Origin of the sequence: Flavobacterium sp. CG_23.5 (assembly GCF_017875765.1) — a bacterium.
In the GTDB taxonomy this organism is placed as follows: Bacteria; Bacteroidota; Bacteroidia; order Flavobacteriales; family Flavobacteriaceae; genus Flavobacterium.
The window spans coordinates 1,087,056-1,144,726 of record NZ_JAGGNA010000001.1 but is presented as its reverse complement, the minus strand read 5'-3'; the positions used below and the strand labels follow the sequence as shown (position 1 = coordinate 1,144,726).

Genomic DNA, 57,671 nt, shown 5'->3' with positions numbered 1-57,671 from the left:
AAATCGTCCTGACGCGATTTCGATTTGGTCGTTCTCGCTTTCGGCTGGCGACGCATCCATTCCAATTCTTTTACGAAAAGATTCTGCGCTTTATCCACACTAGAGTTTTCGGAAGCGATGCGTTCCTCTTTTTTCTCTAAATAATACGAATAGTTTCCTTTATAGGAATATAGTTTTCCGTTGTCCAGTTCAATGATTTCATTGCAAACACGCTCCAAGAAGAAACGGTCATGCGTCACCATAAACAGCGTAATATTTTCTTTGGCAAAATAAGTTTCCAGCCATTCGATCATCTCCAAATCCAAGTGATTCGTAGGTTCGTCCAAGATTAATAAATCAGGGCGATTGATTAAAATGATAGCCAGCGACAAACGTTTTTTCTGTCCACCCGAAAGATTCTTCACTTTCAGTTTGAAGTCTTCCAACTTCAATTTGAACAAAATTTGCTTGTATTGCGTCTCAAAATCCCATGCATTATGTTGGTCCATTCCATCAAAAGCTTTTTGGTAGGCTTCTTCATCTTCGGGATTTTCCAATGCTTTTTCGTAGGCTTCAATGACTTTCAATATCTCATTATCTGATGCGAAAATGCTCTCTTCAATAGTCAGTTCTTCCTGCAAATTATTGTTTTGCGACAAAAAAGCCATTTTAATTCCTTTTCTCAAAACGACTTGTCCGGTATCAGATTCATCTAAACCGTTGATGATACTCATAATAGTGGTTTTTCCCGAGCCATTCTTGGCTATAAAGGCGATTTTTTGGTCTTTGTTAATCCCAAAAGAAATATTTTCAAAAAGCGTTCTTTCCCCAAAAGATTTCGAGATATTTTCAACAGATAAGTAATTCACAAGTGTAATTTTTTGCAAAAGTAAGCTATTTAAATGAAGTTGTTGCAATCCTGTGACCGTGAGTGTAAAAAGTATTGATGGAAATGGTTCATTTATAAATATTTGTAGTCATTTATTTATTCATTTTGTTTCAGATTTTTAGTTTCGCAATAAAAAAGCTTTTAAAAGGAACCGAATTAATTTGAGTTGCAAATTAATTTTTTATTATTTTTTTATGAAAATATTTGGTTCTCTTTTTTTAAATAATTTGTAAATTCGAGAATAAAATTAAACAGTCATGATTCCAGAAAAATTAAAAATGAATCTTATCGAACGAATTATAAGCATTGACGATATTAAAATTTTAAAAAGCATTAAAACCTTTTTAGACGATAATAATGTCGTGGGATATGATTTGGTGGGGAATCCTATTTTTGAAAATGAAAACAGTATTGAAAATCAAGAACCATTGCGCTTATTTAGAGAAGGGAATATAGGAACGTACTCAACATTTGAAGTGAACAGTAAAAAACTGGAATGAGATAAATGTTGGAATGGGAATTAATCTTCATAAACACATCCCATTTTGTAAATTGGTTTGATTTAAAATTAAAATTTTGAATCAAACGAATTATTAAAAATCATAATGTTAGATTTGGAGTTTAAAATATTTATCGAAAAATAGTTGATTGTTATTTAAGCTTTTTCGATATAAAGTATAACTCAAAAAATAGAATTTGCAATTATCCGTCATTATTCTCAACTACAACGTTCGCTATTTTTTGGAACTCTGTCTTGTAAGTGTGCAAAGTGCGCTTTCAGACATTGACAGTGAAATTATTGTCGTCGATAATAATTCTCAGGACGGCAGTTGCGAAATGATGAAAATGCGTTTTCCCAATATAAAACTTATTGAAAACGAGTCCAATTTAGGGTTCCCAAAAGGCAATAATATTGGCGTTGCTGTTGCCAAAGGAGAATATATTTGCATTCTAAATCCGGATACTGTTGTTGCTGAAGATACATTTACTAAAGTTTTGGCTTTCGCCCAACGGCAAAAAGATTTAGGAATTGTAGGTGTGAAACTCATCGACGGAACCGGGAATTTTCTGCCCGAAAGCAAAAGAGGTGTCCCAACGCCATTTGTAGCATTTACCAAAGTTCTGGGTTTGTATAAAATAAGTCCCAAATTTGAATGGTTTGGTAAGTACTATGCACAGCATTTATCGGAAAATGAAACTGGAAAAGTCGATATTTTGGTGGGAGCTTTTATGTTTATGAAGCGGAATCTTTATCAAGAAATAGGTGGATTTGATGAGGATTGTTTCATGTATTCAGACGATATTGATTTGTCGTATCGAGTTTTGAAAGAAGGAAAATCGAATTATTATTTCCATGAAACTTCAGTAATACATTATAAAGGGGAAAGCACAATTAAGGACGGGATTTATATAAAACGGTTTCAGGAAGCCATGCAGTTTTTTTATAAAAAGCATTTTAGTACTCGATCCCGAAGTCTCGGGACGGGATCCTTTGTCTTTTCTTTATTTATGAAAACAGGAATTGTATTTTTTTCTTTTGTTAAAATGTTTCAAGGTCGAACCAAAATAAAAACCAAGCCAAAATCTTTTGTTATTTATTCTTCTAATACCGATTTAGCAACTAAACTGGCTTTAATTTTTCAAAAAAAAGTTTCTTTTCATGATTTGAAAACAGAAAAAATGGTAATTTCGTCATGGAATTTAGGTAACACAGGAACTGAAATTCTATTGGACAACGATTTTGTTTCCTTCAAAGAGAGTATCCATTTTATGGAATCATTAAAAAACAAAGGATTAACCTTTAAGATTCTTCCTAAAGGTGCTAATTTTTTAATAGGAAGTGATAATTCCAGAGAAAGAGGAACGGTTGTAAAAATAGAGTGAAAAATTACATTAAATGTAATTTATATTTAAAATATTTAGTAATTTCGCAAACTGAAAACAAAAATCACCTTTTAGGTTAACAATATGGCAAGATTTGAATTAAAACTTCCTAAAATGGGAGAAAGCGTCGCAGAAGCAACCATTACAAACTGGTTAAAAGAAGTTGGAGACAAAATTGAAGCTGATGAAGCGGTACTTGAAATAGCAACTGATAAAGTTGACAGTGAAGTGCCAAGTGAAGTTTCCGGTATTTTGGTTGAGCAATTATTTGGAAAAGATGATTTAGTTCAGGTTGGTCAAACTATTGCAATCATTGAAACCGAAGGTGGTGAGTTGGTCCCAGTTTTAAAACAAGCTGTTGCTCAAGAGGCTGTTGCCGAAGTTGAAAAGACGGTGGAAGCTGCGAAAGAAAGCGTTGCTACTCCAACAAATTTTTCAGATTCTGAAAAATTCTTATCTCCATTAGTGAAAAATATAGCTAAAGAAGAAGGCGTTTCTGTTGCAGAATTAGAAGCGATTTCTGGAACTGGAAAAGAAGGAAGAGTTACTAAAAATGATATATTAGAACACGTAAAAAATAGAAGTAATCAACCTGTTGTTGTTCCTGCAAAAACAGTTGAAACTCCAAAACCTGTTCAAGCTCCAGTTGCTCAAAAAGCAGCTCCGGTTTCCGTAAGCGGTGGCGATGAAGTAATTGAAATGGACAGAATGCGCAAGCTAATTGCGGGTTATATGGTCGCTTCCGTACAAACTTCGGCGCATGTACAATCGTTTATTGAAGTTGATGTAACGAATATTGTAAAATGGAGAGAAAAAAATAAAGTCGCTTTCGAAAAAAGAGAGGGCGAGAAATTAACTTACACTCCTATTTTCATGGAAGCAGTTGCGAAAGCAATTAAAGATTATCCGGGAATGAATATTTCTGTTGATGGCAATTTTATCATCAAAAAGAAAAATATTAATTTAGGTATGGCAGCTTCATTGCCAAACGGTAATCTAATTGTTCCAGTAATAAAAAATGCAGATCAATTAAACTTAGTTGGTATGGCAAAAGCGGTAAACGATTTAGGTGGTCGTGCAAAAGCAGGAAAGTTAAAACCGGACGATACGCAAGGTGGAACTTATACCGTTACTAATGTGGGGACTTTTGGAAGTGTATTTGGTACTCCAATTTTGAATCAGCCGCAAGTTGGGATTTTAGCTCTTGGAGCGATTCGTAAAATGCCAGCGGTTATTGAAACTCCGGAAGGTGATTTCATAGGAATTCGTCAAAAAATGTTCCTATCGCACAGTTATGACCATAGAGTTGTAGATGGTGCGCTGGGAGGAAGTTTTGTCAAACGAGTAGCGGAATACCTAGAAGCATTTGATGTAAACAGAGATTTATAAAAATAAATAATCACGTACAAACCCGACAAATTTTGAAAAAAAATCTGTCGGGTTTTGTTTTTTAAAACTTTTTTATCACTCAAAAAACCTTATTTTTTTGAGTGAAATTAATTTGTCATAATTCGTGAATTTCGTGTTTAAAATTTACATTTGTACTATTATAAAAATATAAAATGGAACTCAAACTTAGTAAACCAATTTGTTTTTTCGACCTGGAAACTACAGGAATTGATATCGGAAAAGATAGAATTGTGGAAATTTCAATATTCAAAGTTTTCCCTAACGGAAACAAAGAAAGCAAAACATGGTTAGTGAATCCAACCATTCCTATTCCTGCACAAACAACCGCGGTTCATGGAATTACAGATGAAAAAGTAGCCAATGAGCCAACATTTATTGAATTAGCTTCGCAGGTTCATGCCATGATTAAAGACAGTGATTTGGCTGGATTTAACTCGGATCGTTTTGATATTCCGTTGTTGGCGGAGGAATTATTGCGTGCTGGAGTAGATTTTGACATGAAAGGAAAAGTTTCGGTAGATGTTCAAACTATCTTTCATAAAATGGAAGAACGCACCTTGTCAGCAGCTTTAAAATTCTATTGTGATAAAGGATTGGAAAATGCACATTCGGCAGAAGCGGATACTATGGCAACTTATGAAATCCTAAAAGCACAATTAGATCGTTATCCGGAATTGGAAAATGACATGAAATTGCTTTCGGAATTTTCAACCAGAAAAAAGATTGCTGATTTTGCAGGGATGATCGCTTTTGATAAAGATAACGAAGAGATTTTCGCATTTGGAAAACACAAAGGAGTGAAAGTTGATAAGGTCTTAGAAACAGAGCCAGGTTATTTTAGTTGGATTCAAAATGCCGATTTTCCTTTGTATACCAAGAAAGTTTTAACGGCAATTAAGCTTAGAAAATTGAATACGAAATAAGGTTCTAAGTATATAATTTTCTGAGGCTCTAAGTTTTTTTCGCTACTTATTTTCTTAGCAACCTTATAGCTTAGTAACTTAGCAACTCAAAACAAATGAAAATAATCTGCATCGGTAGAAATTATACCAACCATATAGAAGAATTACAGAACGAAAGACCAACGGAACCTGTGGTTTTTATGAAACCGGATTCGGCCGTTTTATTGAAGCAGCATCCGTTCGTAATTCCGGAATTTTCGGAAGATGTTCATCACGAAATCGAAATTATTGTAAAAATCAGTAAAGTTGGAAAATATATAGAACCTAAGTTTGCTCATAAATATTATGACGAGATTAGTGTAGGAATCGATTTTACCGCTCGCGATTTGCAAGATAAATTAAAAGCAAAAGGGTTGCCATGGGAAAAATCTAAGGCATTTGACGGTTCGGCAGTTATAGGAGAATTTTTACCGAAAAATAAATTTAATTCGTTAGAAAATCTTACATTTGAATTAACGAACAATAATGAAACGGTACAAAAAAGTAATTCCAGCTTTATGTTATGGAAAATTGACGAACTGATTTCTTATGTTTCTCAGTTTTTTACATTGAAAATTGGCGATATTATTTTCACAGGAACTCCAGAAGGAGTTGCTGCGGTAAAACCGGACGATGTTTTAGAAGGATTTTTAGAAGGACAACAACTCTTTAGAATACAAGTAAAATAATGGCTTTAAAATATAACCTTTCCAAAGTGTACGCACTTTCAGATAACGATCCAGAATTTGTAAATGAAATTCTGACTTTGTTTGTAACCGAAGTTCCAGAAGATTTAATGCAAATCAAAGAAGGAATAAAAAAGAAAGATCATAAACATGCTTATGCTTATGCTCACAAAATCAAACCTACGCTCGATTTGCTAGGTTTGAATGTCGCTTTTGAAGAAATTCTGCAAATTGAAGCTTGGACAAAAGCGGAAGGCAAAAAGAAAGAAATAAAAGAGACTTTTAAAAGCGTCAAGACTCAGATTAACGATGCTATCAAAGAAATCAAGAAAGACTTCGATTTGTAAAATTTGGGCGTGACCCTCCCAAAAGGTCGGGTCGGGCTATCCGTTACAATCTCTCTCGTCTCGTTCTTAAAACGAGACGAGAGAGGATTTTCACTTTTATCCCTCACGCAAAAGCGGAATGTGCTAATTTAGATGTTCCTTTTTAAAATTAAACTCTCAAAAAAAAACTCCTTCAACTTCAAAAAATGAAAGCAACCATAATTACTATAGGTGACGAAATTTTAATAGGACAAATTGTCGATACTAATTCGGGTTTTATTGCAAAATCATTAGATCGAATAGGAGTGGAGATTCACGAAATGATTTCGATAAGTGATAATAAACAAGACATTCTTGATACTTTTGCGAAGCTTCAAAATACGGTAGATTTGGTGATTATTACTGGCGGTCTTGGGCCAACAAAAGATGATATTACCAAAAAAACATTCTGCGACTATTTCGAAGATGAATTAATAGTTAATAAAGAAGTCGAAAGCCACGTGATTGAGTTAATTGAGCGCGTGATGAATAGAAAAGCTTCGCAAGTTAATAAAGACCAAGCTCTTGTGCCATCTAAATGCACGGTGCTTCATAATCAAGTGGGCACAGCGCCCGGTATGTGGATGAAAAAAGAAAACACCGTTTTCATTTCACTTCCAGGAGTACCTTATGAAATGAAGTATTTAGTAGAAAATGAAATCATCCCGAAAGTAGTTCGAGAGTACAAGCGTCCTTATATTATCCATAAAACAATTCTTACCTACGGCCAAGGTGAAAGCCTTGTTGCAGAGCGAATTGAAGATTGGGAAAATAACCTTCCTGAATTTATAAAATTGGCTTATTTGCCTGCTCCGGGAAGGGTTCGTTTGAGACTTTCTGCCCGTGGTACTGACAAAGAAAAGTTAGAAGCGGCTATTGATGAAAATGTAAAAACTTTGGATGCCATCATTCACGATATTATCGTGGGTTTTGATGAAGACGAAACGATTGAAGTTGTTGTAGGTAGAATTCTGGCAAAACAAAATAAAACCATTTCAACGGCCGAAAGTTGTACCGGAGGAAAGATTGCTCAAGTATTAACTTCTGTTGCTGGGTCCTCTCAGTATTTTAAAGGGAGCGTCGTTTCCTATGCGACAGAAACTAAAATCAATGTACTAGGTATACCGGAAAGTCTCATAAAAGAACATTCTGTGGTGAGCCGAGAGGTGGTTTCGGCGATGGCATTGAGCATAAAAAAAATGATGAAAACAGATTACGCAATTGCGACAACTGGAAACGCTGGTCCGTCAAAAGGAGACTCAAATAGGGAACTTGGGACCGTTTTTATTGCATTGGCTACGCCAAATGATATAATTGTTGAAGAATTTAATTTTGGGCAACCACGTGAAAAAGTGATAGATAGAACTGTAATCAAGAGTTTAGAAATATTACAGAAAGAAATTTTGAAAAATGTGCATTAAATATTTTGCATTATAGGTTTATTTTTCTTTTCTTTGCACCCTCGATTTGAATAACGATAAAAGATAGTATAATGTCAAGAGTTTGTGACCTTACAGGTAAAAGAGCGATGGTAGGAAATAACGTTTCTCACGCTATGAACAAAACTAAGAGAAAATTTTCTGTAAACTTAGTTAAAAAGCGTTTTTATCTTCCAGAAGAAGATAGATGGATTACTCTAAGAGTAGCTGCATCTACGATAAAAACAATTAATAAAAATGGAATTGCTGCGGTTTTGAAAAAAGCTCAGTCAGAAGGATTTATCAAATAATCCCTTCCAAAATAAAAAAATAGCAAGATGGCAAAGAAAGGTAATAGAATCCAGGTAATTTTAGAATGTACTGAACACAAGACATCAGGTGTTGCAGGGACTTCAAGATACATCACAACAAAGAACAAAAAAAATACTCCAGACAGATTAGAGATTAAGAAATTTAATCCAATCTTGAAACGTGTAACTGTTCACAAAGAAATTAAATAATTAGAGGTTTTTACTTTTAAAAATTTGAAATAATACATTAATTAGAGATTTTTACTTTTAGAAATTTCAAATAAAAAAATAATTAGTCATGGCAAAGAAAACAGTAGCAACGTTACAGACATCTTCTAAGAGATTATCAAAAGCCATCAAAATGGTGAAATCTCCAGTAACAGGAGCATATACATTCGTAGAATCTATTATGACTCCGGAAGCAGTAGATGAGTTCTTGAAAAAGAAGTAATTTACAATAGCAGTATATAGAAAAGCTACTTTCATTCGGAAGTAGCTTTTTTATTTTCTATATTTACCGTTAGAAAATCGTATTGGCTATTTAAGTCTAAATACTTCATTTTTAATACTATTTATACAATGAGTTTTTTTAAAAGAATATTTTCCCCAGAGAAAAAAGAATCATTAGACAAAGGTCTGGAAAAATCAAAAACTACGTTCTTTTCAAAATTGACTAAAGCGGTTGCTGGAAAGACTAAAGTTGATGATGACGTTTTAGATAATCTGGAAGAAATTCTTGTGGCTTCGGATGTTGGAGTAAACACCACATTAAAAATAATTACTCGAATAGAAAGTCGTGTAGCTGCAGACAAATATCTAGGGATAGATGAACTTAATCAAATCCTTAGAGAAGAAATTGCGAGTTTATTATCTGAAACCAACTCGGGTGAAGCAACTGAATTTGTAATTCCAATTCAAACGAAACCTTATGTTTTAATGGTAGTCGGTGTAAACGGAGTTGGTAAAACAACGACTATCGGAAAGTTGGCATTTCAATTTAAAAAAGCGGGTTACAAAGTAGTTTTGGGTGCTGCAGATACTTTTCGTGCCGCAGCGATTGATCAATTACAAATTTGGGCCGATAGAGTAGGTGTTCCTATTGTAAGACAAAATATGGGAAGTGATCCTGCATCAGTCGCTTTTGATACTTTGCAATCAGCGGTTGCTCAAGATGCCGATATCGTAATTATAGATACTGCCGGTCGTCTGCATAATAAAGTCAATTTGATGAACGAATTAACCAAAGTTAAACGAGTAATGCAAAAAGTGGTAGGTGATGCACCACACGATGTTTTATTAGTTTTGGATGGTTCTACAGGTCAAAACGCTTTCGAGCAAGCCAAGCAATTTACTGCCGCTACCGAAGTGACTTCTCTTGCGGTTACTAAACTAGATGGAACTGCCAAAGGTGGAGTAGTAATTGGTATTTCGGATCAATTTCAGATTCCTGTGAAATACATTGGCGTAGGAGAAGGAATTGAAGATTTGCAGGTTTTTAATAAATACGAATTTGTAGATAGTTTTTTTAAATAATATAATACAATGAATTTTTCTTCTTTTAAAAATATACCAACGATGTATCTTTATTTAGTCAGCATCATTTCTTTTGTTTTGGCTAATCTTGTTAGAGATAAAAACCGCGAACTCTATTACTTTTTGTTAGTATTTGGTTTAATATTCTTTGTTGTTGGAATGATAAAAAGAATAAAAAATAGGTAGTTTATTATTGATACAAAGCATTTATTTTTTGCCATAAAACAGAATCAAAATCTGATAAAGCAAGATTTACATTATCGGCCGCATCGCCCATTCTAATCACTACCATATTTTTGCTGGGAACGACATATATTTTTTGGTCATTTTTACCCAAAGCCATAAACATATCGCTTGGAGCAGTTGGAATGATACTTCCGGGAAACGTTGCTTGTGATTGCGGTAAATGATAAGTGCTTTTTCCGTTTAGCCACCATAAATAGCCGTACCCAAGGTTTATGTTTTGAGAAGTGGTTGTTGCTTCGTTAAAATAGGTTTCGTTTAAAATAACATCATTTTTCCATTTTCCCTTATTGCACATTAACAATCCAAAACGAGCCATACTGCGTGTTGTACTTCCATAAACAGAATTATTTCCTGATTGAAACCAAGCGCCATCCATTCCTATTTTGTCTCTTAATTTGGCATTGAAATAATTTGTCCAGGTTTGTCCCGAAGCTTGTGCAATCACGTCTTGCAATTTTACATATACGTTATGATACGCCCAACGCGTTCCTGCATCGGCTTTGTATTGAAGACTTGCAGGAGAAATAGCATCGCCATTGGCAATATCTTCGATACCGGAAGTCATGGTGAGTAAGTTTTTGCATGTAATTAAGTTTTCTTGTGCTAAAGTCTCACTTGTCCAACCCGTTCCAATATATTGAGAAACTTTATTGTTGATATTTATAAGATTTTCTTGTTGCGCAATTCCTGTAACTGTTGAAGTCAATGTTTTTCCGGCACTTGCCCAATACCAATTAGTCGATGCTGAATGGCCATTGAAATAATTTTCCAATACAATTCTTCCGTTGACAAGAATAATGAAACCCTTTGAATGTTTTAGTTCTAAATAGTCTAAAAGCGGTTGAACGGCAGCTTGTTTCCATCCCAAACTAGCTATGGATTTTGTTTCCCAACTAGTACCTGTTACTGGTGGAAAATAAATTGTTTCTGTTAGTACAGGAGTTGGCTTGGAGTCCGATGTTTCAGAATTGCAGCTGATACATAGGAATAGGATTAGAAAACTATAGATTATTTTTGGCATCTTACGACTGATTTATTTCTAATTAGTTTAAGACCAAAAATATATAAAATAGTTTAATTCGTTTTTACTTTTTTTGTTTTCTTTGAGTTTAATAAGTTTAACTTTGTCTTCGAAACGAAAACTTTATTTTGTTTCGAATTTCCTAGCCCTGATGATCCCGAAGTGTCGGGAGGCATCCTTTTTCTTGAGATTCTGACGAAGGAAGAATGACAAGAAAAAGATATAGTGGACAGCAGGAAATTGCTCCTAAAAATAATAATTATATGAAAAATACCTTTAGAATTTTATTTATTTCACTGTTATTTGTTGCTTGTCAGCAAAAGATAAAACCCGCTGATGTTTCTAAAATTAATGGGTATTGGGAAATCGAAAAAGTAGTTTTTGACCAAGGGAAAGATAAGGATTATGGGATGAATGAAAGTTATGATTTTTTCCAAATAGGCAAGAACAACAGCGGAATGCGGAAGAAAGTTATGCCGCAATTAGATGGTACTTTCTTGGTAAATAACACCTATGAAAATGTAACGGTACGTTTTGCAGCGGATCAAGTTTTTCTGGATTATTCGACTCCGTTTACAAAGTGGAGCGAGGAATTAGTCTCACTTTCGGATGAAGAAATGGTGCTGAAAAACGCGGAGAAAAAGGAATATCATTATAAGAAAACTGGACCAATAAATCTTCTGGGCGATGGCAAAAAGACTAAATAATCAAAGTACGATAGGGGATGTTTTGAAACAAATCATCCAAGTAAACAAACTGCAGCCAGGAATGGACCAGATTGACGTAAAGGATGCTTGGAAAAACCTGATGGGGAACGGTGTTAATAGTTATACCAGAAATGTAGTTTTGAAAGGTTCGACTTTATATGTAGAGTTGACTTCTTCGGTTTTGAGAGAAGAATTAAGTCATGGAAGATCCAAAATTGTCGCGATGATCAACGAAGAATTGCGTCGTGACGTGGTTAAGGACGTAGTTTTGAGATAAAGATTTTTGATTTAAGAATGCAGATTTTTCATTTCAGATTTTAGTAGATATAAAAAATTCCCGTTTCTTTTGGAAACGGGAATTTTTTATGTGATGATTTTTAAATCTGCAATCAAAAATCGTTAATCAACATTCTAAAATCTAGAACTGCTCTCTTCCAGCAAAATGGAAAGCACCTTCGATAGCTGCATTTTCATCGCTATCAGAACCGTGAACTGCATTTTCTCCAATAGAAGTTGCGTATGCTTTACGGATAGTTCCTTCAGCAGCTTCAGCTGGGTTTGTAGCACCAATTAATGTTCTGAAATCTTCAACAGCGTTGTCTTTTTCTAAAATAGCAGCAACAATAGGACCACGAGTCATGAATTCAACTAATTCACCGTAGAATGGTCTTGCAGCGTGAACAGCATAAAATGCTTGTGCATCAGCAACAGTTAATTGAGTTAATTTCAAAGAAACGATTTTGAAACCAGCAGTTGTGATCATTGCTAATATATTTCCGATGTGTCCGTTTTCAACGCCATCAGGCTTAATCATTGTAAAAGTTCTATTAGTAGCCATTTTATTTTCTTTTTTTAAATTTTGTGCAAAAATAGACTTTTTTTTGAATTGAAATTATTAAATCAGCAGTTATGAGGCTTTTATTTGTTATAAGTGCTATTTTTGTTATTTATACTTTAAAAATCAGCTTGTTTTTATAAAATAACCACAAAATGAAAGACCAAATTCCAACATAAATTAAAGCTCCGACCAAGGATGCCAATAAAGGATTATCGAAAAATGGTGCAATCCAAAAAGTATACAGATATTTTTGAAGATTAATTTGTTCTGTTGGTATTTGAGGGTTTTGAAATTGAATCATTCTCAATCCTTGCGGAATAATACCAGAGAAAAAGAATACAACCATTGGATTTACTCCCCAAATTAAAAATAGCTTTGTCCAATTTTTATAATTTGCAACTTCAATTAAATAAAATGAAACGGTTAAACACAGTATTGCCAATCCAGAAGTATATAAAACATAGGAGCTGGTCCAAAGTGATTTGTTGATAGGAAACACGATGTTCCAAAGTAGCCCCAATAATGTAACTGTTAAACCTACTATAGCCATCTTTTTGACAATTTCCAACTTTGGTAAAGAACTGTTGATCAATTGTCCAATAAGTAGCCCGATTATTCCTGAAGCAATTGCGGGAATTGTACTTAATATGCCTTCGGGATCCCAAGTTTTTGAAAAAATCCACATGTGTCCTTCTAATAGTACACTATCTAACCAAGCACCTAAGTTGGTCCCTTTTTCAAAGTTTGCTGCTCCAATTCCCGGAACGGGTACAAAAGCCATTAATCCCCAATACAGCAGCAATAGTGATACTGCGGTTAGAAGTTGTGTTCTTTGATTCGTTTTTAAGTACAAAAGAGAAACAAAAAAATACACAATCCCGATTCGTTGTAATACTCCGGGAATTCTAACTTCTTGATACGCTTCGATACCGCTGTAAGCTAGAAACAATAAGACAACAAAAACAAAAAGTGTCAAATAGGTCTTGATTTTCAGACTGAAATTGCCCAAAAGCGCATAACTTACTCCAATAGTTATTACTAATCGACTCAACAATAATGGAATTCCTTGCAGACCCAAAATTTCTATTTTACCAAAAAAATTAAGAAATAATCCCAAACAAAAAATCCGTAATCCACGTATTGTTATTTTATTAAAAGTAGCGCTGTCAAACTGTTTAGTTGGCATTGCAAAAGATATGGCTACCGCCATTATAAAAATAAAGAAAGGAAAGACCAAATCGGTGGGGGTGCAACCATTCCATTCCGCGTGTTCCAAAGGGGGATAAATCGAAGTCCAACTTCCAGGATTATTTACAATTGTCATAAATAAAATTGTAAATCCTCTAAATGTATCCAGTGAAATTAAACGTTCTTTGGTCATCTTTTTTGGTTGGTTATGGTTAATAGTACTTCGTGTCTTGATGAAAATTTAAGTTTATGGCAATAAAATTATATCGAAATTTTGTTCCAAAGGTTTCAATTGATTAATAATCATTGGAATCAGATTGTCTCCATTTTCTAAATAAAATTCGGAAAAATTTGCTTGACGTTCCTGCAAACTTTGATTTGGAAACAAATCATTTTGTAAATCGGTGATGCGTTGCAAAACATCGCTTAATTTTCTTTTTTGTGCTTTAAGCAAACGTTTTTCCAGATTTTCTAATCCTTTGGTTTGTTTTACTTCTTGTGCTTTTACTGCTCCCATGAATGATTCATCGGTATGATTTGCCATTTCAAAAAGCGCTTCAAATTGTTTTCGTAACTGCTCTTTAATAGGTGTTAAGTCTATTGGAAACTCCGATAATTCTTTGGTTTTACTGTTGATTAAATTGGATTGTTTAGAAAATAGATTAGTCCAATTTAAGTGTAACTTCTCCGCTTTTTTAGCTTGTTTTTCGGTGGCCAGCAGTACTGAGTTTCTTAATAAAAGTATTGGAAAAGTTACTTTTGCAGCATCAAAGAAAGATTTTAGTTCCAGCCAATATGCAATTTCTCCGCCTCCGCCAATGTAACATAAATTGGGTAAAATTACTTCTTGATACAACGGACGCATAATCACATTTGGACTGAATTTCTCCGGATGATTTTCCAGTAATTCTAAAATTTCAGTTTCCGAAAATTCAATCTTGGTGTGGTTTACTTTGTATTTTCCATTTTCAAGAACAATTCGTTCTCGTATATTATCTTCAATATAAAATAAATTTATCTCGCGGGGATTAACTTGAACGGTATACTCTTTTAATTTTTCAGCTGTTTCTAGGACTAATTGATGTGAAGTTTGATGCAATAATTCTTCTTTTGCAAAAGGCATAAAAGCTCGTTTTAAGTCGGAATTATCTGCATCCAGAATTACCAAACCGTATAATCCAAAAAGTGCGTTGGCCAAATATCTTGTAGCATCCGCTAAATTATCGTGATTTAGGTAAGATTCTTTAAATAATTTTTTTATCGCTTCTGCGTTTGTACTGGAACCCAATTCAAGTGCGTATACGTCAAAGAAATCCTCTAAGCCTTTAGTCGATAATCTGCCAACAGGACCGGTGCTTTCGGTGTTCCATCTGAATTTTTTTCCTTTGAAATTGAAATAATTAATCTCTTCAAAATCGTGATCTTCGGTTGCCATCCAATAAATGGGAACAAAATTATAAGAAGGATATTTTGCTTTTAATTCATTCGTTAAATTTATGGTCGAAATAATTTTGTACAAAAAATACAAAGGTCCGCTGAATAAATTTAGCTGGTGGCCCGTTGTTACGGTGAATGTGTTGGGAAGCGCTAAAACTTCGATATTTTGTTTCGTTAAAACAGAAGATGAAATAGAAGCATATTGTTGTTGCAAAGCGGAAACTAAAACGGATCTGTTATGATTGTTGTAGTTTTTTTGTTTTTCGAGGATTTGATTTTCAAAATTTTCTAGTTTGGGAAATCTGTTGTATAAAGAGTGTAAATTACTTTTTTGATCTAAATAATCATTCATCAAAGAAGAAAAATATCCTGAATTTTGATAGCTGATACAGTCGGTTGGCATATTGAAATTTATTTGATGCTAAATTATGAAAAGTAAAGCTATAATTTTTAGTTTAAGAAAGCTTTGTGAAATGCTGAATTTTTATTTTTTATTTTTAATCAATTTCCACTGTTTTTTCAAAGCAGTTTACGTTGCATACTTTTATTATTTTACTTCCATTTAAATAACAATTACTAAAGTGCTTTTGCATTTAGTGAAATATAATTATCATAATTAATTTATGTTCTCGAAGTTTGTTATTTCACAAAAGGAAAGTTCTCATCATTTGCTTCCATAATGTGACTTCTCTCAAATATGGATGAAAAAGAATGTTATATCATTTGATTTTTTAAAAATTAATCTATTAGTTTTAAAAGAAAAATAATGTAGATAGCTTATCCAGAAATTGCCTAAAAAAAAAGTTGCCTTTTAAAGAGCAACCTTTTTTGTATTTTTTTAAAATTTATTTAGAGAAGTATTTCTAAAATTACCTGACTCACTGGTAAAAGTTTATATTGAGTTAGAATAAGTAATCTTAAACGTTTCTTTTCTTACTTTACTTTTACACTTTTTGTATCGATTAAATATTTATCTAGTGCCAGAACAAATTTAAGTTGGTTTATTTACTTAATTCGTTTTTTTTCGTAAAAAGCGAGAAAAAATAATTTTTGAAAGAACAAGCGTATGATAAATGCAAAAGATTTCCTCAAAGGATAAGATTGCTATTGAATTTTAATTAGTATATTGGTTCCGACTCTCTAAGTAGATTTTTTAGATATTGTCCCCAAATTTTAGGATTTGAATGCGTTCCATGGCCTGACGTTTTATCTGTTATTGGTAATAATATGTATTTGCCATTTTTAACATTTTTGATTTCTTTCTCCATTATACCTAATTCAGGAGGATTTACTTGATCATCAGCTGAATTTATAGCAATTAAAGGTGCTTTAATATGGGATAAATGAGGTTGCGGATTGTAATCTCTAGATGAATCAAAGGCATAAATTAGATCATTAGCATCTAATAGTGACAAGTATCTATTTAAGGTTTTATCCATCATGATTTCTGCTTTTTCTCTAGTAGGAGCATTTAATTGCCATTGCAAAGGGCTACTAACCATAAACATAAGTGACAGTATTGCGCCAGTCATTCCTTCCTTTGGTTGTTTAACATAATCACCATTCTTCCACTTCGAATCCATCTCTATTAATTTAATAGCCATTTTTCTTTGAATACGATTCCTGCCAGCTATTTCCACGGGTAAACTAGCTAACGGCATCAAAGCATCCATAAAATCTGGATAAGTGTAGCCCCAAACCCAAGTGTGCATTCCCCCCATTGATGTACCCATCACTAGACGGAGATGATCTACTTTTAAATGTTCTGTTAGTAATTTATAGTTCACTAATACCATATCATCGTAATTGTATTTAGGAAATTTCATCCTCATGCCATCACTTGGCTTAGATGACTTACCATGACCAATGTCATCAGGTAGAATGATAAAATATTTTGTAGCATCCAGTAATTGTCCTTTTTCAAACAAATTTCCTCCAAACTGTTCGCTTAAAAAGTTAGTTCCGCTTCCAGTAGTGCCATGCATTATCAAAACCGCATTGTTGATTTTTCCATTTATATCTTTGGTTGGTTTTCCAATTGTTGTATAATGAAGTTTGAGTTTATCAATATGTTCACCACTTTTAAAGACAAAATCTTTAATTAAATAATCTCCCTCAATTGGTGATGGGAATTTCATTTGAGCATTGCTATTGTGACTAGCAACAAAAAATAATATGAATAATGTAAATAAGTTTTTAACTTTCATTGTATTAAAATTTATATAATGCTAATTCCTGTTGTTCAATACTATACTCTTTTTAAAAAAAGTCAGTTAATACCCAGTAGCCTGACCATCTTTTCTACTTTCCGAAGCCCCAAAATATACTTTTCTTTCCGAGTCAAACATGATTGCTTGGTAGCCGCCATAATAGCCACCAAATCCAACTTTGTGTCCTTTTTGAATTAATTTTTTTATTTCTTCGAAGTCAAATCCATTTTCAATCAGAATTTCTCCTTTACCTTCCGCTAATTCGCCTGTAAAATTGGTAGAACCAATATGTTCGAATCTAGGTGCATCGCCTGCCTCTTGTAGGTTCATTCCAAAATCAATCATATTCATTAATATCTGTACATGTCCTTGAGGTTGAAAATCGCCACCCATCACGCCAAAACTCATAAATGGAATTCCTTTTTTTGTTACAAAACCAGGGATTATAGTATGAAAAGGTCTTTTTTGGGGCGCATATGAATTTGGTGTTCCTTCGGCAATATTGAAACATTCCCCTCGATCTTGAAGCATAAAACCTAATTTAGGTGGTACCATTCCAGAACCCATTCCTCTGTAGTTACTTTGTATTAGTGAAACCATGTTACCGTCTTTATCAGCTACAGTTAAATAAACAGTACCACCATTACTTTCTTTTCCAGCTTTAAATGTACCGGCATTGTCAGGATTGATTAATGATCTACGTTGTGATGCATACTCTTTTGATAACAAATCAGTTACTGAAATTTTCATAAAATCTAGATCCGCATAGTATTTTGCTCGGTCTTCAAAAACAAGTTTTTTAGCTTCGTTTACAATATGCAAATGTTCAGCACTACCAAAAGGTATTTTAGTAAAATCATACCCTTCAATAATATTTAACATTTGTAAGGTAGATATACCTTGGCCATTAGGGGGTAATTCCCAAACATCATAACCTCTGTAATTTGTTGAAACCGGCTCAATCCAATCAGATTTATGAGTAGTGAAATCTTCGTAAGCTAAGAAGCCTCCTTGATCTTGAATAAATTTAGCAGTTTCTCTCGCAATATCTCCTTTATAAAAAGCGTCCCTTCCACCTTTAGCAATTTTTTTATAAGTATTTGCTAAGAAAATGTTTTTAGTAATATCTCCTTTTTGAGGCAACTTACCATCAACCGTATATGTTTCTTTTACATTTGGATACATTTTCATATATTTTTTCAATGTAATTTGTAAATAATAAGCTATTAAATCGGTAGTTGGAAAGCCTTCCTCGGCGTATTTTATACTGGGATTTAAGATGTCCTTCATTGGTATTTTTCCGAATTTATTATGTAATTCGAACCAACCATCAACGCAGCCCGGAACAGTTACTGGTAAAGGACCACTAGGGGGAATATGCTTTATGTTATTTTTATTAAAATAATCTAAAGTCAGTGCTTTTGGCGATCGTCCACTTGCGTTTAAGCCATATAGTTTTTTGGTTTTGGCCTCCCATACAATTGCAAACAGGTCACCACCAATACCACTACCTGTTGGTTCCATAAGACCTAATGCAGCATTAACGGCTATTGCTGCATCGACAGCAGACCCTCCTTTTTTTAAAATATCTATTCCAATTTGGGTGGCTAATGGTTGGCTTGACGCCACCATTCCGTGTTGCCCAATTACTTCAGATCTAGTGGCAAAGTTTTTTCCTGTTAAACGATCTTGGGCAAACAGGAGTTTTGTTGATAATAGGAATAGGATTAGAATTGACTTTTTCATATGTCTTTTGTCTATTTATTAATTAGAAGATGTCCCAAAATAATTTTGTTTCACTTTTATCACCACCAATTTTTGCCGCCGCTTTACTATAATTTGCTCCATTTAGCTGTTGTTCACTTGAAGGATATTTTAGTCGGTTTGGAAATCCAGATATAGCATTTACTGGAACTGTTAACTTAGGGAAATCTAATCGACGAACTTCTAGCCATCCTTCAAATGGACGATTGTATAATGCAATCCATTTTTGGAAACCAATTTTTTGTTTCCATCCGCCAGTCGCAGTTGAATAAGCTACGTTTGGTCTTAATAAATAAGTATCTGCCTGCAAGCTTGTTCCTCCCCAATAGATTATTGAAGCTTTTATGGCGTTATTATAATGCGATTCAGCTGTTCCCGATACAGTATATCCGCGTTCTTTAGCTTCAGCTCTATAAAACTCCATTTCCACATAATCTATTAATGTATTAGGTGCGCTTGGTGCAGCAACACGAGCACTTGGTTTAGACATTTTTGGATAATCACTTGGTGCTCCCATTATTCCGCCAACATATTCTCCCACATTATTTACACCAAAAAATCCAGGTTTGCGAGGATCTAAAAAATTATTTAATATATCCATTAAATCTTTTGCAGCTATATAATCCGTGCGGTTTGCTAATACTAATTGATCATATAATGGATTGTTATTTGGTGTAGCACTAAAATATTTAATAAAGGTATCATTAGCTATAGAATTAATAGCCATTGGTTCTGCTTTTTCAAAAGCTGCTTTTGCTTTTGCATTATCTACATCCGCTAAAGTCATTGCCATTCTTACTTGCAGTGAATTAGCAAAAGAAATCCATTTAGATACAGATCCTTGGAAGAGGATATCTTCTGTAGTAGTAAATCCTGGGGCACTTGTACTTAATTTATTGATGTCGTTATCTAATCTTTGCATTAAATCTGCATTGATAGTTTTTGCATCATCATAGATAGGAAATAACTTTTGGTCATCTAGAGATTGAGTATAAGGGATATCACCAAAAGTAGTCAATAAAATATTAAAAGTGTATACCTGCATAATATCAATCATAGCTAATTGATTTGTTTTCTGCATCGGATTTAAAGTCGCATCTTTATTTATAATTCGTGCACTTTCTTTTAAATCGTTTAATACATCACGATACATACGAGTCCACCAAGCATCATTAATTGCTCGTGTAATGTAATCAAAATTTGCTTCTTCCTGAATGACGGCTTGAGCCCAATGATTTACAAAATGGCGAAATATATTTACATTGACACTCGCTGAAGCCAATCCGTCGGAGAGTGTTTTTACTGAATTTGAAAACAAACTTCCGGCGGGAACGCTACTAGCAAGTTTTGTCTCTTCATTAAAACGAGTAATATTTTCTGTACAGGCACTAATTGTTAAAATACCAAGTAGTACTGTAGTTATATATCTTTTTTTCATGATTCTTAGTTTATAATTTTATTTTAACATTAAAGCCAATAGCACGTACAGTAGGGTAGGAGCCACTTTGATAGCCTGAAATATTTCCTGATGATAAGTTTTCTTCCGGATCAGCATAAGGTACATTTTTATGGATTAGCCATAAATTTCTACCAGTCAATGAAAATTCGATGTCATTTATTGCTTTCATTTTCGAAATAATTGTTTTAGGAAGTGAATATGAAATAGCTAATTCTCTCAGTTTTACAAAACCAGCATCATAAACAAAATCTGACTGTGCTTGATACGAACTTGTTCCTGAAACAATTGTTACTCTATTTGTATTGGGTTGACCGTTTGCTGTTACGCCTGGTAAAATTACACCACCGCCATTTGCAACTGGATCACGTTTTGGATTTCCAAGATCATTTAATCCAACCGTTTCGGGTAAAATACCAGAGATAGTTCCATAATACATATCTAGAGAAAATAATTGTCCTCCTTTTTTAACATCAATTAAGAAACTTAAAGTTAAGTTTTTATATCTGAAGCTATTGCTTAAACCACCTATCCAATCAGGATTTACATTTCCAATAACATTAGAAGTTGTAGAAGTGAATTGATATAATCCGTTTGGTTTGATTAATCTTTCTCCATTTAACATTTCATAAGTTACGGATTGTAATTCTCCATAAGGTTTACCAATTGATGCATTTAAACTTACCCCACCTTGAAAAGTACCTAATTGCAGGTTTTTACTATCGTTATAAAGCGATAATACTTTATTTCTATTTCTGGTGAAGTTTACATTTACATTCCAAGAAAAATCGTTGCTTTTAACAGGCGTCGCATATAATGAAACTTCAATACCCTTATTTTCAATATCACCTGCGTTTAAGAATTTACTTGAATAACCGATTGCTGTCGATGTAGCAACAGGAATTATTTGGTCTACGGTGTTAGTATGGTAATAGGACGCATCAAAACCTAATCTATTATTAAAGAAAGACATTTCTAAACCAATTTCTTTACTAATAGTATTCTCAGGTCTTAATTCACTGTTGTTTTTAGTATTAGGTAAAGAGAAGAGCAGGGTGCTGTCAAATGGATTTGGTTTAACGTAAACATCTTTAAGACTTCCAAATGCTGCATCATTTCCTACAGTTGCATAGTTTACTCTGACTTTTCCAGATGATAACCAATTTAATTTTTGTAAATGATGGTAAAATACATAACTGCCTGAAATAGCATAATAATTATAAGCATTTGCATTTTCAGGTAACGTAGATGATTTGTCTCGACGCAGGGTTCCATCGAGTAAAAGAAAATCTTTATAGCTAAAAGTAACTCCTCCAAATACTCCATCAACGGCTTTTGATTGATAAGATTCTACCGGGGCAGGAATGATTCCTTTAGAATTAGAAATAGCATAAAGATTCGGTATAACTAATCCACCAGTTGTTTGTAAAAAAACAGAAGATACCGTATTTCTTCTGATGTTTACTCCGGCCAATCCATTAAATCCAAAATCCTCATTTATTTTTTTATTAACTGTGGCCAGTAAATCATAGTTTGTTTCATTATAATCTCTGTCAAAACGGGAATAAGATGAAACACCTGCACTTCCAACTGCTCTTCGTTCTTGTTGAGCTTCATGGTATGTGTCTACTGAAACTCTACCTAAAAGATCAAGCCAGTCAGTAATTTTGTAATTAAGGGATACGTTTCCAATTACCCTATTTCTGTTGTCATTTTGATAATTTTCGTAAACTACCCAATAAGGATTATCTGAAAAAGCCGGAACTAAATTGGTTAGCTTAGTTGGGTCTGCCCAGTTCCAAGTTACGTTTTTTCTATTTCTAAAATAAGCATCCCTTAGTTCGGAAACATCTACGTTAGTTTGGTTAAAATGGCGGAAATTACTATTGACATTCCGTCCGCTATCGTATCCTGTTCCATACCTCCCTTTTCCATTAACTTGAGAATAATTCACTAATCCACTCGCCACTAATTTACTTGTTATATTGAAGCTAGCACCAAGATTCACAATATCTTTCAGCACGCTACTATTTGGTAGCGCTCCTCTTTCGTCATTTCTCGTATATCCGATTTTAAAAGAGCCTTTATCTGCTACCATTCCATCAATCATGATGTTATGATTGCTAGAAATAGCTGTTTCGTAAAAATTTTCTGGTCCGTTTTTCGGAGCAATCCAAGGTTTTGGTTTTTGATAATTTGGAGATGCAGGATCGAATGATTCCCAGTCATACACCATTAAATTAGGGTCATAACGTGGTCCCCAAGAACGTGGAGCAAAAGTAGGAACAACTAGATCTTTAATACCATCGCCATTGGCATCAAAATACAGAAATCCATCTTTATCTTGAGCAATAGAACGACCGGCACCATACTCTTGTTGGTATTTTACGAAAGTAGATTTATCAATTGATCCAACAGTTATCCCAGTATTCATAGTAATTCCTAATCCAGTTTTTGGCTTTTTAGTCGTTATCATTATGACTCCATTAGCAGCGCGTGAACCATACAAGGCCGAAGCAGCTGCTCCTTTTAAAACATTTATAGAGAGAATGTCGTCCGGATTAATATCTGCCGCAGCGTTACCATAATCATATCCACCTGCTCCGGATTTTTGAGAATCTGAATTAGTATTTGAATTATCTACAGGGACTCCATCTACAACAAATAGGGCCTGATTATTTCCTGATAAGGATTTATTCCCTCTCACTACTACATTTACGGATCCTCCAACAGAATTTCCTTGTGTAATTTGTAAACCAGATATTTTTCCTGAAAGACCTGATGCTATATTGTTTAGTCGAGTTTTATTCACATCATCACCACTAATTTGCTGGGCGGCATAAGGCAATAAGTTTTTTTTACGTTTAATACCAAAAGCAGTTACAACTACTTCTTCTAATTTTTGACCTGTTTCTTTTAAAATAATAGTGAGCGGATAATTTCCAATGGCAACTTCTTGGGATTCCATTCCAATAAAAGTAATAATTAATTTCGTGCTGTTTTTTGGCATATCTATTCTGAAGTTACCATTTGCATCTGTTATTACAGCAATATTAGTACCTTTAGCCAGTATAGTTGCTCCTGGTAAAGGAATCCCCTTTTCATCCATTACTTTACCCGTAATGATGGGTGTCAATAAGTTTTGAATCACCGATTCTTTATTATCGCTATCAGAAAATCCATCTCCAGGCAAGATTTCCTTTTGCAACACAATTTGATTGCTTATTTCAGCATAGATAATATTCAGTGGCTTCAAAATTCGGTTAAGTATACTTGATAATAGTTCATCATTAGCTTCTATGGTTACTTTTTGATCTAGATGAGCCATTCTTGAATTGTAAGAAAATTTAACATGTGCAGATTTTTCAAGTTTTGATAGGGCGTTATCTAAACTCAAATTGTTAAAGGCAATGGTAATCTTCGTGTCCAATTTTCTTTGTCCTTTCACACTGTTTGCCATGGTAACACTTGAAAAGACAAGTGCCAAGACAAACTGAATTAATGTTATTTTCATGATTCGAAGAAGTAATCGTTGTTTAACAACAGGTTTTTTCATAATTTTGGTTTGTTTTGATTAATACTGTTTAAAGGTGTAAGAAAAACATTTCAATAAATCCTTTACAGAGGGTTTGTTGAATTTTTATTGCGTCGAAAGTGTTATAGCATTTTCGACGCTTTTTTATGCACAATTTTACATAGGCAATTTAGAATTAATTACATCCGTCTGATGTAATGATTATTTGATTTCCGTTCATTTCGTAATTCGAATTGTTTCCAAGACTTTTACAAATAATTTTTAATTTTTCTGGCAATGGTTGATCATTTAGTGAAGTTGTAAGATGACAGTTTTTTAACTTCTCTTTTGGAAAATCAATATTTACCAAATAAGCTTGTTCGATAGTACTGAAAATTTGCGAAACAGGAATATCAGTAAATTCAAAACTCAAATGTTCAATATTTCCGACCGAATGAGCCAAAGTTTCATCTTTGGTTATATCAGTAATTTTATGAAAAGTAAGGCCCTTACGAACAAACCTTAATGCCTGGTTAGGAAGCAAAACAACTTCTTCTTCCTCTGAATTTGCAATTATTTGATTCGACTTGATTTTTACTTTGCCTGTGCGAACTAATACCTCTACATTTGGTTGATTGGTGTATGCTTTTATCCTAAAACTGGTCCCAACCACTTTGGTAACGATCTCATTAGCAAAGACGAAAAATGGTTTCTCTGGATTTTTACTGATTTCAAAAAAACCCTCTCCAGAGAGATATACTTTGCGTTCGTTTCCAACAAATATTTTGGGATAACTCAACTTGCTGTTTGGTTGTAATAAGACCGAACTTCCATCAGATAAAGTTATTATCTGTGGATTGTTTGAATTGTTTGTTTGTTCTACTAAACCTTCTCTATTTTTATTAATAAGTTCGTAGTAAATATTAGAATTATTGTTTGAAAAATAATAATCATTGTATATCCAAGTAGATATATAACCAAACAGCAGAAGTGCTGCCGCTCCTCTAATCCAATTGCTGTTCCAAAGCTTTATTGTAGATTTTTGAATTTGGTTGTTATTTTTTTCCTTGTTTTTAATTTTTGCCCAAGTGCTTTCTAAAGCATCGTTAACAGTTATTTTGGACATCGTCGATTCAGGAACATTCATTGCTAATAACCACAATCGCGCTTCCTCTACTAATTTCGCGCGTTTGGGATCTTCTAAAGTCCATTCTTCCCATTTTTTTTGGTCATCAGCGAATCTGATCCACAGGTGGAATGACTCATCTGCTAAAAATTCTTCTATTTCGGTATAATTGTTACGTTCTTGCATCAAGATATTATGGATTACAAAAACAAAGAGGACAGGTCTTTTATTATATACTCAGTAAATTATAACTTATTTTTATTTTTAATTAAATAATCTGCTAAATAACATTCGTCGAGAGTATTAAAAGTAGTGAGATATTCCCTTTCCATTCTTTACGAAGGTTCAACAAGGCACGGTGCAATAAATTGTTTGCAGATTGGTAATTAACCTCTAGCATGTCAGCAATTTGCTCGACACTTAGACCTTGATGATAGCGAAGATACAAGGCTTCTTTTTGTCTTGGGGGTAAGCCATTTATAAGTTTGTTGAGATGTAATACTTTCTCGGCAGTTGATTCATCAACGATGAGTTGATGTTCAACAGAAAAGTCAAGGAGGAATTGAATGGAGTCAACTGATGTAGTCTTACGAAAAATACGTTCGCGATCTTGAAGCCTTGCAATTCTTTTGCGCACACTTGACAGCAAATAAGCTTTAACTACAACGGAGTCATTTAAAGTCTGCCTGTATACCCAAACATCCGTAAACACGTCTTGAACGCAATCTTGTACTTTATCTGAAAAGCGAGACAAAGAGTTTCCATAACGCACCAAATGATCATAATATTTTTCAAAAAGTAACGAAAAAGCCTTCTCGTCACCCAATTTAAGATTCCTCCAAATAACGGAGTCGTCAGGTACAATTTTGAGTTCAAACTGGGTTTTCAAATTGAATGGGTTAGTTTTTATATTAACTTAAGGTTAAGTTTTTCAAATTTATACTTTTTAGCGGTGATTAAAAAATACATTAATGAGTTTTAATGTTAGATTTTTAGTTATTTTCTTTATTGTATAAAAATAAAAAAAAATAATATTATGAATTTTGTTTTTGAAAAACATAAATCATATGTTATTTGGTCAAAACAGAAGCTTCAATATTCAAATATTGTTTTTGCAAAGCGGAAACTAAAACGGATCTGTTATGATTATCGTAGTTTTTTTGCTTTTCAATTATTTGATCTTCAAAATTTTCTAGTTTGGGAAATCTGTGGTACAAAGAATGTAAATTACTTTTTTGATCTAAATAATCATTCATCAAAGAAGAGAAATATCCTGAATTTTGATAGCTGATGCAGTCGGTTGGCATATTTTAATTTATTTGATGCTAAATTACCAAAAAATATTGGAACAAATATTTGCTAAATTGAAAAAGTATTTAGACATTTGTCTAAATATATAATTAACTAACGAAAATGAATGCCATTTTTAAAGCTTTAAACGATGCTACGAGGAGGGAAATATTAGAGTTGTTGAAAATTAAAGATTTGACTGCCGGTGAAATCGCGGCTCATTTTAATATTTCAAAACCCAGTATTTCGCATCATCTGGATATTTTAAAACAAGCGGATTTAATTACTTCAGAGAAAAAAGGGCAATTCGTAATTTATTCTATTAACACTACTATAATGGAAGATGTTTTGCAATGGATATCAACTTTTAAAAAATAAAAACATGAACTTAACTTTAAGAAGAGAATTACCTATTATCGGAATTGTTTTAATCCCTTTCATTTATTTGACATTTTTGTGGAATAAACTTCCGGAAAAAATTCCAACGCATTGGAATTCCAAAGGAGAAATTGATCATTGGGGAGATAAATATACTTTGATAGGAATGGTATTTCTTTTACCGGTTCTGACCTACCTTTTGATGCTTATAATTCCTAAAATCGATCCTAAAAAACGAATGGATATAATGGGAGGGAAGTATTATCAACTCAAATTTGCTCTAGTTTTGTTTATGTCTTTTCTGGCTATGTTTATTGTGTATTCATCACAAAGTCAAACTATTGCTAAACCCAATTTTATTTTTGCCCTTATTGGAATTTTAATTGTAGTCATGGGGAATTATTTTAAAGTGATTCAACCGAATTATTTTTTAGGCATTCGAACACCATGGACTATAGAAAATAAAGAAGTTTGGAAATCTACGCATACTTTTGCAAGCAAACTATGGTTTATTGGCGGCTTACTGATTATGGTTGCAGCTTTTATTCTTCCAAATGAAATTAATCTAGTTGTTTTCTTATTTATAATTGGGCTAATTGTGATCGTTCCGATGGTTTATTCTTATGTGAAATTTAAAGAAATTAAAACACAGGTATAATTTTACGAAGTTTGAAACGATGAATCTTTATCGTTTCAAACTAAAATGTCCTCTGTATTCTTTTCCATTGGCTCTGGTAACCACAAACCAATAGTCAGTTGCAGGAAGTTCTTGTCCATTAAAAGTTCCATTCCAAGTGGCATTTTGTATCAATTCTTTGATGAATTTACCATAGCGGTCAAATATTTTAACGGTTAAACCTATTTCCAAATTAGAAAATTTGATTTTCCAAATATCGTTGAAACTGTCTCCGTTTGGGGTGAAAAATTTAGGATATGACAATGATGAATTATCAATTGTTAAATCACAATCTGCATCTGTTGAAATTCGGGCGTTTATCAAAATTGGATTGCTTTCACAATTGTCTATAGTTTGCGATGCATAATTTGTGTTAACGTTTTGAAGAGGAATTGTGTTTGACAAAAGGGTTACGGATATGTGTATTCTATGATTTTTACTGCTTTTTAGGAAGCATCATTATCATCTTTCATAAACTCAATAATTCTTATAATTAATTACAGAATTGTTGATTATCCTGTTATTTTTATAAATTGGACTCTAAATTGTTTAATTTTTTCTTATATTACAAGATGCAAGCAATTGAAAACAAGACGAGAAAATTACGAATTGCATTAATCAATATTCATGGACTTATTAAAGGTACAGGTCTTGAGATTGGGAGAGATGCTGATAATGGCGGACAAACAAAGTATGTTTATGAACTTGCCGAGTTTTTATCACAACATAAGGATGTAGAGTATGTTCATTTATTTACAAGGTTAATTGATGATCAAAATCTTTCTTCAGAATATGCAGTGCCTATTGAAATCGTTAATGAAAAATTTGACATCAGACGAATTCCTTTTTTGGGAAAAAAATACAGGCCAAAAGAACAATTATGGGCAGGTTTGGATACATATGTCAATGGTGTCGTTCAACATATTAAACTTCATGATATATTTCCAAATTGGATTCATTCCCATTATGGAGATGCAGGATATGTTGCAAGTGAATTGTCAATAATTTTAAATATTCCATTTGCACATACGGGACATTCTTTGGGTTTTTATAAACAGAAAAAACTACAAGAAAGCGGTATGCTTGAAGAAGAACGTGAAAGAAAATTTAAGTTTAAAGAGCGAATTGCCGCAGAGGAAAAGACACTAGAATTATCAGAATTTATTATTACATCTACCGAGCAAGAAATCGAAACATATAAACCTTATGAAAATTTTAATTTAGGAAAGTACCATGCAATTCCTCCCGGGATTGACACCACGAAATTTGTTCCATATTACCATCTTGAAGAAGATTTTGATAAGCAAATGGAGGAAAAACAAAGAAAATATTGGGTGTCAGAAAAAATTTCTAAATTTTTAACAAATCCGCACAAACCTATTATTCTAGCTCTTTCGAGACCCGATCGTCATAAAAACCTTCATACATTAATTGATGTTTATGGCAAAGACAAAGAACTGCAAAGTATTGCTAATTTGGTAATTTTTGCAGGGATACGTAAAGATATTACGCAAATGCCAGATTCTGAAAAAGACGTTTTAACGGATTTATTATTATTGATGGACAAGTATGATTTGTATGGAAAAATGGCAATTCCTAAAAAGCATGATGTGGAAAATGAGGTTTCAATTATTTATCGTTTTGCTGCTGAAAAAAGAGGAGTCTTTGTAAATTTGGCCTTGCATGAAAATTTTGGTCTAACAATAATTGAATCCGCAAGTTCTGGTTTACCTGTGGTTGTTACTAAAAATGGAGGTCCATCCGAGATTATTCCTACTTGTCAAAATGGAGAATTAGTAAATCCTTTGGATGAAGATGAAATTAAAAAATCATTAAGGAATATTTTAACCAACGAAAATCTATGGAAATATTATTCAAATAATGGAGCAATTAATATTCAAAAACATTATAGTTGGTTAAGTCACGTCAATCAATATGTTGCATTAGTTAATGAAAATTTATTGCTTTCATCTGGTTCAGGAATCAAAAAGCAGCATTACCCCAATATTAATATTGAACGATTAAAAAGAAAAGTCGAAAATTTATTAGTTTCGGATATTGACGGAACATTGATTCATCCAAAATTGAATAATCCGGGGTTAAAGGAATTGAAAACGTATTTAACTAATAATACTGAAAAAATGGCATTTGCTCTTGCATCAGGGCGAAATGTAGATTTGGTTAAAAAAGTTATTGAAGAGGAACAATTACCCTTGCCCGATTTTATTATCTGTTCAGTTGGTACTGAAATTTATTATACAAACGGGAAAGATTATATTTTAGACAAAGGTTGGTCGACATTTTTGGCGGGTCGTTGGAAAAGAGAAGATATTGTAAATCGTTTAAAAGGTATTCCTTGGTTAAAAATGCAAGAAGAAGTAGCTCAAAATCCTTTTAAAATTTCGTATTATTATGATAAGGAAAAATACAATCACGACCAATTAATTAAAGTTTTAGGGACAGGATGGTATAAGGTAAATATTATTCCAAGTCATGGCGAGTTTATTGATTTTTTACCTAAAAGAGCATCAAAAGGAAATGCCATCAAGTTTTTATGCCATAAATGGGCAATCCCTTTATCAAGTGTAATTGCTGCAGGCGATTCAGGAAATGACATTGATATGTTTAGAAGTTCGGTTAAAGGAATTATTGTAGGCAATCGAAGTTTAGAATTAGCTGAATATAAAACAACTAAAAAAATATATGTAGCTAAAAGTTCCGCTTCCTCGGGTATTCTAGAGGGATTAAAACATTATAAAATAATAAAATAATATGTATTCAGGTTCAGGTTTTAGTAATTGGGAAATAGGAGATGTTGATGTATTTATAGATGAAAAAGGAGTCCATCATTTATTTCATTTGATTATTCCTAATCATGACTACATTGCACATGCAATATCCAAAGATGGTCTTTCTTGGAAAAGAGTGAAAAATGCTTTGTGGGTTGGAGAACCCGGAGAATGGGATGATGATATGTTATGGACAATGCATGTTAGCAAAAATTTTGAAGGAGAAGGATACGAGATGTATTACACAGGGCTAAAACGCAGAGACAAAGGAATTAAGCAACAAATTGGAAGGGCTGTTTCATCAGATTTAATTCATTGGACGAAAGAAAATAAATATGGCCTGCCTCTTAAAAGTCAAGCTCCATATTATGAAAATTCAAAGAATAATCCCCGTGAATGGTTAAGTTTTAGGGATCCTTTTAAATATCGATTTGAAGGAGAAGATTATCTATTGATTTGTGCTCGAAGTGCAGTAGGACCTACTTATCGAAGAGGATGTATAGGTATGGCAAAAAAAGAATCAAATGGCTTCATCCTGCAAAAGCCGTTGCACATTTCTTATGTATACGATGATGTTGAATGTCCCGCTGTGGTCGAAATAAAAGGAAATCATTATTTGTTGGGTTCCATTCGTGAAGATATTAAAATTCGTTATTGGTTTGCTTCAGAATTTAAAGGGGAGTATCATGCTTTTCATGATAATGTATTGTTACCACAAGGTAATTATGCGGCAAGAATTGTAAAAGAAGGAGATCATTTTTTGATATATAATTTTTATTTTGTTGGTGGAAATGTCAATACTCATCGTGTGATACCTCCCCCAAAACAGTTGGATGTTGACGATAATGGTAGGCTTTTATTAAAAACCTATCATTACTGGGAAACGCTGTATCAAAAAACAATTTCCCAAGAAAATTTTCCATTTCCAAACGCTATTTTAGGAAACCCTACGGCAAATTTGACTTTTTTTGAAGATAATAAATGGCAATGCAGCTGTCGAAGTGGTTACGAAGTTTTTTGCTTTGAAAAACCTGCAAATAACTTTGTTTGGGAAGGAACATTGACTGTTGAAGGAATGGGTAAAACCGGTTTTGTAATTGAATGTGATGGAGAAGGAACGGGATATTATATTTCTATTGATTTTGTAAATGGTTTTGTTCAATTTAGAGCTTGGGGATTTAACGAAAAAGACGTGAAAAATAATTTTATTTTTGAAAATATTCAAACAAATCAATTTGAAATTCTAGAAAATAAACAAATCCATTTCAAGATTATTCGTTACGGAAACTATTATGAACTTTCAATCAATGAAGTTGTAAAATTGACTTTATTAGATTTCAAATATAATGATGGAAAGATAGGCGTCTACGTTTGTTCCGCTATTATATCATTAAGCGATTCAATAATTCACGTAATTCCTGAACCAGAAAATGAATATGCAACTTCTAACCCCGACGAATTATGAAGAATATAATAGCTTTTGGCGAAGTATTAATGGATTGTCTGCCAGACAAAAATGTTATCGGGGGAGCTCCTTTTAATGTAGCCATTCATTTAAAACGTTTTGGGAATCAAGTAACTTTTATTAGTAAAATTGCAAAAGATGATTTTGGTAATGAAATATTTGATTTTGCAAAAAATGAAAATATTGAACAAGGAATTTCTTTCGATAAAAATCATCCTACAGGTTTTGTAAGTGTTAAATTTATTGAAAATGAGCCACATTATACCATTGAAACAGAAAAAGCATGGCAATATATTGAGTATGTTGCCATAGATAAGCCCGTCGATGTTTTTATTTATGGAAGTTTGGCATTGTATTTTGAAAAGAACCAAACCACTTTTTTGCAATACAAAACAGAGAATCCATCAGCTATTTTTGTTTGTGACTTGAATTTGAGAGGAGATTTTTATTCAGAAACTACAATTAATTTTTGTCTTTCAAATACTACTATTTTAAAGGTAAATGATGATGAATGGATGTATCTGAAAGAAATTTTCAAACAATCTACAGACGATCAGCTATTGGATTACTTGAAAAATTCATTTAGTATAATCAAAATTATTCGAACGCAATCTAAAAAAGGGGCATTGGTTTACTGGGACAATACTATTATTCAAGAATCAACCCAAATGGTTTCGGACAATCTATTCAAAGACGCAATTGGAGCAGGAGATGGATTTTTGGCTTGTTTTTTAAATTCTTATTTCAAAGAAAATGATGTGCAAAAGGCATTGAAGAATTCTTTGATTTTTGCAGCCAAGATTTGTCAATTTTCTGGAGCAATCCCAAGCAACAAAACTATTTATCAATAATGTAAATCAAAAATTGAAATTTGTCGTTAGGAATTTGAAGATATTGGAACAAAGAGTGTTGTTTTATTTCAGAATCTGGAGATTTAGGGTAATTCGCAATTTTTGGCTATTAGAAAAAAGAGGAAAAGTTTTTTATAAACATTATCGCTTCAAACTAAAATGACCTCGATATTCTTTTCCATTCGCTCTGGTAACCACAAACCAATAGTCTGTTGCAGGAAGTTCTTGTCCATTATACATTCCGTTCCACGTGGCATTTTGTATCAATTCTTTGAGGAGTTTACCATAGCGGTCAAATATTTTAACCGTTAAACCTACTTCCAAATCAGAAAAATGAATACTCCAGGTATCGTTTAATCCATCTCCGTTTGGAGTGAAGAATTTAGGATACATTATTGTTGAAAAACTTTCATCTGGAGTTTCACAAAATGTATATTGGACATTTACTAAAGTTCTGCTGCTTTCGCAACCATTTATGGTTTGTGATGCATAATAATTGGTGTCATTTTGAATTAGTGTAGTACTTGATAAAATTTGACCAGCTGTTAATGAATTATACCATTTTATATTTTGCCCTGAAATTTCTATAGTACTTAAAGTTGCTTTCTGTTCTGCACAAAATAATTGAGGAGAAGAAGCTGCAGGTAACATAGTATTATTAATAATGACTTTTGTAGAAATTATACCATCGCAACCACCAGTTCCTGTAATACTGCAACTATATTGGCCATCATTAGATAGATTTGCATTTAAAATTGTTGGATTTTGTTCTATGGAAGTAAATCCATTTGGTCCAGTCCATGAATAATTGGCACCACCAATTGCTGTTAGTTGTATCGTTTCTCCCAAACAAATAGGTGAATTACTTTTAGTCGATAGGGCATTAGAACATAATTTAAGTTTTACAACCCAAAAGTCTTGCAATCCGCTTTTGTTTTCTGTTTTATCACCTGATGTATCAGACTGTGACCAGCCTACTGTTACATAACCTCCATCTTTAGCTTGAACAATAGATTGGGGTTGGTCAAGGCTGGATCCTCCTATAGTTTTGTCCCATTCAAATTTACCTGCGGCATCAAGTTTCACTATCCAATAATCCCGTTCTCCTCTTGATACTTCGGTTTTAAAACCTGAAATTCCTGAATAGGACATGATGCCAAGTATAAAACCGTTGTCTGAGGTCATTCGAATATCAGCAAAAGTTTCAGTGTCATTTGCTCCAATGTCTTTTTGCCATAGAATTTGTCCATTGCTATTTAATTTTAGTAGCCAAACATCATTAGAGTTATTCACTGTTTTTTCAGTTTTTTCACCAGAAATATTAGAAAAAGAGTCGCCTCCTATAATGTAGTTTCCATCAGATGTGGCAATAATTGATTTTGCATAATCTCCATTGTTACCACCAATGGTTTTTTGCCAGACGATAGCCCCTAAACTATCAATCTTTAAAATCCAATAATCACCTCCACCTCTTGAATTTTGGTTTTTATCTCCAGAAATATTTGAATCTGAAGATCCCGCTAATATATAGCCTCCGTCTGGAGTTTTAACAATTGATTCTACCCAGTCGAAATTACTGCCTCCAAATGTTTTTTGCCACATTATATTTCCGGAAGAGTCGGTTTTAATGACCCACATATCAAGACTGCCGCGAGAGTTCTCCGTTTTTTCACCTGAAATATTTGAATCTGAGGAACCTCCCATGAGGTAACCGCCATCGGCAGTTTCAATTATTGATGTTAATCGGTCAACACCGCTTCCTCCATAAGTTTTGTCCCAAATAATATTTCTGTTTTTATCAAGTTTTACCACCCAATAATCATCATTACCTCTTGAAGACTGTGTTTTCTCGCCTGATATTCCCGAAGAACTGTAACCTCCAAGTATATATCCCTCATCTTTGGTTTCTTTTGCTGATGTCATATGATCAAAATTATTGCCACCAATTGTTTTTTGCCATAATAGACCGCCTGAAATATCATCAATTTTTAGAAGCCAGAAATCTCCTTCGCCTCTTGAGTTTTCATTTTTGTCTCTTGAAATATTAGAGTATGAATATCCTCCTAAAAGATAATTTCCATCATTTGATAATTCTATAAAATCACTCCAATCATAATCATTACCTCCAATTGTATTTTGCCATTGTATAGTTTGGGAACTTATTTTGATAGAAAAAAAGACTGTGATTATAAAAGAGAAATAAATGAATTGTATATTTTTTCGCATTGATTTTGTCGATTATCGTTTCAAACTAAAATGTCCTCTATATTCTTTTCCATTGGCTCTGGTAACCACAAACCAATAGTCAGTTGCAGGAAGTTCTTGACCATTAAAAGTTCCATTCCAAGTGGCATTTTGTATCAATTCTTTGATGAATTTACCATAGCGGTCAAATATTTTAACCGTTAAACCTATTTCCAAATCAGAAAAATGAATACTCCAGGTATCATTGTATCCATCACCATTTGGCGTAAAGAATTTTGGAAACATCAATAGATAAACTTCATCGGTGGCAGTTCCACAACCATTTTTATCTCTTACTTCCACTGTATATTCTCCCTTATGAACATTCAAAAACTGATTGCTGTTTTGAAAATAAATTCCATCAATTGAATATTCATAATCCCCAGCACCGGTCACGTAAGCGGTAATACTGTTTTCATTATCTGTCCAATCTTTTGTTTCGATTGATGTTATGGTGGCGATGTTGGATTTTTTTACAGTAAAGTTTTTTGTGCTCGAGCAAGAAGTAGTGCCGTAATTCTTGCTAACGATTACTGAAAAGTCTCCAGGATTGGATACAGTTATGGAGGATGTTGAAGCTCCATTTGACCACAAATAAGTGTCAGAACCAGATCCTGCATCAATTGTGATTGTATTGTTTTCGCAAATAGGAACAATGTTCGGAATGTTTATTATTGGTTTGCTAACCAAAGTTATTTGTAATTCTACAATTTGGTGACAAGAGTTTGGCGAATCAATTCTGACGTAAACGGAATGTTTTCCCAATGTCAAATTATAGTTGCTAAAATTGGTGATTTGGCTTGTGGTGATTTGGTTTCCGGCAGCGTTAGCCGAAGTATAATATCCAAATGTATTTCCGGTTGAACCAATAAGGTTTGAGTTATAGCTTTTTAAGTTTACTATCTCATTGCCGTTATTTTGATCGTCACAAATAGTTTCAGAATAGTTAGTAGCGTTCAAAGTGTTGATTAAGGAAATTGTAACTCCCAGTCTACTCAGACTTTCACAATCATTTATTGTTTGTGTCGCATAATAGGTAATTCCATCTTGTAGTAAAGTTGAGCTTGCTAAAGGAGTTCCATTTGTGGCAGCCATATACAATTTAATGGAAGTTCCGTTGATGGCAATATCATTTAAAGTGGCGTTTTGACTGGAACAAAATGATTGACTTGCATTTCCAGTTGGTGCAGGAGTATTTTGGATATTTACGACAACTGGAATTCTTTCGCTTTCGCATCCGTTTATGGTTTGTGATGCGTAATATGTGGTTCCATTTTGTAATGAAGTTGTATTTAATAAGAGGTTTCCATTTGTTAAAATGTCATACCATTTTATGTTTTGTCCTGCGATAGTGATATTGTTTAAAGTTGCATTTTGTTGGATGCAGAAGTTTTGGGGAGAAGGTAATGAAGGTGTTGGGTTGGGTTTTATAGTAATTATTACTGGAGTTCTATCACTTTCGCAACCGCTAATCGTTTGTGTCGCAAAATAAGTGCTGCCGTTTTGCAACAAAGTTGAATTTGGTAGTTGATTGCCATTATTTGAAGAATCGTACCATTTTACATTTTGTCCAGAAATAACAATATCTGATAAAATTGCTTTTTGCTGATTGCAAAAGCTTTGGGATGATTGGGTTACAGGTGAAGCAACACGGAGGAAATTCACTAAAACAGGAACTCTAGGACTTTCACATCCGTTATTAGTTTGGGAAGCATAATAAGTAGTGCCATTATTTAATGGTGTAGTTTCTGGTAGAAGAGAACCGCCATTTATAGCAGTGTACCATTTAATTAAACTTCCAGTTACATTCAGATTTACTAAAGTTAGATTAGACGCTTTACATAAGTTTTGCGGTGATAATGCTGAGGGGCGAGGAGTGTCCTTTAGACTTATTGTAATTGCACTTTTTAAACTTTCACAACCAACTGAGGTATTCATTGCAAAATAAGTGACTCCTTCCACTAATAAAGTAGTTTCTGGTAATTCATTAACCCCATTAATAGAGTCAAACCATTTGATATTATTGCCGCTAACTACAATGTCTTTTATAGTAGGATTTTGTTTTGAGCATATTGTTTGTATTGTAGATTCAAATTGAGGAGGGTTTCCATCAACATAGTTAGCAGTAGCATCTTTCCTATTTGAGAAAAAGTAGTTAAAAAAAGAAGCATCTAAGACATAAATGCAATTTAGTTTTGGATTATTTGTCCAATAGGAAGTGTCATTCCACCAATTCATACTTTGGTTATTTCTCAGGTCTAAATAGGTAAGCTGGTTATTTGCACATCTAAATATTTCTAAATTATTATTCAAAGAAACATCGAGACTAGTAATTAGATTGTTATGACAGTATAAAATTTTTAATTGCAGATTTGAGTTTGTGTTGAGGCTTGTTAATTTATTATCAAAACAATATAAAGCTACTAAATTAATATTTTTAAAAATATCTAAACTTATAATTTGGTTATTAGTACACAACAATTCTGATAAATTTGTGTTATTTGATATATCTAAATTTGATAGCTGATTTGAAGAACAATTTAGATTGGTAAGTTTGGTATTCTGGGATATATCTAAATTGGTTAATTGATTGCTGGAGCAAATAAAAAACAATAAATTAAGGTTGCTTGTAATATCTAGATTTTTTAATTGATTGTTTTGACAAGAAAAACTTCTTAGTTTAATATTTTTTGAAACATCTAAATTTATAAGTTGATTGTTATAACAAGATAAATCAGTTAAATTAATATTCTTTGAAATATCCATATTTTTAAATTGATTATCTGGACAGACCAAAGACTCTAATAAAGTACATTTGGAAAGATCTAAAGTGCTTAAATTGCTATAGCTACAATCTAAATAGGTTATATTAGTGTTCAAATTTAAAACGCTTAATTTACTGTTTCTACAGTATAAGGATTTTAGATTAATCGTTTGGCTAAAATCCAAACTGGTAAATTGATTTCCACTGCAGTTAATTGATTTAAGATTAGCACATCCTATCACATTTAAACTTGTTAATTTGTTATTGTCACAAATTAAATCAGTTAGGAAAATATTTTTGCTTAAATCTAAAGTAGTTAAATTACAATTGGTACAATTTAATTTTTCTAAAGCTTTAAAATTTTCTATCCCAGTCAAATCTGTGATGTTAATATTTGCTGCCCCAGGAAAGAAATAGATTTCTTTAATAACTTCTATTTTTGATGTAAGCACTTTGCCATCAATGGCTCCAATATCATAACCGTTATAAATCAGATACCATTCAAATTCAGGGTCAGGAATTAAGGTATATTGTGAATATGATACTATTGAAAAAAAGGAAAATAGTAATAGTAAAATTTTTTTCATTAAATTAAGTAATATTTGTATGATGGGTGAAAAATCTTAATCTGAGTTTAAACAAATGTAATTTATTTTTTACAAATTATACAATATCAAAAAGCATTACCATTAGTATTTAAAACGGAATAGTGATTAGCAACCTAGCCTTTTATTTTTGTGAAAACTATACAAATAACCCTTATTTTTGCACAAAACAATATCTTTTGAAAACCAAACTTTTTCTCATCACGCCTCCTTTTACCCAACTGAATACGCCGTATCCGGCAACCGCCTATATCAAAGGGTTTCTGAATACTAAAGGCATTGAATCGGTGCAAGCAGATTTAGGGATTGAAGTGATTTTGAAATTGTTTTCGAAAGAAGGACTTATTGATTTGTTTAAAGTTTCAGGTTTAAAGTTTAAAAGCGAACTTTCAGATAATTCGAAGCGAATTGTTGCACTTCAAGAGGAATACATTAAAACCATCAATCCCGTAATTGCATTTTTACAAGGCAAAAATCCAACCTTGGCGCTGCAAATATGTCAGGAAGATTTCTTGCCCGAAGCGTCTCGTTTTGCACAATTGGAAGAATTGGATTGGGCATTCGGAACCATGGGAACACAGGACAAAGCGAAACACTTGTCTACTTTATACCTTGAAGATATCTCTGATTTTATTGTGGAATGTATCGATGCCAATTTTGGATTCAGCCGCTACGCGGAACGTTTGGGTCGCAGTGCGAATTCTTTTGACGAGTTATACGAAGCTTTGCAACAGGAAACTACTTATATAGATGATATTCTGATTTCAATTTTGAAAGAGCGAATAGAAACAGTTCAACCAACACTATTCTTGATTTCGGTTCCGTTTCCAGGGAATTTATATGCGGCGTTTCGATCCGCGCAATGGGTGAAGAAGAATCATCCGCATGTTAAAATTTCAATGGGAGGCGGTTTTCCAAGTACCGAATTGCGTTCGCTTTCTGATGCGCGTGTTTTTGAGTTTTTTGATTTTATCACTTTGGATGATGGCGAAGTGCCTGTGGAAGAATTAATATCGAATGTAGAAAATCCAGCTCACTATTGTTTCAAAAGAACATTTCTGCTAGAAGATGGAAAAGTGGTGTACAAAAACAATTCAACAAAACCAGATTACAAGCAATCCCAAGTTGGAACTCCTGATTACTCGGATTTGCCTTTGGATAAATATATTTCGGTTATCGAAATTGTGAATCCCATGCATCGTATGTGGAGCGATGGCCGTTGGAATAAACTAACCATGGCGCACGGTTGTTATTGGGGAAAATGTACATTTTGTGATATTTCTTTGGATTATATCAAAATCTATGAACCCGTTGCCGCCAATTTATTGTGTGACCGAATGGAAGAAATGATAGCGAAAACAGGCCAGAATGGTTTTCATTATGTTGATGAAGCGGCACCGCCGGCATTGATGCGCGCATTGGCTTTGGAAATTCTTCGAAGAAATTTAGCGGTGACTTGGTGGACAAACATTCGATTCGAAAAAAGCTTTACCAAAGATTTGTGTCTGTTGCTGAAAGCTTCTGGATGCATTGCCGTTTCAGGAGGTTTGGAAGTCGCTTCGGATAGATTATTAAAACTCATAGACAAGGGCGTAACGGTAGAACAAGTGGCGAAAGTTACACGGAATTTCACCGAAGCGGGTGTAATGGTTCATGCGTATTTAATGTACGGTTATCCTACCCAAACGATTCAGGAAACGGTGGACAGTCTTGAAATGGTCCGACAACTATTTGAAGTTGGCGTATTGCAATCTGGATTTTGGCATCAATTTGCCATGACAGCGCATAGTCCTGTTGGGATGTATCCGGAGAAATTTGGAGTGGTAAAAGAAACGGAAACCATTGGTACATTTGCCAATAACGATATTAATTATACGGATTCAACAGGAATCGACCACGATAAATTCAGTTTTGGACTCAAGAAATCCTTGTTTAATTTCATGCACGGAATCTGTTTTGATTACGAATTACAGGATTGGTTTGACTTCAAAATTCCAAAAACTAAAATCTCACCCGATTTTATATTTGATGCTTTGCAGGAAGAAAGCGATTTTACAATTAAACCCACCGCCAAAATAGTTTGGTTAGGAGGGAAGCCTGGTATCGAACATTTTACAAAATCCAAAAAAGGGAATTCTTGGGAGTTAATGACGTTGACTTTTCACGTTAAGAAAGAAAGTTTCAGTATTCAAACCAATAAAAATGAAGGAGAATGGCTGGTAGAAATGCTTCTGAAAATCTCCGTTTCCAATGCTAAAATTTATACTTTTCAAGAAATTAAATCCGATTTTGAAACTCATCTCGAAGATTTTGAATTATTTTGGTATTCAAAACCAATTAAAACATTGCGTGAATTTGGGTTATTAGTATTGTAAAAGAATTTATTTCTTGTATAACTATATCAAATTAGCATAAAACTTCTGTTTTTCATTTACGCAAACGTTTTCTTTACTTATTTTTACAACCAATAAAAAATATACTTATGAGTATTGGTTATAAAGTAAATGTAAATGACACTTTTCATTTTGATGTTGAAAAGAAGAGTGTTTCACAACTAGATGCGGTATCGGTGGAAACAAATAAATTTCATATACTGCATGAAAATACACCTTATAAAGCGGAGATCGTAACTTCTGATTTCAATCAAAAAAGCTATACCGTTAAGGTAAACAACAACAGCTACACTGTAGTGATTTCAAATCCATTGGATATTCTTATCAAGGAAATGGGATTTGAAGTTGGACTCACCAAACAAGTAAACTTCATTAAAGCACCTATGCCTGGACTAATTCTGGAAATTAGTGTTGTGGTGGGTCAAGAAGTAAAAGAAAACGACAATTTAATCATTCTTGGGGCTATGAAAATGGAAAATAGTTTCCTTTCTCCGCGTGATGGCGTTATCAAATCGATTTCGGTTGCTATGGGAGATGCAGTAGATAAAGGACAGTTGTTAATTGAATTCGAATAATAAAATACCGATAATTCGCAATTTAAAAATGAATGGTAAATTATTCAAAGCAATTGATTGTAATAGCATTAAAAATTAGCGAATCTGCGGTTAAAAAATAAAAAATGAAAAAATTATTAGTTGCCAATAGAGGGGAAATTGCCATCAGGGTGATGAAAACCGCACAAAAAATGGGCATTAAAACGGTTGCAGTTTATTCGACAGCTGATCGAAATGCACCTCACGTAAAATTTGCCGATGAAGCGGTTTGGATTGGAGAAGCACCTTCGAGTCAATCGTATTTATTAGGAAGCAAAATTATAGAAGTAGCCAAATCCTTAAATGTGGACGCGATTCATCCGGGTTATGGATTTTTGAGCGAAAATGCTGATTTTGCCGAAGAGTGTGAAAAAAACAGCATCATATTTATTGGTCCTAAATCGAGAGCCATTAGAGTTATGGGAAGTAAATTAGCGGCTAAAGATGCGGTTAAGGAATATAATATTCCAATGGTTCCCGGTGTAGACGAAGCGATTACGGATATTGAAAAAGCAAAGTTAGCTGCAAAAGCAATTGGTTTTCCTATTCTAATTAAAGCCTCGGCAGGTGGTGGTGGAAAAGGAATGCGTGTGGTAGAAAGCGAAAGTGATTTTGAATCTCAAATGAACCGAGCGATTAGCGAAGCAATTGCTGCTTTTGGTGATGGTTCTGTTTTTATTGAAAAATATGTGGCTTCACCGCGACATATAGAAATTCAAGTGATGGCAGACAGTCACGGAAATATTTTGTATTTATTCGAAAGAGAATGCAGCATCCAGCGTCGTCATCAAAAAGTGATTGAAGAAGCGCCATCTTCGGTTTTAACGCCGGAATTGCGAAAAAAAATGGGTGAAGCAGCTGTTTTGGTTGCCAAATCATGTGATTATTTAGGAGCGGGAACGGTAGAATTTTTATTGGATGAAAATAATAATTTCTATTTCCTTGAAATGAATACGCGATTGCAAGTAGAACATCCCGTTACGGAATGGATTACAGGAACCGATTTAGTTGAATTGCAAATCAGAGTGGCCAGAGGTGAGGAATTAATCATTAAACAGGAAGATTTACAAATCAAAGGACACGCTTTAGAATTGAGAGTCTATGCCGAAGACCCAATGAATGATTTTTTACCAAGTGTAGGTCATTTAGATGTATATCAATTGCCTGTGGGCGAAAATATTCGTGTCGATAACGGTTTTGAACAAGGCATGGATATTCCTATTTATTATGATCCAATGTTGGCCAAACTTATCACGTATGGAGAAACTCGTGAAGAAGCGATTCAGTTGATGATCAAAGCGATTGATGGTTACCATGTCGAAGGGGTGCAAACGACGTTGCCTTTCGGGAAATTCGTTTTTGAACATGAAGCTTTTCGCTCCGGAAATTTCGATACTCATTTTGTAAAAAAATATTACAATGCGGATGTGTTGAAAAACCAAATGGCTAAAGAAGCCGAAATCGCAGCTCTCGTGGCTATGAAACAGTATTTTGAAGATCAAAAAATCGTACGCTTACCAATTTAATGATAAAATCTTACCACATAGAAACATAGAAAAAGCTAGTCTTAAAATGTTTGTAAAAAAAGATAGATAGAAAATTATTTTTCCACATAGCTTATGAAGTCTATGAATAAGTGAAACGTCTTTATTCTAAAGGGTTAAAATCTATGTATCTATGTGTTTCGTTTTTTTAAATTACTTTACTTAATCCAGAAAATAATAAATGACAACAGATGGAGTCTAAAATAAAAGTATTAAACAATAAAATTGCCGAAGCTCATTTGGGTGGCGGTAAAAAACGTATTGAAAAGCAACATTCCAACAAAAAATTAACTGCCAGAGAACGGGTTGAGTATTTGATGGACGAAGGCTCTTTTGAAGAAATAGGGATGTTAGTTACACACCGTACCTCTGATTTTGGTATGGATAAAGAGTTGTATTATGGAGACGGTGTAATCACAGGATATGGAACCATAAACGGTAGATTGGTTTACATTTTCGCTCAGGATTTTACTGTTTTTGGAGGTTCTTTGTCGGAAACGCATGCTGAAAAAATCTGTAAAATAATGGATATGGCAGTCAAAATGGGTGCGCCAATGATTGGATTAAACGATTCTGGTGGAGCACGTATTCAAGAAGGGGTTCGTTCACTGGGCGGTTATGCTGATATTTTCTTTAAAAACGTACAAGCTTCGGGAGTGATTCCACAAATTTCAGCTATCATGGGACCCTGCGCCGGTGGAGCCGTTTATTCTCCTGCGATGACTGATTTTACGATGATGGTCGAAGACACCAGTTACATGTTTGTAACCGGTCCGAATGTGGTGAAAACCGTAACCAATGAAACCGTAACCTCGGAGGAACTAGGTGGAGCAAGCACACATTCTACCAAGTCTGGTGTGGCTCATTGTACTTCGACAAATGATGTGGAATGTTTAGAAGATTTAAAACGATTGTTGAGCTATTTGCCACAAAGCAATAAAGAAACGCCACACAATTTGCCTTATGAATTAGGTGATGAGGTACGGGAGCAATTATCGAATATTATTCCTGATAATCCAAATAAACCTTATGATATGCTTAGCGTCATTGGTGGGATTATTGATGAAGATTCGTTTTTCGAAATTCATAAAAACTATGCCGAAAATATCCTTGTGGGTTTTGCCAGACTGGGAGGAAGAAGCATTGGAATTGTAGCCAATCAACCAATGTTTTTAGCAGGTTGTTTGGACGTAAAAAGTTCGATTAAAGCGGCAAGATTTACCCGTTTTTGCGATGCCTTTAATATACCATTGTTGGTTTTGGTAGATGTGCCAGGTTTTTTACCAGGAACGGATCAAGAATGGAATGGAATTATCGTACATGGTGCCAAATTATTATATGCTTTGAGCGAAGCGACGGTGCCAAGAGTTACCGTTATTACTCGTAAAGCCTATGGTGGTGCCTATGATGTTATGAACTCGAAACACATTGGTGCCGACATGAATTTTGCCTGGCCAACTGCTGAAATTGCTGTAATGGGGGCGAAAGGAGCCAGTGAAATTATCTTCAAAAAAGAAATCAACGAAGCCGAAGATCACGAAGCCAAACTATTGGAAAAAGAAGCCGAATATGCCGATTTGTTTGCTAATCCATACACAGCAGCCCAACGTGGTTTTGTTGATGAAGTAATCTTACCGCAAGACACGAGACGCAAATTGATAAAAGCTTTCAGTATGCTCGAAAATAAAGAAAGTGTAACTCCTAAAAGAAAACACGGAAATATTCCTTTGTAGTATTTTAGTATAAAAATGCAGAAACCAGCTGAAAAGGCTGGTTTTTTTGTAGTTTTATTTTTTAGACTTTACTTTTTTTTTCTTCAACGGTTTCTTGATAGTTTAATTTATTATAACGTATACAAAGACTATTTTTAATACCATTTTTAAAATTGCATTTTTCAAGATAGAACTTCAAATCCATTAATTTATTTTTGCAAGAATCAGCCTTCATTCAAATTTACTTTTTCTTTCAATTTCAAATATTTTTTTGAGATTTTTATTTTGAGATTCTTCGATGGCGCCATTAAAGTTTCTGCGCCTGCGTTGAAGTTAGCATTGTATTAATCAAGATGAAAAAGATGATATTGACTAATTAAAAAGTAGCGGTTTTGCAGAAAATAAAGCTTTATAAACAAGTTTATATTTTTTGAATTAAAAAGATTAACTTGCGCCAGTAATTTAACATATTATTTTAATATAAACAATTAATTTTTATTAAAAGAAATAGGTTAAATGCATTTAGTTCCCCAAATACCACCTTGTATTATGAAAAAAATCGGTACTATTAATACCTACTATAAGCTTTTATTACTGATTGTTTCTACAAGTTTATTCTTTTTGTTACTTTATGTTTCACTTTATCTTTACACCATTAAAGAAGAAAAGCAATTTTATAAAAGAACATTTAATCAGTATGAAAATGAAGTTAATTCACTTTTCAAACTTAATTCGGAAACACCCACAGCTACAATTATTGATGTTACATTTTGGGACGGATTGGTTAAATTTACTAAAACAAAAGATAAAAAGTGGTATAATAAGAATGTGGCAAGCCAATTTGAAACTTATAAAATGGATTATGTTGGGGTATATGATTTAAGCAACCAATTGATTAATAAAACGAAATCGACGAAGATTAAAACAATTAATTTTATTCCGAAAGAGGTGATGCTAAAACTTTATAAGTCTAAACTCACTCGGTTTTATATGAAAATTCCAGAAGGAATTGTGGAAGTTTTTGGCGGAACAATTCATCCTTCAAACGATCCAAAAAAAAATAAGTCAAATCCTTCTGGTTATTTCTTTATGGCTAGGCTTTTAGATAAAGATTTTTTTGAGAAACTTGACCAAATTAGTAGTTCCAAGGTAAGTCTAACAGAAAATAGTTACATAAGTCCTGTTGCAAAAGATGCAGTTACTATAAATTTAGGTTTGAAGGATTGGAATAATAAAGAGGTTTCAAAATTAACTTTTAAAAGAGTTTTTAATCTGAATTTTAAAAATACGAAAGAGATTCTTTTCATAGTTATAATTGCTTCGATATTTAATATTTTAATTTGTCTTTATTACACCAAGCGCTGGGTTTACAATCCTTTGAAATTGATAACGAGTATTTTGGAAACAGGAAGTCGATCTGCTATTGCTAGTCTGAAAAGAATAAAAGGGGAGTTTGGATATATTGGGAATCTTTTTGAAGAAAATAGTAATCAAAGAAAGCAATTGGAAATTTCTAAACATAAAGCGGAGGAAAGCGATAAGCTCAAGTCTTCTTTTTTAGCTAATTTATCACACGAAATTAGAACACCAATGAACGCAATCATTGGTTTTAGTGATTTGTTAAGCAATCCTGATTTAAATGAAAATGAAAAATCAGAATATTTGAAAATTATTAATAAAAGCGGTAATAATCTGGTTTCTATTATTGAGGATCTTATTGAAATGTCTAAAATTGATGCACATCAAATTAAGCCAAAATATAAGGGTATCAACCTCAATAAATGCATTCGGGAATTATATGAAACAATCAAAGTCACCATTCCAAAAGAAAAACAGATTGATTTTCATATTATTGAATGTTCCAATCCAATTGAAAAGTATTTACTTACAGATGAAACTAAGTTAAAGCAAATTCTTGTAAATTTGATAGCAAATGCAATTAAATTTACAGATGAAGGTTCCATTTCCTTTGGTTATGCGGTAAATGATAATGACGGAACCGTTACTTTCATGGTTAAAGATACCGGAAGAGGAATTGACGAAAAAAATCTCAAAGTAATTTTTAATCGGTTTTTAAGGGTTGAAGATCAGTTTCATGCCGACTCAAGTGGCTTAGGCTTAGGCTTGGCTATTTCTAAAGCTTATATTGAAATGTTAGGAGGTTCAATTACCGTAAACTCTTCATTTGGGAAAGGTTCAATTTTTCGATTTAAAATACCTTTAGTTTTTGATGAATCAGAAAAGAAAATCAAGGTTAAAACGACTAACAGTTTTCATCATAATTTAGGAAATGAGACAATTTTGATTGCGGAGGACGATAATATAAATTTCTTGTTATTAAAGAAAATTTTGCAATTAAGAAATTATACAATTCTTCGAGCCAAAAATGGTCAAGAAGCCGTCGATATTTGTAGGGTAAATACCGATATTGATTTGGTTTTTATGGATGTAAAAATGCCGGTAATGAATGGATTGGATGCTTTTAAAATTATAAAAAAAACGAATCCAGATTTAATTGTAATAGCTCAAACGGCATATTCATCAGCCGAAGATAAAGAAATGATACTGAATTTAGGGTTTAAAAATTATATTACGAAACCTTTAAATAAAGAAAAAATATTTGAATTATTAGATGGTTTTTTTAAAGTAAAAGAAAAAAATAAACTAAAAAAAATGTTAACAGATTTTAATAAAAACTGAGATAAGAAAGCGTTGTTTGAAGGTGACAGCTCTTTCTTATAACAATAAATATTCTAATTTACATATTCGTCGGCTATTTTTAACGCTTCAGAAATAATGGCTAAACTTTCGTCTATTTGAGTTTCATTAATCAATAATGGCGGAGCAATAAAGATGTAACCCTAACGAACAAAGGTGTACAGTCCTAATTCTCTCAATTTGGCACCCACTTTGTTCATGATTTCCATTTCACTTGCGCTGGCATTGAAAGGTGCCATTAATTCATACGGTTTTCGGCTTTTTATAACATCTAAACATCCCAATAATCCTTTAGTTCTAAAATCGCCCATTGATGGATGTTGGGTACGCAATTCGTTGATTCTCTTTTCCATAAAAGCACCTATTTTATTGGTGTTTGCAATTAGATTATCAGTTTCATAAATGTTTACTACCGCCGATGAAGCGGCTAACGCTACCGGATGTGGGTTGTATGTTAAGCCAATCCATAAAGGAGAATCGCCATATTTTGCGGCGATTTTATCTGAAACCATCGGACAGCCCAGAGGAAGATAAGAGGAAGTCAAACCTTTTGCCATGCAAATCATATCCGGAATGATATCACTATGCTCAAAACCGAACCACTTTCCCGTTCTTCCAAAGCCGCTCATCACTTCATCGGCAATAAACAAAATATCGTATTTTCGAATAAGGTTTTGATGCCCTTCAAGTATCCATTTGGATAATGTAAGCAACCTGACGAACCGCTTTCGCCTTCAAAAATAAAGGCAGCAATAGTATGTCCACCTTCATAACGAATGATTCTTTCTACCGAATCCAAGCTCCATTTTAATCGAGTTTCTTCGTTTGGTATTTAGGCGGAAGATTGTGAAAACGCCAACATTTAGACAGAAAAAATGAAGCGGGAAATATTTTTATAAACTCATCAGCACAATCGGATTCTAGGATTCGTTTTGAAGGAACAAAAAAGTCAGGCTATGGAGGAGAGTAGTCTGAGATTTGAATAAAAAAAATTATGAATATGAAATCAACAATTATCGAATAGAAAACAAAGTTAATAGCAGACCATTTGTTGAAGTATTAGTTATTAATGGAGGTTAATGATGTTTATGCAAGTGGCTAAGCAGGCTTTAAATTTTCTATGTTGGGCTTTAAATTGCTATAGAAATAGAAGTATCAAAAAATTATAGCGTACCAATTTTTGCAAGAAATACAAATAACAATTTTAGTATACAGAAATTTGCTGCAGCCAGTAATTTAACAAAAACAATTATAATCTTTATTTCAAGCAGTATGAAGTTTACAATCAAATATTGCATATTAAATTATTGTTTATTTTTTTTTTGGTAGTCTGGTTTAATAATAAAAAAAATCGCCCGAAGGCGATTTTTTTTTTAGAATCTCAACTGATATACTTCGTCTAAATCTTTCTCTGAACTTATATTCACATTTAAATCAGTTACAAATCCAGAATTCAGTCCATAAACCCAACCATGAAGTGTTAAATCTTGCCCGTTTCTCCATGCTGCTTGAACAATTGATGTTTTAGCTAAATCGAAAACTTGTTCTTTTACATTAATTTCAACAAAAGCATTGAAGCGTTCCGTCTCATCAGTAATTGAATTTAAGTATTCGTCGTGTAAACGATAAACATCTTTTATATGTCGAATCCAATTATCTATGATTCCAATTGAATCATTTCCCATGGCGGCCTTTACACCTCCACAACCATAATGACCGCAAACAAGCACATGTTTTACTTTCAAAACATTTACAGCATAATCTAATACACTCAACATATTCATATCACTATGCACTACCATATTGGCAATATTCCTATGTACAAATACTTCGCCTGGTTTAGCCCCTACAATTTCATTAGCAGGAACTCTACTGTCTGAACATCCAATCCACAATAATGGGGGTGTTTGTCCCTTAGCTAAATCTTCAAAATAATTGGGATCTTTGGCTAGAGAAGTTTCGACCCATTTTTTGTTGTTATCTAATATTTTTTTATAAAAATCGCTCATTTTTTTGTTTTTTTTAAATTTGAGAATCTCATTTTTGCGTGTTCTAAAAGCACTACTAAAAGTGATTTCATTAAAATTAATTACTCAATAAAGTCCTCAGTAAGGATCTCTCTTTTGACTGTTTTTCTTTTAGCGGCATCATAATAATGTTCAAAAGTAACTTTGTTTGGCGTTTCTTCAGTATTTTCTAGCTGATAAGCTTTTTTAAAACCTCTAAGTTTAACTTTAATATTATAATCTTTACCTCTTGTGGTTTTGAATTCATGGATTAAATCCAAAATATCATGTGCTATATAAACAGTGTCTTTTGCATCTATAATTACTTTTGAATTTTCTGGAATATCATTCAACGTAGATTTTATTGCAGCTTTATTCAAAAAAGAAACTTCTTGTGCTAAATCAATATGAATAACATCGCCGTCCGCATATTCTTCTTTTCTAAAATTATAGGCACGTTTCAGGTTCCCTTTTAAAACAAATATGATACTAATTATAATTCCTAAAGCCACTCCTTTTAATAAATCAGTAAATACTACTGCCAATAATGTGGCAATAAAAGGAACAAATTGATATTTTCCTTTTTCCCAAAAGTGCTTAAATATGGATGGTTTAGCAAGTTTGTATCCTACTAATAGTAATATGGCTGCTAATGTTGCCAATGGAATTTTATTCAATATTAATGGAATAGTTACAACACTTACCAATAACAAAATACCGTGGATAATGGCAGACATTTTGGATTTGGCGCCCGAATTACTATTTGCTGATGTACGTACAATTACAGATGTTAATGGTAAACCACCTAATAGAGAACTCACCATGTTTCCAATTCCTTGCGCTTTTAATTCCGCATTGGTATCGGTGTACCGTTTCTGGACATCCATTCTATCCGCTGCTTCAACACTTAATAGGGTTTCAATCGAGGCAACAATTGCTATAGTAAAGGCAACGACCCAAACTTTGGAATTCGTAATTCCAGAAAAATTAGGGGTGACAATTATTTGTTTAAACTCTTCCAAAGTCGTTGGAACTGGTAATGAAACTAAATGTTCTGTGGCTATAGCCAAAGAGCTTCCGGATGATGTGAAAATCTCGTTTAAAACAACACCAACAACTACTGCTATAAGAGCTCCAGGTACTAATTTTAATTTTTTTAAGAAAGGAACCTTATCCCAGGCAATTAAAATTAGTAATGAAAGTACCGTTATTATAATGGAACCCAATTGGATATAATTAGAAACAGCCAGTAATGCAGAAAATGTATTGCTTCCGTCTAATTCTAAAAAGGCTTGATCTCCTTCAAAATCACTGTCATAACCAAAGGCATGCGGCAATTGTTTCAGAATAATAATAATTCCAATTCCGGCCAGCATTCCTTCGATTACATTAGTTGGAAAATAATTTGAAATAGTTCCCGCTTTGATAAATCCCAACGCTAATTGGATTAAACCCGCAATAAAAACCGCAGTTAAAAAAATATCAAATGCACCTAAATCAGTAATCGCCGTAAGAACAATAGCGGTTAAACCTGCTGCTGGACCCGAGACACTTAAATGTGATTTACTCAGATAGCCCACAACTATTCCACCTATAATACCTGAAATTATTCCCGAAAATAATGGTGCTCCAGACGCCATTGCTATACCTAAACACAATGGTAGCGCCACCAGAAAAACCACTAAACCAGACGCGAAATCGGATTTAAGGTTAGCAAAAAGATTGATTTTTTTTGTCATTATACCTCACTAAAAATTAAACACAAAGATTTTTTTCACATTGTTATAATGCGAGCAATTTAATTTTAAAATTTTAAAATTAACAATGTATTAAAGGTGGTCAGGCGGGGGAATAAATATAGTCGAAGAAATAATATCGTGCTTAGACAAATTCTCTGACAGAATAAGACTTGAGGTTAATTCCGATAAATGAATTATTTCATAAGCAATATCAAAATGAAAAATTGCTTTAATCTGTTTGTGTGATTGTTCTTCTTCAAAAAAACTATAGGTAATAGAAGTATCGGTACTTTTCTCTATAACACTAACAATTGTAGGTGTTAAAAGAAAAGCAATAAAAATAAATAATAATATTTGTGCGACGATCTTCATTACCGCAAAAATAGAATTTAACAAATGAAATCAATATTATTTTATGAAATTTAAAACAAAATTAACATCTGTTAGGCTACCATCAAATGTGTAATTTGAATCACATTAACTTTCTATTTTTTATGTTCTGACGGATAGTGACAAGTGTGATGAAATAAAATATTTTTAAAAAATACACTATTTAAATAGGGGGTGTTTATTTTATTTGATTTAAAAACAGATGTAATTTCTACTTTTTTTTATTTTTTTTATATTTTGTATTAAAAAAATAGGGGTAAGGCGTAATATTTAAATTATGAATTTTTTAAAATATTACGATAATAATATGAAATATTTATTATTCCACAATGATTTTTTGTTATCAATAATTCTTCTCAAAAATAACCAAATAAGTAAATATTATTTAATCAAGTCGCATAAAAGTTAATAAATTCGCCAAAAGGAAAAGGGGTTTTACTTCAAGAAAAAAAGAGTAATTATGGTACTTTTTTTACAATTTTAGAGAGTGACCAGTGTAAAACGAGAATATTTTATAAAGTTCAACCAAATAATACCCAACCAGATTAATAACTAAAACTAAATTAAACATGAAAAAAGCATTAACTATTTTAGTAATTTTACTAACGACAAGCATAACATTTGCACAAGATGCACCAGCACCAGCTACTACTTTTGGAGGATCGGCTGATATGTATTATAAATATGATTTTGCAAATTTAGCAGGGAACGGAAAAACTAGTTTTACTAATTCTCACAACTCATTTGAGTTAGGAATGGCTTCCATAGAGGCATCTCACAAAATAGGAAAAGGATCTGTATTCGTTGATTTAGGTTTTGGAAACAGAGCTAAAGAATTTACATACAATGATAAAGCAAGTTCATTTATGATAAAGCAATTGATTTTTACTTACGAATTTTCGGAAAAATTTAAAGTTATTGGAGGTAGCTTTACTACGCATATCGGATATGAATTATTGGATGCTGTCGATAATAAAAACTACAGTATGTCCTACGCTTTTACTAATGGACCATTTTTTAACACTGGAGTAAAAGCGCAATATACTTCAGGTAAAGTTAGTTTTATGGCTGGGGTAACGAATCCAACGGATTTTAAAACAACGATTGAAGCTGGTTCTACGCAAAAAACATTCATAGGACAAGTGGCTTATGTGGGAGATTCAGGAAGTGTATACTTTAATGCAACTTCCGGTAGTTCAAATCCGGCAACTACAGTGAATAAAACGCAATTTGATGTTGTAGCATCTAAAAAGATTACTGATAAATTTTCTTTAGGATTTAATGGAACGTATGCATTGATAAATGATGATGTCACTAGTGCAAATGATGAAAAATGGTTTGCTTTAATTGGATATGCCAATTATGCTGCAAAAGACAATATTAGTTTAGCATACAGATTAGAGTATTTTGACGCAACTGACGCGGCCGTAACTCTTTCAACTTTAGGTGGATCTAGTATCGTAGGTAACACGCTTTCATTGAACTACAAAGTTGGAAATTTAACAATCATTCCTGAGGTTAGAGTTGATCTCTCATCCAAAGATATATTTATGGACAGCAATTCAAATCCATCAGGTTCTAATGCCTATGTTTTGTTGGCAACAACTTACAGCTTCTAATTAAATTAGATAAGACAATATTTTTTTTTTGCTGCCATGACATTCTTTTATATGTTGTGGCAGCTTTTTTTTATTATTAGTTGTAGTACTCAAAGTGCATTTAAGATAAAGAAAATAGGCAGAGAAGGATATGAATAAAAAAAACGATTCTTTGATATATTCAAAAAATCGTTTTCCTTATTTTGTTGGTTAAACAAAATTACTGTTGTTTGAAGATCGAGTAAATAATATTTTTAGTATTATCATCTAACACATCATTAATATCTGTTTGAACATAATGCAATTTGAAAGCCATTATCGCTACAGGAAGGTTTTTTGTGTCATAACCTATAATCCGCAGCGCTTGCTCTACATTGAAGTCGACCGGAGCAATTTCTAATATCTCATTGGACCAAATCCCAAACCCTTTTTCCGCTAAAGTTTTCCAAGGAAATAAAGCGCTAGGGTCTTTTTTTCTGGCAGGAGCAATATCCGAATGACCAATAATATTTTGAGCAGGAATGTTATAGTCCTTTTTTAATTTGGTCAAAAGAGCCAATAAACTGTTTATCTGTAATTCAGAGAAAGGTTTTGTTCCATTATTATCAAGCTCAATTCCTATTGATGCAGAATTGATATCGGTATTTTTCCCCCAAGACCCAGCACCAGCATGCCAAGCTCTTAAATAATCATTCAACATTTGTATCACTCGACCGTCATTTGCAATCACATAATGCGCACTTACTTGTGTATTTGCCAGCGTAAATGTTTTTATCGTTTGCTGTATTGAATCTTGTGCGGTATGATGAATGATGATAAAATTAGGCTTCCTTAAATTAAAATTCACCGTGCTAATCCATTCGGTATTTACACCATTTTTTAATATTGTAAGACTTGTTCTTGAAATAGAGTCTTTAACACTGTGCAATTGATTGGTGTACAAGGTATCAACTGTAATTTTATAATTATTACCTAATGGTAAAGAAATCGATTCTTTGTTTGAAAGAGTTTCTTTTAAGTCATGTAGTTTTTTATCGTATATTTTCTCAGTTGCCTTATAAGGATTTGAAGCACAAGAGGTGATAATGAAAGCTAAAATTAAGTAATAAAAAGAATTCCTCATGCTTATTTATGATTACATTTTTGACGTTGCAAAGAACGAATTATTTATTTTTTTTGGATTTTTTTGGATTTTTGCTTTCTTCGATAAAAGCGATGTATTTTTCTTTTTGATCGCTATTTAATAGTTCCTTTACTTTTCTATCTGTCACTTCCGACAGGGCTTGAAATTCTTTGATTTTGTCATCTTGACTAGTTTGTCCTTTTATTATTGCAGTTTCAGACTTTATACTTTCGGTAAAAATGTTCGAGATTGCAATTTCCTGAAGTTCATCAAGATCAATAGCCGGTTTAAGTTTACTCATTATTTTCCCAACGGTTTCTTCAACTGGAATTTCTCTTGGTTTATCTCTGCTAGAATCATGACTCATTCCGCTATTCATTTGATTACGCCCATTTCCATAACCACCGCCATATCCATTATTATAACCGTTACCGCCATATTGTGCCGAAATCGTGTTGATAGAAAATAATAGTACTGCGCAGGTCACAAGTATTTGGAATGCTTTCATATTAAATGTTTTAAAGATATTATTAGAAAAATAATTCAAATTTAAACTGGTTCTCCGTACAAGTCAAATTCAGTTGCTTCAATAATTTTTATCATTACGAACTCACCTGTTTTTACATAATGCTTTGACGCGTCAATTAAAACCTCATTGTCAACATCTGGACTGTCAAATTCAGTTCGGCCTACAAAATGTCCGCCTTCTTTTCTGTCTATAATACACTTGAATACTTGTCCTACTTTTTCTTGGTTCAAATCCCAAGAAATTTGTGATTGTAATTCCATTATTTCGTTTGCACGATCTTGTTTTACATTGTCTGGAACATCATCTTCAAGCAAATAAGCATGTGTATTTTCTTCATGAGAATAAGCAAAACAACCCATTCTGTCAAATTTCATTTCTTGAACAAATTCTTTCAATATATTAAAATCTTCCTGCGTTTCTCCAGGATACCCTACTATTAAAGTAGTACGAATCGCCATCCCAGGAACAGCTTCACGGAAATCTTTCAATAATTTTGTTGTTTTTGCCTGCGTCGTTCCTCTTCTCATAGACTTCAAGATAGAATCTGAAATATGTTGCAAAGGAATATCAATGTAGTTACAAATCTTAGGCTCGCGTTTCATGATTTCCAAAACATCCATAGGAAAACCAGTAGGGAAGGCGTAATGCAAACGAATCCATTCGATTCCTTCCACTTTTACTAATGCTTCCAATAATTCGCCAAGATTACGTTTTTTATAAAGATCAAGACCGTAATAAGTCAAATCCTGAGCAATCAAAATTAGTTCTTTAACGCCGTTTTTAGCCAAGCCTTCTGCTTCCTTCACTAATTTTTCAATAGTTTGAGAAACGTTTTTTCCTCGCATTAATGGAATCGCACAAAAACTGCATGGTCTGTCACAACCTTCAGAAATTTTTAAATACGCGTAATTTTTTGGAGTAGTCGTTAAACGTTCTCCTAATAATTCATGCTTATAATCCGCGCCCAATGCTTTCAATAGTGCAGGCAATTCTGTAGTCCCAAAAAACTGATCCACATTTGGAATTTCTTTTTCTAAATCAGGCTTGTAACGCTCCGAAAGACATCCGGTAACAAAAACTTTGTCAACTAAACCTCTTTCTTTTTTATCAGCATATTCTAAAATCATATTTACTGATTCTGCCTTGGCATTATCAATAAATCCACATGTATTTATAACTATAATATTCCCTTCACTTTCGGCTGGCGCTTCATGTTCAACATCTTTTCCGCTAGCACGGAGTTGACCCATAAGCACTTCACTGTCATATACATTTTTCGAACACCCAAGAGTGATTACGTTTATTTTATTCTTTTTTAAAGACTTCGTTCTCATAGTATTATAATCCCGATAATTTGGGAATTTTGCAAAATTACGATTTTTATTTAAACTGAACTTGTTTCAGTTTCTATTAATTTGTTCAGGAGCACAAACCTTTGGCTTTTTTCATCACCCGCTGTCCCGCTAACCGCTGTATCATTGTACCCGAACCCCGGGTACAATGGATGACGCTTTTATCGGGGCTACTTTACTACTTTTAAGGTTTTTAACACCTTTTTCAAAAAAAATCCGTCTCAAATCATGAAACGGATATTTTAATTCAATTTTTATTCTTTTCTATAACCTCTTCGAGGGTTAGGGAGATTTACAATTCAAATAATAAAGTCAAAGAGACATTATTATTGATAGATTTAATTTCTGCACCGTCAGTTAATCCTTGACTGAAGAATCCTTGTTGCGAATTTCTTTCTGCCGTAGAATAAGCCAAGTCTACTTTGGTTGAACCAAAGTTATAACCCAAACCTCCTGAATAACCTTTTAAATCGCCTACGGTTGTTTTGTTTTTATAAGGACTTTGTTCAAAACGGTATCCTGCTCTTAAACTCCATGCTTCAATTTTATATTCTGCACCCAAACGTAATTCATTAGTTTTATCAAGAATAGCATTCATATTACTATTGACAGCACTAAAATAAGTATCGTTTTCGGGTTTGAATTTGGTCTTGCTATAATCTTTCATCGAGTAATCAACACTTATCAATCCTGATTTCCCAAAAACATAAGCGAAACTTCCTGTTACTTTACTTGGTGTTTGTAATTTATAAGGTTGGTATAAATTAGTAATTTGCGGATCTACAACATCTGGACTTAATTCACCGCTGGAGTTACTGCTTACCGCAACTAATTTTTGAGAAAACTCATCACTTAAATGATACCAGGTCGAAGATTCGTAAGCTAATCCTACACGAATTTCATTGGTTATTTTTGCAATCGCGCCCGCTTGAAATGAAAAACCGGTTCCGTAAGTATATAATTCGTTGTCAAAGCTCAACCTCTTGATTTTATAATTGGCATCCAAAGCATTATCATTGTCTTCATAAAAACGGGAAGATTTTCTATAATCCGTGAAATGAGAGTTTAAGTTTAATCCAATATATAATTTATCTCTATAAGAGGTAGCGGCATTAAATGATAATTTTCCGTTATAGCCACTAGAGATAATCGAGTTTTCTTGATAATAATTACCGCCTGCAGGAACATTTGAAGTGTATTGCGTATTATTAGGATTATTTTCATCAACTGCATTGATGACAAAGCCTTGATATCCTAATAGAGCTTGTTGTGCCCCATTATCTAAACTTGCATAGCTAGAGTTATCTAAAACATTTAATGGAACGCCATTAGCATAACTTAAAAAATAATTAGCTACTGAATTGTTAGGATTAGTTCCGGCGGAAAACGAAGAATTATTGTAATTATTTACGTTGTCATAATTCATTGATAGGGCGAACTTTTTCCAGTCACTAGTTGGGTTTCCGCTATTAAATACAAAAACTCCTCCAGCCTGATTTAAATCGAAGGAATTGTTCTTCTCAGTTGTTGAAGTGCCAAAATAATTGGAGTTGTTTTTTGTATCGTAATTACTCAGGGTAATGGCCACTTGATTATTTGCGAAGATTGCCGAGCCTGCCGGATTTACGTTTATGGCTGATAAATCACCACCAAGTGCTCCAAATGCGCCACCCATTGCTCTAAAACGTGCCGTTCCATTTAAATTGTCTTGCGCATATCGTATAGCATCTGATATTTCTTGCGATTGGGCCACGCTGAAAGTTAAGCCAGTTAATAATAGGAATAAATATTTTTTCATTTTATTTCAAGTATAGTTTTGATTTTTTTTTTTTATTAAAAAGTATAAATAGATTTTTTAGTTACCTCTCCTTCCGCTTCCACCAGATGATCTGCCGCTGTTACTGCCACCTCCTGAAGATCTGGAGTTGTCATAGGAACCTGAGTTATTTGATCTTGATGGGGAATAACTTTCATTAGACCTGGAGTTAT

General features: G+C 33.3%; 48 protein-coding genes (2 of these 48 cut by a window edge). 24 read left to right on the top strand and 24 right to left on the bottom strand.

The window, feature by feature from the left end; genetic code table 11:
- Positions 1 to 848 carry the 5' end (the start) of an ABC-F family ATP-binding cassette domain-containing protein gene (locus tag H4V97_RS04800; RefSeq protein WP_209550273.1) on the bottom strand. 1,015 nt of this gene lie to the left of the window's left edge, so 848 of the gene's 1,863 nt are visible here — the first part of the coding sequence; it begins with the start codon at positions 846 to 848; its stop codon lies off the left edge, out of view.
- 277 nt (positions 849 to 1,125) lie between these two features.
- On the opposite strand from H4V97_RS04800, the gene H4V97_RS04795 reads away from it, so the two are divergent.
- The 11 genes from H4V97_RS04795 to ftsY all read left to right on the top strand — a co-directional run bounded on the left by H4V97_RS04795 (position 1,126) and on the right by ftsY (position 9,416).
- On the top strand, positions 1,126 to 1,368 hold the full coding sequence (locus H4V97_RS04795; protein WP_196850915.1) for a hypothetical protein: 243 nt from the start codon (positions 1,126 to 1,128) through the stop codon (positions 1,366 to 1,368).
- 196 nt (positions 1,369 to 1,564) lie between these two features.
- Positions 1,565 to 2,752 carry a glycosyltransferase family 2 protein gene (locus H4V97_RS04790; RefSeq protein WP_209549094.1) on the top strand — a complete coding sequence of 396 codons (1,188 nt, stop codon included), beginning with the start codon at positions 1,565 to 1,567 and terminating at the stop codon, positions 2,750 to 2,752.
- Positions 2,753 to 2,836: 84 nt separating this feature from the next.
- A complete protein-coding gene (locus tag H4V97_RS04785; RefSeq protein WP_209549093.1) occupies positions 2,837 to 4,141 on the top strand; it encodes a dihydrolipoamide acetyltransferase family protein in 1,305 nt (434 codons plus the stop codon).
- A 173-nt stretch (positions 4,142 to 4,314) separates the two neighbouring features.
- Positions 4,315 to 5,085: a 3'-5' exonuclease gene (locus H4V97_RS04780; RefSeq protein ID WP_196850918.1), complete on the top strand. Its 771-nt coding sequence runs from the start codon at positions 4,315 to 4,317 to the stop codon at positions 5,083 to 5,085.
- Positions 5,086 to 5,180: 95 nt separating this feature from the next.
- Entirely contained in the window at positions 5,181 to 5,792 is a 612-nt protein-coding gene (locus tag H4V97_RS04775) for a fumarylacetoacetate hydrolase family protein (protein ID WP_209549092.1), read from the top strand.
- Complete coding sequence (locus H4V97_RS04770) at positions 5,792 to 6,136, top strand: Hpt domain-containing protein (protein ID WP_196850920.1); 345 nt, start codon at positions 5,792 to 5,794, stop codon at positions 6,134 to 6,136. Before H4V97_RS04775 ends, H4V97_RS04770 begins: the two co-directional genes overlap by 1 nt.
- A 185-nt stretch (positions 6,137 to 6,321) precedes the next feature.
- Positions 6,322 to 7,575, top strand: a complete 1,254-nt coding sequence (locus H4V97_RS04765; protein ID WP_209549091.1) for a competence/damage-inducible protein A — start codon at positions 6,322 to 6,324, stop codon at positions 7,573 to 7,575.
- Positions 7,576 to 7,646: 71 nt separating this feature from the next.
- Positions 7,647 to 7,883 (top strand): 50S ribosomal protein L28, encoded by a 237-nt coding sequence (gene rpmB / locus H4V97_RS04760; protein ID WP_024980263.1) that lies wholly within the window; start codon positions 7,647 to 7,649, stop codon positions 7,881 to 7,883.
- A 27-nt stretch (positions 7,884 to 7,910) separates the two neighbouring features.
- Complete coding sequence (rpmG, locus tag H4V97_RS04755; protein WP_017495179.1) at positions 7,911 to 8,093, top strand: 50S ribosomal protein L33; 183 nt, start codon at positions 7,911 to 7,913, stop codon at positions 8,091 to 8,093.
- 88 nt (positions 8,094 to 8,181) lie between these two features.
- Positions 8,182 to 8,334 carry a DUF4295 domain-containing protein gene (locus H4V97_RS04750; protein ID WP_196850922.1) on the top strand — a complete coding sequence of 51 codons (153 nt, stop codon included), beginning with the start codon at positions 8,182 to 8,184 and terminating at the stop codon, positions 8,332 to 8,334.
- A 128-nt stretch (positions 8,335 to 8,462) separates the two neighbouring features.
- Entirely contained in the window at positions 8,463 to 9,416 is a 954-nt protein-coding gene (gene ftsY, locus H4V97_RS04745) for a signal recognition particle-docking protein FtsY (RefSeq protein WP_196850923.1), read from the top strand.
- Between the two features lie 190 nt (positions 9,417 to 9,606).
- Here ftsY and H4V97_RS04740 read toward each other — a convergent pair whose 3' ends face one another.
- A complete protein-coding gene (locus H4V97_RS04740; protein WP_209549090.1) occupies positions 9,607 to 10,683 on the bottom strand; it encodes a serine hydrolase domain-containing protein in 1,077 nt (358 codons plus the stop codon).
- 263 nt (positions 10,684 to 10,946) lie between these two features.
- On the opposite strand from H4V97_RS04740, the gene H4V97_RS04735 reads away from it, so the two are divergent.
- Positions 10,947 to 11,390 (top strand): hypothetical protein, encoded by a 444-nt coding sequence (locus H4V97_RS04735; RefSeq protein WP_196850925.1) that lies wholly within the window; start codon positions 10,947 to 10,949, stop codon positions 11,388 to 11,390.
- Positions 11,371 to 11,667: a DUF721 domain-containing protein gene (locus H4V97_RS04730; protein WP_196850926.1), complete on the top strand. Its 297-nt coding sequence runs from the start codon at positions 11,371 to 11,373 to the stop codon at positions 11,665 to 11,667. The genes H4V97_RS04735 and H4V97_RS04730 overlap by 20 nt, the downstream gene beginning before the upstream one ends.
- A gap of 141 nt (positions 11,668 to 11,808) precedes the next feature.
- On the opposite strand, the gene H4V97_RS04725 is transcribed toward H4V97_RS04730, so the two are convergent.
- The 10 genes from H4V97_RS04725 to bshC (H4V97_RS04680) form a co-directional block, all read right to left on the bottom strand.
- The gene (locus H4V97_RS04725; protein ID WP_196850927.1) at positions 11,809 to 12,228 is read right to left on the bottom strand and encodes a nucleoside-diphosphate kinase; all 420 of its coding nucleotides are present in this window, start codon (positions 12,226 to 12,228) and stop codon (positions 11,809 to 11,811) included.
- 109 nt (positions 12,229 to 12,337) lie between these two features.
- Entirely contained in the window at positions 12,338 to 13,609 is a 1,272-nt protein-coding gene (locus H4V97_RS04720; protein WP_196850928.1) for an acyltransferase family protein, read from the bottom strand.
- Between the two features lie 54 nt (positions 13,610 to 13,663).
- Positions 13,664 to 15,256, bottom strand: coding sequence for a bacillithiol biosynthesis cysteine-adding enzyme BshC (bshC, locus tag H4V97_RS04715; protein WP_209549089.1), 1,593 nt, complete (start codon positions 15,254 to 15,256; stop codon positions 13,664 to 13,666).
- 715 nt (positions 15,257 to 15,971) lie between these two features.
- A complete protein-coding gene (locus H4V97_RS04710; RefSeq protein ID WP_209549088.1) occupies positions 15,972 to 17,060 on the bottom strand; it encodes an alpha/beta fold hydrolase in 1,089 nt (362 codons plus the stop codon).
- A 66-nt stretch (positions 17,061 to 17,126) separates the two neighbouring features.
- On the bottom strand, positions 17,127 to 18,809 hold the full coding sequence (ggt, locus tag H4V97_RS04705; protein ID WP_209549087.1) for a gamma-glutamyltransferase: 1,683 nt from the start codon (positions 18,807 to 18,809) through the stop codon (positions 17,127 to 17,129).
- 22 nt (positions 18,810 to 18,831) lie between these two features.
- Positions 18,832 to 20,265 (bottom strand): SusD/RagB family nutrient-binding outer membrane lipoprotein, encoded by a 1,434-nt coding sequence (locus H4V97_RS04700; RefSeq protein ID WP_209549086.1) that lies wholly within the window; start codon positions 20,263 to 20,265, stop codon positions 18,832 to 18,834.
- 10 nt (positions 20,266 to 20,275) lie between these two features.
- Positions 20,276 to 23,839: a SusC/RagA family TonB-linked outer membrane protein gene (locus H4V97_RS04695; RefSeq protein WP_245345191.1), complete on the bottom strand. Its 3,564-nt coding sequence runs from the start codon at positions 23,837 to 23,839 to the stop codon at positions 20,276 to 20,278.
- A gap of 154 nt (positions 23,840 to 23,993) precedes the next feature.
- Entirely contained in the window at positions 23,994 to 25,109 is a 1,116-nt protein-coding gene (locus H4V97_RS04690) for a FecR family protein (protein ID WP_209549085.1), read from the bottom strand.
- Between the two features lie 94 nt (positions 25,110 to 25,203).
- Entirely contained in the window at positions 25,204 to 25,749 is a 546-nt protein-coding gene (locus H4V97_RS04685; RefSeq protein ID WP_245345190.1) for an RNA polymerase sigma factor, read from the bottom strand.
- A gap of 244 nt (positions 25,750 to 25,993) precedes the next feature.
- The gene (bshC, locus tag H4V97_RS04680) at positions 25,994 to 26,230 is read right to left on the bottom strand and encodes a bacillithiol biosynthesis protein BshC (protein WP_209549083.1); all 237 of its coding nucleotides are present in this window, start codon (positions 26,228 to 26,230) and stop codon (positions 25,994 to 25,996) included.
- A 106-nt stretch (positions 26,231 to 26,336) separates the two neighbouring features.
- Between bshC (H4V97_RS04680) and H4V97_RS04675 the strand changes: the two genes are divergently transcribed.
- Positions 26,337 to 26,591, top strand: coding sequence for an autorepressor SdpR family transcription factor (locus H4V97_RS04675; protein WP_209549082.1), 255 nt, complete (start codon positions 26,337 to 26,339; stop codon positions 26,589 to 26,591).
- Positions 26,592 to 26,595: 4 nt separating this feature from the next.
- On the top strand, positions 26,596 to 27,249 hold the full coding sequence (locus H4V97_RS04670) for an SdpI family protein (RefSeq protein WP_209549081.1): 654 nt from the start codon (positions 26,596 to 26,598) through the stop codon (positions 27,247 to 27,249).
- A gap of 27 nt (positions 27,250 to 27,276) precedes the next feature.
- Here the strand turns inward: H4V97_RS04670 and H4V97_RS04665 are convergent, their stop codons facing one another.
- Entirely contained in the window at positions 27,277 to 27,672 is a 396-nt protein-coding gene (locus tag H4V97_RS04665; protein WP_245345189.1) for a T9SS type B sorting domain-containing protein, read from the bottom strand.
- Positions 27,673 to 27,839: 167 nt separating this feature from the next.
- Here H4V97_RS04665 and H4V97_RS04660 point away from each other — a divergent pair, with 167 nt between their 5' ends.
- Genes H4V97_RS04660 through H4V97_RS04650 form a run of 3 tightly spaced genes read left to right on the top strand, consistent with a single transcriptional unit; the run spans position 27,840 to position 32,372 of the window.
- Positions 27,840 to 30,038 carry an HAD-IIB family hydrolase gene (locus H4V97_RS04660; protein WP_196850932.1) on the top strand — a complete coding sequence of 733 codons (2,199 nt, stop codon included), beginning with the start codon at positions 27,840 to 27,842 and terminating at the stop codon, positions 30,036 to 30,038.
- Position 30,039: 1 nt separating this feature from the next.
- Complete coding sequence (locus tag H4V97_RS04655) at positions 30,040 to 31,521, top strand: glycosyl hydrolase family 32 (protein ID WP_196850933.1); 1,482 nt, start codon at positions 30,040 to 30,042, stop codon at positions 31,519 to 31,521.
- On the top strand, positions 31,518 to 32,372 hold the full coding sequence (locus H4V97_RS04650) for a PfkB family carbohydrate kinase (protein WP_196850934.1): 855 nt from the start codon (positions 31,518 to 31,520) through the stop codon (positions 32,370 to 32,372). Before H4V97_RS04655 ends, H4V97_RS04650 begins: the two co-directional genes overlap by 4 nt.
- Positions 32,373 to 32,513: 141 nt before the next feature.
- Here the strand turns inward: H4V97_RS04650 and H4V97_RS04645 are convergent, their stop codons facing one another.
- Complete coding sequence (locus H4V97_RS04645; RefSeq protein ID WP_209549080.1) at positions 32,514 to 34,598, bottom strand: T9SS type B sorting domain-containing protein; 2,085 nt, start codon at positions 34,596 to 34,598, stop codon at positions 32,514 to 32,516.
- Between the two features lie 12 nt (positions 34,599 to 34,610).
- Positions 34,611 to 37,967 (bottom strand): T9SS type B sorting domain-containing protein, encoded by a 3,357-nt coding sequence (locus tag H4V97_RS04640; RefSeq protein WP_196850936.1) that lies wholly within the window; start codon positions 37,965 to 37,967, stop codon positions 34,611 to 34,613.
- 197 nt (positions 37,968 to 38,164) lie between these two features.
- On the opposite strand from H4V97_RS04640, the gene H4V97_RS04635 reads away from it, so the two are divergent.
- The 5 genes from H4V97_RS04635 to H4V97_RS04615 all read left to right on the top strand — a co-directional run bounded on the left by H4V97_RS04635 (position 38,165) and on the right by H4V97_RS04615 (position 46,927).
- Complete coding sequence (locus tag H4V97_RS04635; RefSeq protein WP_209549079.1) at positions 38,165 to 40,360, top strand: B12-binding domain-containing radical SAM protein; 2,196 nt, start codon at positions 38,165 to 38,167, stop codon at positions 40,358 to 40,360.
- A 107-nt stretch (positions 40,361 to 40,467) separates the two neighbouring features.
- The gene (locus tag H4V97_RS04630; RefSeq protein WP_209549078.1) at positions 40,468 to 40,953 is read left to right on the top strand and encodes an acetyl-CoA carboxylase biotin carboxyl carrier protein subunit; all 486 of its coding nucleotides are present in this window, start codon (positions 40,468 to 40,470) and stop codon (positions 40,951 to 40,953) included.
- Positions 40,954 to 41,057: 104 nt separating this feature from the next.
- Positions 41,058 to 42,497, top strand: a complete 1,440-nt coding sequence (gene accC / locus H4V97_RS04625) for an acetyl-CoA carboxylase biotin carboxylase subunit (RefSeq protein WP_209549077.1) — start codon at positions 41,058 to 41,060, stop codon at positions 42,495 to 42,497.
- A 209-nt stretch (positions 42,498 to 42,706) separates the two neighbouring features.
- Positions 42,707 to 44,248, top strand: coding sequence for an acyl-CoA carboxylase subunit beta (locus tag H4V97_RS04620; RefSeq protein ID WP_209549076.1), 1,542 nt, complete (start codon positions 42,707 to 42,709; stop codon positions 44,246 to 44,248).
- 528 nt (positions 44,249 to 44,776) lie between these two features.
- Positions 44,777 to 46,927, top strand: coding sequence for an ATP-binding protein (locus H4V97_RS04615; protein ID WP_209549075.1), 2,151 nt, complete (start codon positions 44,777 to 44,779; stop codon positions 46,925 to 46,927).
- A 161-nt stretch (positions 46,928 to 47,088) separates the two neighbouring features.
- Here H4V97_RS04615 and H4V97_RS04610 read toward each other — a convergent pair whose 3' ends face one another.
- The 4 genes from H4V97_RS04610 to H4V97_RS04595 all read right to left on the bottom strand — a co-directional run bounded on the left by H4V97_RS04610 (position 47,089) and on the right by H4V97_RS04595 (position 51,062).
- Entirely contained in the window at positions 47,089 to 47,658 is a 570-nt protein-coding gene (locus tag H4V97_RS04610) for an aminotransferase class III-fold pyridoxal phosphate-dependent enzyme (protein ID WP_209549074.1), read from the bottom strand.
- Between the two features lie 660 nt (positions 47,659 to 48,318).
- Entirely contained in the window at positions 48,319 to 48,954 is a 636-nt protein-coding gene (gene can, locus H4V97_RS04605; RefSeq protein ID WP_209549073.1) for a carbonate dehydratase, read from the bottom strand.
- Positions 48,955 to 49,034: 80 nt separating this feature from the next.
- Positions 49,035 to 50,690, bottom strand: coding sequence for a SulP family inorganic anion transporter (locus H4V97_RS04600; RefSeq protein ID WP_209549072.1), 1,656 nt, complete (start codon positions 50,688 to 50,690; stop codon positions 49,035 to 49,037).
- 90 nt (positions 50,691 to 50,780) lie between these two features.
- Positions 50,781 to 51,062, bottom strand: a complete 282-nt coding sequence (locus H4V97_RS04595; RefSeq protein ID WP_196851545.1) for a hypothetical protein — start codon at positions 51,060 to 51,062, stop codon at positions 50,781 to 50,783.
- 587 nt (positions 51,063 to 51,649) lie between these two features.
- Between H4V97_RS04595 and H4V97_RS04590 the strand changes: the two genes are divergently transcribed.
- Positions 51,650 to 52,699: an outer membrane beta-barrel protein gene (locus tag H4V97_RS04590; protein ID WP_196851544.1), complete on the top strand. Its 1,050-nt coding sequence runs from the start codon at positions 51,650 to 51,652 to the stop codon at positions 52,697 to 52,699.
- 199 nt (positions 52,700 to 52,898) lie between these two features.
- On the opposite strand, the gene H4V97_RS04585 is transcribed toward H4V97_RS04590, so the two are convergent.
- From H4V97_RS04585 to H4V97_RS04565, 5 genes are all read right to left on the bottom strand, one after another.
- Positions 52,899 to 53,801 carry an N-acetylmuramoyl-L-alanine amidase gene (locus tag H4V97_RS04585; protein ID WP_196851543.1) on the bottom strand — a complete coding sequence of 301 codons (903 nt, stop codon included), beginning with the start codon at positions 53,799 to 53,801 and terminating at the stop codon, positions 52,899 to 52,901.
- A gap of 40 nt (positions 53,802 to 53,841) precedes the next feature.
- Positions 53,842 to 54,309, bottom strand: a complete 468-nt coding sequence (locus H4V97_RS04580; protein WP_196851542.1) for a hypothetical protein — start codon at positions 54,307 to 54,309, stop codon at positions 53,842 to 53,844.
- A 41-nt stretch (positions 54,310 to 54,350) separates the two neighbouring features.
- A complete protein-coding gene (rimO, locus tag H4V97_RS04575; protein ID WP_196851541.1) occupies positions 54,351 to 55,664 on the bottom strand; it encodes a 30S ribosomal protein S12 methylthiotransferase RimO in 1,314 nt (437 codons plus the stop codon).
- A gap of 310 nt (positions 55,665 to 55,974) precedes the next feature.
- Complete coding sequence (locus H4V97_RS04570) at positions 55,975 to 57,480, bottom strand: OmpP1/FadL family transporter (RefSeq protein WP_209549071.1); 1,506 nt, start codon at positions 57,478 to 57,480, stop codon at positions 55,975 to 55,977.
- Between the two features lie 57 nt (positions 57,481 to 57,537).
- Positions 57,538 to 57,671: the final stretch of a hypothetical protein gene (locus tag H4V97_RS04565; RefSeq protein ID WP_209549070.1), read on the bottom strand. Its footprint extends 901 nt past the window's final position; 134 of the gene's 1,035 nt are visible here — the last part of the coding sequence; its start codon lies off the right edge, out of view; its stop codon occupies positions 57,538 to 57,540.

What these genes read in the sequence shown, in the direction of transcription:
- H4V97_RS04645 (WP_209549080.1), bottom strand. Translation starts at nt 34,598, where the DNA reads ATGCGAAAAAATATACAATTCATTTATTTCTCTTTTATAATCACAGTC.
- H4V97_RS04740 (WP_209549090.1), bottom strand. Translation starts at nt 10,683, where the DNA reads ATGCCAAAAATAATCTATAGTTTTCTAATCCTATTCCTATGTATCAGC.
- ftsY (WP_196850923.1), top strand. Translation starts at nt 8,463, where the DNA reads ATGAGTTTTTTTAAAAGAATATTTTCCCCAGAGAAAAAAGAATCATTA.
- H4V97_RS04750 (WP_196850922.1), top strand. Translation starts at nt 8,182, where the DNA reads ATGGCAAAGAAAACAGTAGCAACGTTACAGACATCTTCTAAGAGATTA.
- H4V97_RS04770 (WP_196850920.1), top strand. Translation starts at nt 5,792, where the DNA reads ATGGCTTTAAAATATAACCTTTCCAAAGTGTACGCACTTTCAGATAAC.
- H4V97_RS04660 (WP_196850932.1), top strand. Translation starts at nt 27,840, where the DNA reads ATGCAAGCAATTGAAAACAAGACGAGAAAATTACGAATTGCATTAATC.
- H4V97_RS04785 (WP_209549093.1), top strand. Translation starts at nt 2,837, where the DNA reads ATGGCAAGATTTGAATTAAAACTTCCTAAAATGGGAGAAAGCGTCGCA.
- H4V97_RS04600 (WP_209549072.1), bottom strand. Translation starts at nt 50,690, where the DNA reads ATGACAAAAAAAATCAATCTTTTTGCTAACCTTAAATCCGATTTCGCG.
- H4V97_RS04690 (WP_209549085.1), bottom strand. Translation starts at nt 25,109, where the DNA reads ATGCAAGAACGTAACAATTATACCGAAATAGAAGAATTTTTAGCAGAT.
- H4V97_RS04780 (WP_196850918.1), top strand. Translation starts at nt 4,315, where the DNA reads ATGGAACTCAAACTTAGTAAACCAATTTGTTTTTTCGACCTGGAAACT.
- H4V97_RS04595 (WP_196851545.1), bottom strand. Translation starts at nt 51,062, where the DNA reads ATGAAGATCGTCGCACAAATATTATTATTTATTTTTATTGCTTTTCTT.
- rpmG (WP_017495179.1), top strand. Translation starts at nt 7,911, where the DNA reads ATGGCAAAGAAAGGTAATAGAATCCAGGTAATTTTAGAATGTACTGAA.
- can (WP_209549073.1), bottom strand. Translation starts at nt 48,954, where the DNA reads ATGAGCGATTTTTATAAAAAAATATTAGATAACAACAAAAAATGGGTC.
- H4V97_RS04725 (WP_196850927.1), bottom strand. Translation starts at nt 12,228, where the DNA reads ATGGCTACTAATAGAACTTTTACAATGATTAAGCCTGATGGCGTTGAA.
- H4V97_RS04765 (WP_209549091.1), top strand. Translation starts at nt 6,322, where the DNA reads ATGAAAGCAACCATAATTACTATAGGTGACGAAATTTTAATAGGACAA.
- H4V97_RS04640 (WP_196850936.1), bottom strand. Translation starts at nt 37,967, where the DNA reads ATGAAAAAAATTTTACTATTACTATTTTCCTTTTTTTCAATAGTATCA.
- bshC (WP_209549083.1), bottom strand. Translation starts at nt 26,230, where the DNA reads ATGCCAACCGACTGCATCAGCTATCAAAATTCAGGATATTTCTCTTCT.
- bshC (WP_209549089.1), bottom strand. Translation starts at nt 15,256, where the DNA reads ATGCCAACCGACTGTATCAGCTATCAAAATTCAGGATATTTTTCTTCT.
- H4V97_RS04580 (WP_196851542.1), bottom strand. Translation starts at nt 54,309, where the DNA reads ATGAAAGCATTCCAAATACTTGTGACCTGCGCAGTACTATTATTTTCT.
- rimO (WP_196851541.1), bottom strand. Translation starts at nt 55,664, where the DNA reads ATGAGAACGAAGTCTTTAAAAAAGAATAAAATAAACGTAATCACTCTT.
- rpmB (WP_024980263.1), top strand. Translation starts at nt 7,647, where the DNA reads ATGTCAAGAGTTTGTGACCTTACAGGTAAAAGAGCGATGGTAGGAAAT.
- H4V97_RS04590 (WP_196851544.1), top strand. Translation starts at nt 51,650, where the DNA reads ATGAAAAAAGCATTAACTATTTTAGTAATTTTACTAACGACAAGCATA.
- H4V97_RS04730 (WP_196850926.1), top strand. Translation starts at nt 11,371, where the DNA reads ATGGCAAAAAGACTAAATAATCAAAGTACGATAGGGGATGTTTTGAAA.
- H4V97_RS04655 (WP_196850933.1), top strand. Translation starts at nt 30,040, where the DNA reads ATGTATTCAGGTTCAGGTTTTAGTAATTGGGAAATAGGAGATGTTGAT.
- H4V97_RS04615 (WP_209549075.1), top strand. Translation starts at nt 44,777, where the DNA reads ATGAAAAAAATCGGTACTATTAATACCTACTATAAGCTTTTATTACTG.
- H4V97_RS04795 (WP_196850915.1), top strand. Translation starts at nt 1,126, where the DNA reads ATGATTCCAGAAAAATTAAAAATGAATCTTATCGAACGAATTATAAGC.
- H4V97_RS04675 (WP_209549082.1), top strand. Translation starts at nt 26,337, where the DNA reads ATGAATGCCATTTTTAAAGCTTTAAACGATGCTACGAGGAGGGAAATA.
- H4V97_RS04735 (WP_196850925.1), top strand. Translation starts at nt 10,947, where the DNA reads ATGAAAAATACCTTTAGAATTTTATTTATTTCACTGTTATTTGTTGCT.
- H4V97_RS04700 (WP_209549086.1), bottom strand. Translation starts at nt 20,265, where the DNA reads ATGAAAAAAAGATATATAACTACAGTACTACTTGGTATTTTAACAATT.
- H4V97_RS04620 (WP_209549076.1), top strand. Translation starts at nt 42,707, where the DNA reads ATGGAGTCTAAAATAAAAGTATTAAACAATAAAATTGCCGAAGCTCAT.
- ggt (WP_209549087.1), bottom strand. Translation starts at nt 18,809, where the DNA reads ATGAAAAAGTCAATTCTAATCCTATTCCTATTATCAACAAAACTCCTG.
- H4V97_RS04630 (WP_209549078.1), top strand. Translation starts at nt 40,468, where the DNA reads ATGAGTATTGGTTATAAAGTAAATGTAAATGACACTTTTCATTTTGAT.
- H4V97_RS04670 (WP_209549081.1), top strand. Translation starts at nt 26,596, where the DNA reads ATGAACTTAACTTTAAGAAGAGAATTACCTATTATCGGAATTGTTTTA.
- H4V97_RS04570 (WP_209549071.1), bottom strand. Translation starts at nt 57,480, where the DNA reads ATGAAAAAATATTTATTCCTATTATTAACTGGCTTAACTTTCAGCGTG.
- H4V97_RS04720 (WP_196850928.1), bottom strand. Translation starts at nt 13,609, where the DNA reads ATGACCAAAGAACGTTTAATTTCACTGGATACATTTAGAGGATTTACA.
- H4V97_RS04585 (WP_196851543.1), bottom strand. Translation starts at nt 53,801, where the DNA reads ATGAGGAATTCTTTTTATTACTTAATTTTAGCTTTCATTATCACCTCT.
- H4V97_RS04650 (WP_196850934.1), top strand. Translation starts at nt 31,518, where the DNA reads ATGAAGAATATAATAGCTTTTGGCGAAGTATTAATGGATTGTCTGCCA.
- accC (WP_209549077.1), top strand. Translation starts at nt 41,058, where the DNA reads ATGAAAAAATTATTAGTTGCCAATAGAGGGGAAATTGCCATCAGGGTG.
- H4V97_RS04775 (WP_209549092.1), top strand. Translation starts at nt 5,181, where the DNA reads ATGAAAATAATCTGCATCGGTAGAAATTATACCAACCATATAGAAGAA.
- H4V97_RS04695 (WP_245345191.1), bottom strand. Translation starts at nt 23,839, where the DNA reads ATGAAAAAACCTGTTGTTAAACAACGATTACTTCTTCGAATCATGAAA.
- H4V97_RS04710 (WP_209549088.1), bottom strand. Translation starts at nt 17,060, where the DNA reads ATGAAAGTTAAAAACTTATTTACATTATTCATATTATTTTTTGTTGCT.